Below are 57,671 nucleotides of genomic sequence, written 5' to 3' on the forward strand. Positions count from 1 at the left end.
AACTGGTGCGGCGATCGATGTGCCGCTCAGCAGCATTTCCGTCTCGGTCAGCGTGGGCTTGAGGCCCAGCGGTGCCACCAGTGCGTTGTTGAAAACGGTGGCCAGCAGATTCCAGTCAAGCGTATTGTTGGCGGTGGCCGCGGCGCCAACGATCTTGTTGCCTGGCTGCCACGAGGTCGGCTTTGCAGATTGTCGATCTGGCGAACGCCCTTGGTGTCAACATAAGAGCCGCGGCTCGGGATGCGCGAACTGAAAAGATGATGCTGTCATCATTGCGCGCGTTGGTGCCCTTGGTGTTGGCCGAACCCACCGTGATCACGGAAGGATCGTTGCCGGCGAACTGATGACGCCATAGTTTTCCTGGCCGGAGAGGTTCTGGCCGAAGTTACCCGCCGCGACAACGACCGTGATGCCGGCGGCGCTGGCGCTGCGAACCGCCCGCAAAGTGGATCAGTCTGCCGAATTCTCGGTCAGGTCGGTCGCCAGGCTCGGGTTCATCACCTTGATGTTGTATTCCTTGGCGTGGTATATCACCCACTGAATGCCTTCGAGCGCATCACTCACCGTGCCAAAGCCGGCGTCACCGAGCACTCTCACGTCATAGATGTTGGCCTTGGGCGCAATGCCGTTGATGTCTGGCGACGCGGTGTCTTTTGGCGTGAAATACCGGCCAGCCGCCACGGACGCAACATGGGTGCCGTGGCCGTAGGGGTCGTGCGTGATTGCCGAGTCGGCGGCGATGGCGGCTTCGTAGGACTTCAACGCGCTGCTGCCAGGCTGAAGCGACGTCGTGCCGCTGGTGCCGGTGGCCCAGTTGGCCAGGCTCGCATTGCGCATGTTGACGTTGCGTTTGACGCGGCCGAGTCCATTGTTGAGGGCATCGTGCCCGCGCATGACGCCGGAATCAGAATCGCAATGCCGATGCCGCTGCCGTCCAGGCCGCTGTAGCTCGTCTTTGAACTATAGGTGCGCACACTGCTCGTGAGCGCGCCAGTGATGGATTCAAGCGTACTGAATGTGCGCTGGGTTTCACGATTCGGCGAGACGCTGACCACATCGTCGCGCTGGGACAGGCCTTGCACGCAACCGGCTTAATGGGCTGCACCGTGATGGCATGCACGGCTGGATGGACCGCGTGAACCGAAGCCGCCGAGCCGCAGTACCTGCGCGCGCAGTTCCGTCATCTCGGCATCGGGCGGGTCGCTGACGATGACGACCTGGACGTGCCGGACACCGTTCACATCGCGCGCCCATTTTGCTTTAGGTGCGCGGGTCTCGTTGATTTCTCCATCCAGATCATGGGCGATCTTGGCATGCGTGTGGCCAGCCAACGGCTTGGCGTGGACCACTTTGAGCCCGGGGCCGGCAACGAACAATGCCATGGAGGCCATCAATACCGCGAGGGCTTTGCACAAGCGCCAGCGCTCGACATTAGCGGCGCGTGGCATGACGCCGGGAATCAGCGAATGTCGAATTGCGTGGGAGGAATGGAAACTGCGGTCAAGGGAGGACATGCGGCACCTTTACAAGGTAGGTGAATTGATGCGGTGGGAAGGGCACATTGTGTGATTCTCAGAATAAGTGATCGCGTACCGGCAACGTTATGAAGCCGTCCACATTTGCGGCACGTTCCAGCGCACCGATTGTGAATTCTTGTGTCGGGAATCCGCCGATGCACAAGGAGTAAGGCGCGAATCCCGGTGCAATTTGCGATCGGATGATTCTGTCCGGCGCAACGACGAAGGCCGAATGGCGTTGGTGGCTTCCTGAACAAGCTGGCATAGCACGCCGGAATGCGACGATTCAAATCGCGGCATGACCGTCACCTGCGATAGCGCCCGCCCGCGGCCCGTGTCGACATTTACCAGAGCTTCCTCTGAGGCTTCCTCTGGGCTTCCATTTGGCTGCACGAGAAATGCAAACCGATCCGCGCATCCAGCGGCTTGTGGACATTGGTTGACTTGCTGTGCGGCGACGTGTCTCATTTCTGGATACCGAAGTATCTATTGTTTGACTTTTATAGGCACCACCACTTTGAGCGCTCGCGCGCATTCAGCATTGCGAAATGCCTGATAACCGGGCGCTAAAAACCAGGGAATCCTCTGCGTCTCAGTGCGGCGGTAAGGAGGCGATGAAGCGTTCGCGCGCGCCGAGTAGGCTGAATGGGATAAGCAAAGTCAGCAGCAGGCGCGATGGCGACTGGATGCGTCGGTACGGATGCGGACGCGGACGCGGACGTGATTGCGACAATTCGGTTAGTCAAAGTCAAGCATGGGTGCGGCTTTCAGAGCAATAATGGCCGGAAACACCCGCCAGTGCTCGCGTTTGCAACAAACTCAGGCTTATTCAGGCAAATCTTCTCTCGCAAGTACCGATTGCGCCAGCCGCGCAAACGCGTCACACAGATCCTCCACGGCATTAGCCTTGAAGATCAGTTCGCGCACTCCCGCGCTTTCCGCCTGGGTCTGCAACGTCTCGTCGATGAAACCCGAGGCAATCGCCACGGGCAGGTCCGCGCAGATGGTGCGCACCGCGCGCGCCACGTCCAGTCCCGACATGCCTGGCATATTGTAGTCGGTGACCACCAGATCGAATACGGATGGATCGGCGCGTAGTGCGGCGAGCGCTTCACGCTGATCGGTGTAGCCGCTGACGCGGAAGCCTCGACGCTCCAGCAAGCGTGTGACCAGAAACACCAGCGATTCATCGTCGTCAAGGTAGAGAATGTGCTGGCCGCCACCGGCTTCCGCGGCGGCCACGTTGTTCGCGGGATTTCGCGCTGGGAGGGGCGGGATGGACTCTGCGTCTGCGGCGGGCAGGTAGATGGTGAAAGTCGATCCATTGCCCAGTTGGCTGTCCACCTCGATGGCGCCATCGTGCGTTTGCACGATGCCATGCACCACCGACAAACCGAGGCCGGTGCCTTCGTCAACCGGCTTGGTGGTGAAGAATGGCTCGAAAATCCGCGCGAGAGTCGTCGCGTCCATGCCCGGCCCGTCGTCGCGCACAGTAAGCCGCACGATGCGGCCGGGGTGCTTGGCGTGGAAGGCACGCAGCGCGTGGTGCGCCTCGATCCATGCAACATCGGGTAGCAGCGAATCCAGCAAGATGCGGATGTGGCCCGATTCGGTGCGCATGGCCTGCATGGCGTTGGTGACCATGTTGATGAGGATTTGCTGGATCTGGGTGGCATCGGCCAGCACGGCGGGCTCGTCTGGTTCGCAATGTGCCTCCAGACCGATGCGTGCCGGCAGGGTGGCGCGCAGCAGGCGCACGGACTCCTGGATGACGGGGCACAGCAGGATCCGCTTGCGCTCGGTCGGCTGGCGGCGGCCGAAGGAGAGTATCTGTTGCACCAGGTCACGGGCGCGCGCGCTTGCCTTGTGAATTTCATCCAGACTTTGCAATGCCAGCGGATTGGTACTCACGTCCTCGCGCGCGAGTTCAACGTTGCCGAGGATGGTGGCGAGGATGTTGTTGAAGTCGTGCGCGATGCCGCCGGCCAGCGTACCGATGGCCTGCATCTTCTGCGATTCGCGCAGTTGCGATTCGAGCGAGGCGCGGGCGGCTTCGGCTTGCTTGCGCCCGGTGATGTCGGTGATCGTGCCGAGATGCCCAATCAGCTCCCCCGTTTCGGAATTGAGGCTGCAAGACTGGCCAAGCACCCAGCTAACGCCCCCATCCGGCCGCTGGAAACGGTACTCCAACGTAAAAGGGCGGCTTTCGGCGGTCGAGGCCATCCATTCCGCATGGACCCTTTCCCGGTCTTCGGCGTGCAGTGCATTTGTCCAGCTATCACCTAGCGCGTCTTCCAGCGACAATCCGGTGAGTTCCGACCAGCGACGGTTGACGAACACACACAGCCCGTCACGATCTGTTTCAAACACGCCGACGGGGGTGGTTGCGATCAGCGCCGTAAAGTGCCTCTCTTTGTCGGCAAGTGCCAGCGCCAATTGCCGGCGCTCGGTAATATCCCTGAAAATACTCAGCACTCGGGGGGCGCCATCCGGCGAATCGACGAACGCGTTAGAGACCGCGAACCATCGTTTGTCGCCGATTCGCAGAGTAAGCTCTTTTTCAAAATACCGTTTCATCGTTTTTGCGACCGCGTTCTTTACAAACACTCGAAGAATCCGCTCGCTTTCGTCGGCCGAATACACTTCCGCGAGTGATTTTCCTTCCAGTTCCCCGCTTGTCTTGCCCACCATCGCGCAATACGCATTGTTGACGGAAACGATTCTGCCCGACGCGTCGCAAGGCGCATGCCATCAACCGAACTTTCCCAAACGGAACGGAACCGCTCTTCACTCTCCCGAAGGGCCTGATCACGCTGGTTGATGGTATTCAGCATGCTGTTGAATTCATCGGCAAGGACGCCGACTTCGTCTTCAGACGATTTGTTCACGCGCAAGCCATAGTCACCGCTACCGGTAATCTTGCGGGCCATTGAGGCAATCTGCTGGATCGGCTGAACAATTCGCGCAGAAATTTTCTTCACCAGATAAATAGCGAGCATGAGACCGATAGCCGCCACCAACGCCCTCGACATCAACAGGCTTAACTGGGCCTCCCACACCGTGTCCAGGCTGGCTTCAACGGTCAACGAACCCAACGACTGCGAGCCGATTGCAAGTGGCTGGCTGACGACCTGACGATGTTGTACCGGCAATATTCGTATCAAGCCGACCGCCGATCCGTCACCGCGTTTTGCGGAATATTGCGCCAGAATTTCGTTACGTGAATTTCTGACCTCCGCGCGAACAATATTCGAACTTGCCTGCAGGCTTTGCAGAACCTCCAATGCACCTTTCTTGTCGTTGAAAACCAATGGGCCCTGCAGGTTTTGCCCAATAATGTTCGTCACCGTCTGCAGACTCTCCCGTGCACCTTCCAGGTCATTGTTGATACTCACCCAGGAGTTTGGAATGAAGACAATAACCATGGCCGCAACCAGCGACGCCACAATGATCATCGATATTTTGTTGCCGATCGTGGCATCGGCGTAGCGTTGCTTAAGGCTCTGCCGGGCAATGGGCGACTTCATCTATTTGCCCTCATGCACCTTGCGCGCGAGCTTCAGCAACTTGAAGCTGAACTCGAGACGGGCGGCAGTAGCCATTGCCTGATTGATATCAAAGACGATTCGGTCGCCGTCTTTCACCAGCAAAATATGGACGGACTGCGGGTTCAGGTCTCCCGCCTCCGCCACCGTAAGCACTGGTGCACCGGCCAGAGCCTTGTTGATGGCGCCGATGCGTTCATGTTCGCTTTTGTCGATAAACAGCACTTGGCAGGCGCGCGCTTCCTGTGCGGATTTCACATGCTCCACACCTACCATCGCGCGGTTTGCGTTACGGCCCTCGTAGCGCTTCAGCGGCGGGACGAACGTGGGTTCACCCAGCACGCATATGCGCAAGCTCTGCACGGACTGTGGCCACGTGGTGAACAGGGTGAAGTTGTAGACAAAAGCCGCTTTCAATTCCGATTCTTCCGCCACGGTCGTCGCACGTGCGCCTGCCGTCGCCAGCATCAGCAGGCAAAGGCTTGGGAGGAAAAGGCGTCGAAGATGAATGCGCATTCGAATCAGCTAAAAGGTATAGGTCGCCTTGAGGCGAATCTGCCGGCCATCCTGCTCCAGTGCATTCTGCCAGTTGGTATCAGCGCCTGGATCGGTGTAATGCTTGTTGAAGAGATTCTGGAGTCCCAGCGACAACGATGTCCGCCTGAACCACTTGTCCGTCATAAGATTCAGATTCGACAGTACATATCCTCCCAGCTTGCTGCCATCGCGACTCAGGCGCTGGCTGACATAACGCAGTTCGTAGCCCATGCGCAAATCGACGATGGGTAACGGGCGGGAAAAATTGAACTTGCCCAGCACCTTGGGCGAGTTGAGCAGCGCCGCGCCGCTCACGTAGGCGACGTCCTGCAAAGTCATGCTGCCACGCAGGCGGGCGCCGGATACCCATGTCTTATCGCCCGACAGTTCCAACCCGTGAGCCTTCACCTTTTCGCCCGACCGGTACTGTGTAAGACCGCTGGCCAAATCGGTGTTTTGCGTAATGAGGCCGCGCATGTGCCATTCGTAAACAGAACTGCGCAAAGTCAGATCACTGCCCTTCCGGTGGTCGACGACGAGTTCCAGGGTGTCGATACGCTCGCCTTTGAGCGTCGGGTTGGCAACGAAAGCTACGCCATCGTAGTAATCGTGTTCCAGCGTGTTGGGTGCGCGGTGCGCACGGCCAACCAGCGCTTTCAATGTCGTCGCGGGCGTGGCCTGCCAGATCATCGCGACACGCGGGCTCGATTGCGTCAACGTAACGTTATTGCGATCGACACGCAGGCCGAGTGTGGCGGTTAATGTATCCGCGATGCGCCATTCGTCCTGTGCAAATACGCCAACACGGTAACCAGATCCCGGGATGTAGATGTCGTTGGCCGGGTTGGCGAGGTCCTTGATGTACTGGTTGTAGCGAACATTGTCCTGCGCTTCCAGCCCCAGCATCATCTTGTGCCCAGCCAATGCGGTGGACAGAAGTCGCAACTCGCCGCCATACCAGTCGCTGGTTTCCGGGAACGAAAGCGGCCCGCCGTAGCTGAGAATGCTGCGATAGCGTTCCTCACCCGCGAACAGGCGTGCCGACACATGCTCGGTGCCGCCGGGGAAACTGTGCTGGTAGGTGATTTGCGCCAGCGAATAGCCGTCTGTCTGATATTGGCCCGACACAAGCGGGTCAGAAAGGTAAGTGCCGGCAGGGTCGTCCTTGCGGCGGTCGCCATGCGCGAAGCTGAAGGACCATGGGCCGCGGGCGACGCGGACAAAGAACTCCTGGTCGCGTTCCCGGTCCAGCCCATTCGCCACGCCGGATACGCCGGCCGCGCCAAAATCGAAGAACCGGTCTTCGCCGCGCGCATGCATGCCGGAGACCGACAGGAGCACATCGACGCCATTGTCGAGTACCTTGCCCCAGCTCGCGCGCCCCGCCCACATCGACTGCGGGCGCTGATAGGCAAGGGCCAGTTCAGTGCCGTCCAGATTGGCGCCGCGACGGGTGATTACGTTGACCACGCCGAACATGGCATTTTGACCGTACACCGCGCCGCCGGGTCCGGGAATAAATTCGATACGCTCGATCAGATCCATGTCCAGCGGGAATTGCTGACCGACCGGACCGCCGTCATAACCCGGATCATTGGCACGATTGCCATCGACGGTCACAAGCACACGCTTGGAGTAATCACCCGGCAGCCCGAAGCCGCGCGCGCCGAGATATACATACTGACGATCATAGGTGGTGTACAGACCGGGCAGGCTGCCGAGGGCCTCGGCAAGCGTGCGCCAGCCAAAGGCTCTGATCTCCTGCCGCGTGATGACGCTGACCGCCGCGGCCACTTCGCTTTGCCTTTGCTCGTACTTGGAGGCGCCAATGATGCTGACTTTCAGCAACTCCTCCAGCGATAGCTCTGATATGCCTGCTGCAAATGCGCCGGATTGACTACAAGCGAAACACGCGGCAACCAGTAAGGTGACATGATGTTTCATTACGAGAGATAACTTCTCACGGTTCTTTCGTAACGAACATGTGCCGGGCGGCAGACGGGAGTGCCGCCGGGAAAGTTGTCGATGGCGTTGCATCAGCATCATCTAAAAGGTGTAGACCGCTTTGAGGCGTACCTGGCGGCCATCTTGTTCGAGTGCGTTCTGCCAATTGGTATCCGCGCCCGGATGCGCGTAGTGCTTGTTGAACAGGTTGTAGACACCCAGGGACACTTCTGTCCCCTTGAACCACTTGTCGGTCAGCAGGTTCAGATTGGAGAGCGCATAGCCCCCGGCATACGCCCCTTTGACGACGGTTTCCCGTTTGCTGTAATACTGGAACTCATAACCCATGAACAAGCCTGTGTTTGCCAGCGGACTGGAAAAATTCACCTTGCCCATGACGTGGGGCGAATTGGGCAGGTCGCCACCGCTTGCGAATTGTGTACTTTGATAAGTCAGGCTGCCCCGCAACCGCCCTCCCCAGTGCATAGTCTTGTCGGCGGAAAGTTCAAAGCCTCTGGACTTCACGTCTTCACCGCTCTGGTATTGGGCCAGGTCGCTCACGGTCTCCATCCCGAGCACGACCAATCCAACCATTTTCCATTGATACACCGATCCCCTGAGCAGCAGGTTGCGACCGATGCGGTGATCCACCACCAGTTCGAGGGTGTCAATCGTCTCACCGTTCAGCTTGTGGTTGGCAACCTGGGATATCTCGTCGTCGTAGTCGCGTTCCAGCGCGTTGGGGGCGCGGTGGGCGCGGCCGTAGAGCGCCTTGATGTTGGTGGCCGGCGTCGCCTGCCAGATCAAGCCCGCGCGCGGACTCCGTTTGGTGCCGGTGACATTGTTGCGGTCAACGCGTAGACCAAGCGTTGCAGTCAAGGATTGGCTGATGGCCCATTCATCTTGCGCATACGCACCCTGGCGCGAGCCTGAGCCGGGAATCACGACCTTGTTTTCGGGATCCGTGAGATCTTCCAGCGTTTGTTCATGACGGGAATTCATCTGATGTTCCAGTCCCAGCATCAGTTTGTGTTGTTTCCAGGGCGTGGCAAGCAGACGCAGTTCACCCCCGTACCAGTCGCTGGAAGCGGTTGAAAACAACGGAGTGCCTAAACTGAACAGCGACGTAAAGCGTTCCCGGCCACTGAACATGCGGCCAGATAAATGCAGAGTGTCACCTGCAAAGTTATCCTGGTATTGCAACTGCGTCAGAAAGTGACGGTCACGTTGATACTGGCGCAGGACAAGTGGATCGGTGAAATACTTTCCAGTGGGGTCGTCCTTGCGCCGATCACCATACGAGAAATCAAATGACCAGTGACCAAAGTCCATCCGGGTGAAAAACTGCCGGGCTTTCTCACCATCCAGTTCGCGGGCATCGCCGGAAAAATCTGCACCGCCCGGCCCGGCGCCGGGGAAAACCAGGAATCGATTTTCACCCTTTGCGCGATACCCGCTCGCAGAGAACAGAACATCCAATCCGCTATCCAGTCTTTTCCCCAAGTCGCCCTGCCTTGGTCGGCCAATTGAGGTGACTGATATGCCGCCGACAATTCGGCGCCACCCACACCTTGCCCGCTACGTGTCACCACGTTAACGACGCCGAAGAGGGCATTTTGCCCGTATACCGCGCCACCGGGACCGGGAATGAATTCGACGCGCTCGATCAGGCTGATATCCAATGGAAATGCCCGCCCCATCAGCGCTGTGTCAAACACCACGTCGTTGACCCGATTGCCATCAATGGTCAGCAGAATTCGAGTATTAAAGTCGCCGGGCACGCCAAAGCCGCGTGTGCCCAGGCTGGTGTACTGGCGATCATAGCTGGTGTACATGCCGGGCAAACTGGCCAAGGCTTCGTCCAGCGTGCGCCAGCCAAACGCCTTTATTTCCTTACGCGTGATCACGCTCACGGCAGCAGCAACTTCACTTTGCTTTTGCTCGTACTTGGAAGCACCAATGATGCTGACCTTGAGCAGCTCCTCGAGAGAAAGCTCCGACAGATCCGTCGAATTCGCGGACGGCTGCGTGCAGACAAACAACCCGGCAACCAGTGGGATGCAGGCAAGTTTCATTTGACGGTGAATTTCATGTGCTTGATCCGAAGGGAGTATTCACTAACAACTTGTTATCTACTCTGCGCGACGGGTTGTTCCCGTACAGATTTGCAGGAGACGCTGAATGGTTATCGGCAGCGGCGAGGCTTTGTTGACCTCACTCTGACCGGGGGCCATATCAAAGGCGCGCTCCCTTCCGCAAACTGATACCTGCTGACAATAGTTGAACGGTGTCCAAACAATTTGATTCAGATCATCTGCGAACGGAAAAAAGAACAACTCCGTCAGGAGTTGTTTGTGCTGCGGTGACGAATTCCAATGTCAGGAATTCCGGGGTTCATTCCCAACCGATTGCGCCAGCCGTGCAAACGCCTCACACAGATCCTCCACGGCATTGGCCTTGAAGATCAGTTCGCGCACTCCCGCGCCTTCCGCCTGCGTCTGCAGCGTCTCGTCGATGAAGCCCGAGGCGATCGCCACGGGGAGATTCGCGTGGATGGTGCGTACCGCGCGCGCCACGTCCAGCCCCGACATGCCGGGCATGTTGTAGTCGGTCACCACCAGGTCGAATGCGTCTGGGCCGGCGCGCAGCGCGGCAAGCGCCTCACGCTGGTCGGTGTAGCCGCTGACGCGGAAGCCTCGACGCTCCAGCAGGCGCGTGACCAGGAACACCAGCGACTCATCGTCATCGAGGTAGAGGATACGCACCTTGCCGATCAAGTCGGGTACCAAAGTGTAGATCTCGGTACCTTTGCTCTTGTCCTCGTCTGACGCCGGCTCGCTGGCCGTTGTTGCCGCGACAGGCAGGTAGACGGTAAACGTCGAGCCTTTGCCCGGCTGGCTTTCAACTTCGATGGCACCCTCGTGAGTCTGGACGATGCCGTGTACTACAGACAGACCCAGCCCCGTGCCCTCACCCACCGGCTTGGTAGTGAAGAATGGTTCGAAGATCCGTTCCCGCGTGGCCGCGTCCATGCCCGGCCCATCGTCCCTTACCGTGAGCCGCACCGTGCGGCCCGGGTATATGGCTTGCAATGTGCGCAATGCCGGATGGGTCTCCGCCATGCTCACATCAAGTAGCACCGTGTCCAGACGAATACCGATGTGACCGGACCCACTGCGAATCGCCTGCATGGCATTGGTCGCAAGGTTGATCACGATTTGTGCAATCTGAGTGGCATCAGCCAGCACTGGTGGCACATCGGCGTCGCATTCCACGTCGATAATCAATCGTGCCGGCAGCGTGGCGCGCAGCAGGCGCACGGACTCATTGACAACTGGGCACAACACGGTCGGCTTGCGCTGGGTCGATTCGCGACGGCTGAAAGACAGAATTTGCTGTACCAGATCGCGGGCTCGGCCTCCTGCCTTGCGGATTTCCTCAAGGCTCTCCAGCGCGAGCGGGTTGGCGCCCATGTCCTGGCGCGCCAGATCAACGTTGCCAAGAATAGTCGCAAGGATGTTATTGAAGTCGTGCGCGATGCCGCCGGCCAGCGTGCCGATCGCCTGCATCTTCTGCGATTCACGCAATTGCATTTCGAGCGTTGCGCGCGCGGACTCGTTCTGCTTGTGCGCAGTGACATCACGAACGATGGAGATGACGGTGCCCGCGCTGGAAGGAACGACGCGCGCCTCGAAGTGCGTCTCCTGCCCGCCCACCGCCAGCGTGTAATTCACCTCCTGAATCAGGTCTGGCCGGCCAGCATCCGCAAAGGCCTTCAGGAATTTTTCCGCGATCGGCTTGGGCAAGATATCCGCGATATTTCGACGCAGGAAATTCTCAGGCGGCACCAGGAGCAGATGTGGATCAGATGCATGAACGGCCAGAAATTCGCCGCTGCGACTATTCGTGAAAATCAGGTCCGGGATGGCATTGATGAGCGCCCCAATCTGCGCTTCGCTGTCGCGCAACGCCTTGTCGGCCACTTTACGTCCGGCTTCGTGCGCATAGTTGTCCAGCGCAAAGTCGATATCGGCGGCCATTTCAACCAGCAGCTTGCGGATATCCTCGTCGAACGCATTCGCTTCGGCGGCGTAGAAAGATATCGCCCCGACGACGACGCCGAAGCGGTGCAGCGGCAGCGAAGCCGACGACGCCCAGCCGGCTTGCGCGCCGCGCTCGTGCCACGGCGCCGTGCATGGGTCGTTGAGATAGTCCTGGCACCAGAAAGACCGATTCTCGCGAACCGCCGTACCGGTCGGGCCCCGGCCACGCGGCTCGTTGCCGTTCACCGAAATATCCAGGCTGCCTGGATCATCGCTACCTTCACCATAGGCAGCGACCGGCTTGACCTGTTGACTGGTCTCATCGACGAGCCCGATCCACGCCATTTTCATTCCGCCGAATGTGACGGCATCGCGGCAAATCTGCGGGAACAGTTCCGCCTCGCTGGTGCACCGCACGATCGCCTGATTGCATTGGCTGAGGGTTGCGTAAAGGCGGGTGAGGCGCCGGATGCTGGCCTCGGCGCGTTTGCGCTCGGTGATGTCGTACATGATGACGAAGTGATTCCCCGCAAAATGCCCCGTGAGCGCCGCGGCACTGACCATGAACGTTCGTATCGATTCATCTTTGCAGTGGATGTTGACTTCCATGGGGACAAATGGCTTTCCGGAGCCATTTGCCTCACCAAGATGCCTGAGCCATTGTTCGGTCACCGTTTGCCGGTATTGCGTATCCGGATATGCGCGCGGCCACCAGTCTTCAAGCGTATGCAGGTCATTCGTCGTATAGCCCAGCACCTCCACAAACGCCTTGTTGAGGAACGTGATGTTGCCACTCGCGTCGTTTACGGCAAGGGGGACAGGTGATATTTCGATGATGGCGCGGTATCGCCCCTCGCTTTCGCGCAGTGCTTCGTCCCGATGCGAAAGAGTTTCAAGCAAGAGATTGAAACCTCCGATCAGCTCACCGATTTCGTCTTGCCTGACGATGGGCAACGGCTGTGGGCGCTGACCCGGGTCAGATAGCGCGGCCAGCGTTTTGACAGAAGAAATCAGCGGCGCAATCTGGCGCCTCAACATCCACCAGGTCAAGCCGCCCACCAGCACCGTAACGAGAATCGTCGCCATCAGCAGGCGCAGCCGCATCACGTGGAACGCATCAAAGGCCTCGGCCGTGGGCAGCGCGGCGACGGCGTACCAACCCGCGGCGGGAATACCTTCGCCGAGGCCAGTACCTGTTCGCCGAGCGGATTCATGAGCACGGCGGAACCTTCGTAGCCCCGAATGAATCGGTCAATGAGTGGGCTGACGCCGTTGGCGGGGAGCACCTCCATGATGCGGCGTTTGTCCGTGGCGGTCACAATCAGCCGGTGCTGAGGCGAGACGACCAGATAGCCCCCGGTCTTGCCGTACGGGTTTTCCGCAATCTTGTCCAGGAAATTGGGTATGCCCAGGTTGGTCACCCCGACCAGCGCGCCAATCACGCTGCCCTGCTTGTCGCGAATCGGCGCGGCCATCGAGAAGACCGGCGCCTTTTGTACCTTGCCCATGACCGGCCGGCCGATCGTCGCTCTTCCCTCCTTTATTACGGCGACCATGAAATCCCTGTCCGAGAAATTGACGCCGATCCGCCCTGCCGAGACAGGAACGTCGGCAATCGCGGTGCCATCGATCCGGGTAGCAAGCATGCCGCCGTTGAATAGCCGCTGGAGAACGACTCGCTGCTCCAGATTTGACTGCATTGCCGCGGCATTGCCGAGTATCTCTGGGCCCAGTGATCCGGCTATTTCCTGCAGCGCCCTCAATCGCTCGTCAACGTTCTGATCGATCTGTGCCGCGACCAGACTAATCGTCGAAAATTGCTGCTCGCCCAACAAGTGCTGCACATTCTCGCGGAGCATGCGGCTGGCGTAGAACGCCAGCGACCACATGCTGATCACGAAAACGACCAGCGTAAACAAGGTCACCTTTGTGTTGAGTGACCGCCATGGGAAGTTATTCCGGCTCATGAAATTTCTTATCGTCAACACGCCATTGAATATCGACCGTAATGAGGTTTTGCTGACCGTACGCCACACCAGAATGCCAACGATACCAAGCGCATGTGCGCAGACTGATACCAGCTTAAGATAGTCCAACAGCACACGAAAGAGTTGATTCAGATCATTCGCAAGGCAAAAAACCCAGGGCGAGAAGCATGCACGCCGAAATGACGGTCCTGCGGAACTTGACGGAATCGAGCAGGTAATTCCGGCGGAGCACATAGCCGGAAACAAATGGATACAGGACTGTCGTGACGAATTCCGACTTCAGGAATTCCGGGGTTGATTCCCAACCGATTGCGCCAGCCGTGCAAACGCCTCGCATAGCTCTTCCACCGCATTGGCTTTGAAGATCAGTTCGCGCACGCCCGCGCCTTCCGCTTGCGATTGCAACGTCTCGTCGATGAATCCCGACGCGATCGCCACTGGCAGGTCCGCGCGAATGGTGCGTACCGCGCGCGCCACATCCAAGCCCCGACATCCCGGGCATGTTGTAGTCGGTCACCACCAAGTCGAATGCAGATGGCTCGGCGCGCAGTGCAGCGAGCGCTTCACGCTGGTCGGTGTAGCCGCTGACGCGGAAGCCTCGACGTTCCAGCAGGCGCGTGACCAGGAACACCAGCGACTCATCGTCATCGAGGTAGAGGATACGCCGGTCGCGAACGCTGTCCGTGATGGCTGCGATGGAATTACCTTTGTCCGGTGCGGGCACAGTGACCAGAGAATCCGCGACCGGCAGGTAGACCGTGAACGTGGAGCCCCATCCCGGCTTGCTGTCGACCACGATCGCGCCGTCGTGCGTTTGCACGATGCCGTGCACGACGGACAGACCGAGCCCGGTGCCTTCGTTCACCGCCTTCGTCGTAAAGAACGGCTGAAAGATTCTACTGAGCGTGACCGCATCCATGCCCGGCCCGTCGTCGCTGATCGCGAGGCGCACCATGCGGCCGGGGCACCGTTCATGCAGTGCGCGCAATGGCGGACGCGCTTCCGCCATGGCCGCGTCCAGCATGACCGTTTCCAGGCGGATGCCAATGCGGCCAGGCCGGTTGTTGATTGCCTGCATGGCATTGGTGGCGAGGTTGATCACGACCTGCTGGATCTGTGTGGCGTCGGCCAGCACCGGAGGGATATCCGCTTCGCAGTGCACATCCAGAACCAGGCGCGCGGGGAGCGTGGCGCGCAGCAGGCGAACGGATTCTTCGATGACCGGGCCAAGCGCAATGGGCTTACGCGCGTGGGCTGCCGGCGGCTGAAGGAGAGGATCTGATGAACCAAGTCGCGGCCGCGCGAGCCGGCCTTGCGGATTTCGTCGAGGGCTCTCCAGCGCCATCGGATTGGCGCTCACATCCTGCCGGGCCAGCTCGGCATTGCCGAGGATGGTCGCCAGAATATTATTGAAATCGTGCGCGATGCCGCCGGCGAGTGTACCGATGGCCTGCATTTTCTGTGCTTCACGCAGTTGCGATTCCAGCGCCGCGTGGGCTGCTTCCGTGCGTTTGCGCTCGGTGATATCGGTGAAAGAAAATACCCTGCCGAATATTTGCGCGCCCTGATGTGCCGGCGTCGATTTGCGTTCAAAGATGCGACCGTCCGCGAGTTGCAGGAGATCAAACGTCTCGCCGTCACCATCCAGCACAATGTCCGCCAGACGTGCGCGGTAGTCATTTGCATTGGCAAACCGCGCGGCCATGAATCCAAGCACGGCCTTGTCTTCGTGCTCCAGCAGCAACGCGTCGGGCAGACTCCACATGCGTGCGAACCGGTGATTCATATTGACGATGCGGCCGGCACGATCAATCAGCAATATCCCGTCCGCCGTCGCTTCCAGCGTCGCCCGCAGAAGCGACGCGACGGAAGCGAGCTGATTTTCGATACGCGGCCCGGAATCCAGCGGCTCGGCGCAAACGACCATCCAGCCCTTGCCGCCGCTGGTGACACGCGACACATTTTTGGTCGCCGGCAGAATGCCGCCATTCGCGCACCGATAGCTGCCTTCGGCATGTTTCGCGCCGGAAGGATTGCCTTTCAGCACCTCCTCCCAGAAATACGCATCCGCCAGCGAGCACTCGATGTCGGTAATGGGCCGGCCCAACAAATCTTCGCGGCGGTAGCCCAGCAAGCGAAGCGTTGGATTGCTGACTTCGACAATGGCAAGCGAGGATGCATCCACGAGCAACAGAATGCCGCTACTGTTGTCGAGCAATGCGTCTACGTGCGCGGGACTCATTTTTGCCCTCCGGCGTCCGGCAAACCACCATCGAAAAAGTAGGTGATTCGTTTGCGCGGACTCAGGTAAGCGAAGACCGGTGGCGGTAACAGCGCGGGACGCATCGCCCGGCTGATGCTGAGGTCATTTTCCGACTCCAGATTGAGCATAACCGCGTCTTCCCTCGCAACGCCGGCATCATAGCGCAGCACCCAGGGCCGCAAGGTCTTGTGCGGATTGACCGAAACGACCATCGCGATGGCATCATTGGAAAGCCTGACGATCGAACCGGGTGGATACACGCCAAGCGCATGGATCAGGACCTGCAGGATCGCAACGTCAAACTTGTTTTTCAGCCGTGCAAAGATGAATGACAATGCTTCGTGCGGCGTCAAGGCCTGGGCATAATCGACCGGGTTGCAGAGGTTGTCGTAAAAATTGACCAGCGAAACAATGCGGGCAAGCGGCGTGATCTGTTCGAGCCTGAGCCCGCGCGGATAACCCGTGCCATCGGCCATTTCGTGATGCTGCTCGATGATCGAAAGCATTTCCGGCGCGAGCCCGAGCTGCCGGCCAATCTTCATTCCGTATTCAACGTGCCTCGCGCGCAGGTCGCGCTCCGGCTGCGTTTGTTCGCTGGGACTTTTTTTCAGCACCTGATCGGGAATTTCAATCGATCCGATGTCGTGCAACAGGGCACCCGTGCCCAGCAGCCCCGCCTGCTCACGGCTGAGCCGCAGTTCCCTGACCAGCAGCATGCAAGGATGGAAACGTTGAGGCTGTGGTGGTAGACCTCTTCCCCACCACAGTTTTCACCCATGACCTGCAGCGTCACCTCCGGGTGATCGAGAAACACCGTCACCATCTGATTGACGAGTCCCGCCCATTTCTTCCAGCGTTTCGCGCGGTTGAGAAAGCAGATTCCGGTTCATCCTGCGCACCACGCCGACCGCTTTCACGAACGACTTCTCGGTACGCACAATGGCGAGGCGGTGCTCGTGCAGCTCCAGCACGCGCGGGTCCGGCGCGTATCGGTGCTGGTATCGGTGCGGGTATCGATGTATAGGGCTCGCGATTATCCGGCGACGCGATCACCGACACGGGGTTCGCGGGATTCGACGATTCCCGCCGGCGAGGCGTCACCGGATGGGGTTTCGCTCCGCTGCGGATCATAGCGAAAGCGATCCTCCTTTAGCGCCCGCAGTTCACGTATCTGCTCTTCGCTGGAAATCCTGAAGCTGTTCAGCGTGAATGGATGGCGAAACCACGGCAGATCGACGAATACATACAAGCCGATGCGCAGTTGATCGGGCGATGCATAGTGGGCGCTCTGATTTGTTTTGTCCACGGGCAACATGTCTGCTTCGATTGGCTCAGTTGATTTTCGGATGGGGATCGTCCGCGCTTCCAACGGTTCTGGTTGCGCTCACCGCGAGAATTCCAGGGACGAAATCGCCATGCCTTTCATATCGATCACGACCCTGGACTCAATCCAGTTAACGGCATTTGCGCGCCAAAATTAAGGGGGCGATGCGCACGCATAACGGATGTTGTCACGCTACGCGAAGAGTCAACCGCCCCCTTTTCGGAATCCTTGTCGTTCCGCGTCACATTGGAGAATTTCTCAAAACCCGAAATTTCTAGCGGCCAAACACCAGCACTGGCGCGGTTATCCGGCAATAATGGCCTGAAACGCCGCACCAGTGCTGGCGTTTTGCTTTCGCCGCGTTTCAACACTCGTCATTCCGTAGGGATTTCTGAAACGCCCATGCACGTCGCACATTGTTCCGCGAACCATGCGAGCAACGTCGATGTACATCCCGCTTGCGCGACAAATTGGCAACGCACGGGACAAAACCGTTGCGCCCTCAAGTTCCAGCCACACGTGCCGATAAAGATTCAAACAGGACGTGCCCAATCAACCCCGACGCAACAATCGGCCACGTCAAACGAATACCTGCGGTGCCTGGCAATAGTTAACACAGGCCCACGACTGTAACGCCGCCGTTGTGATCGTTCCATGCGAATGAACCTGAAGCGGCTGGAAATAGGCCACACTGAAACCCGTTCCTACCGGGCGACACCGCAGGGCACTTACTCAAAGGCATCGCGAATCGCGATGCCTTTGCGTTTTGTCGTTTCGTTGCCGGGATAGAGCACAGCGCAAACAGGGGCCGTGTGTGCCATGGCAACTCTTTGGAGCATTGACCTTCACGGATGAACCGCGTTCGATAACGGTCGCCAGCTACCTATCGTTCATTGACTGCTCATATCCATTCGGTCATAATGATCAATATGGCCATATCAATGGAGGTCCCATGATCACTGAAACGAGCGCAGTCAACTTTCGGCAAAATCTTGGAGAAATGCTCAGCCAAGTCCAGTATCGGCACGATAGCGTGGTGATCAACAAGGATGGCAAGCCCGTCGCCGCACTCGTGGATGCGCGGTTGTTCGAGCGCATTCGCCGCATGCAAGATCGCTTTGACGCACTCTGCAAACGCATCGAGACTGGCTTTGCGGACGTGCAGGAGGAGCAAGGAATCGCTGAAATCGACGCCGTCATCAGGCGTGATCGGGCGCGCACACGTGCGACAACCGGCGCGAGAACCAGCGCGGCAGCCAAAAAGCGCTAAACCGGCGTGGCCACGCTAAGGGTAATACTCGATACGAACGTGCTCGTCTCCGGCATTGCGTATCCCGCGAGTGTGCCGGGAAAAATCCTGGCGGCGTGGCGGTTCGGCTCCGTGGATGTCGTGCTGTCGGCTTATATCCTGGAGGAGTTGCGACGGGTACTGCCGCGGCTGGCCCACCGTCACGGTTTGACACAGGCCGAGATCGAGGATTTGGTCGATGTTCTTTCTATTCAGGCTGAAGTCATTGAGCCGCTGCCCGGGCATGAGCCGGACTTGCGAGATGTCAAAGACCAACCGGTGCTGGACACGTTGCTGGCAGCGCTCGGGGCGTCAGGGGCTGACTATCTCATTACCGGTGACAATGACTTGCTGGCACTGGCTGATCGCTACCCGGTCATGACGCCTGCAATGTTCTGGGCGGCCCACACGGGGCCATGATTTTTTGCGTTGTTCCGGCGTATTTTGAGTATCCCGGCCTCGCGCCAGTGCTGTTCATTTGATTTCCGTTCGCATGGTATCGAAGGGCCGCATGCGCAAAGCCCTTCGATACCAAGGCGAACGAAGAAAATTTGACAGCGTGAACGATTCGACAGTCTGATGAAGTTCCGAAGCCCGGATGCAGCGCAGCGGATTTCAGGATCCCTTCCCAACCAGTTGCGCCAATCGCGCAAACGCATCGCAAAGGTCTTCCACCGCGTTAGCCTTGAAAATCAGTTCGTGCACCCCCGCACCTTCCGCCTGCGATTGCAGAGCCTCGTCGATGAATCCCGAAGCGATCACCACCGGCAGGTCCGCGCGGATGTCGCGCACCGCGCGCGCCACGTCCAGCCCCGATTTGCCCGGCATGTTGTAGTCGGTCACCACCAGGTCGAATGCGCGTGGATCGGCGCGCAGCGCGGCGAGCGCTTCCCGCTGCTCCGTGAAGCCGCTGACGAAGTAGCCGCGCCGCTCCAGCAGACGCTTCACCAGGAACACCAGCGATTCGTCATCATCGAGGTAGAGGATATGCTTGTTGGCAATGAAGCCTGCATCCGGAGCAGGCGGCGGGACGGCAGCCGCCATGCGGTCCGCGTCGCTTTTCCGCCTGATCCGCCACTACCGGTTCGTCCTCTGCCGCCGGAAGATAGACCGTGAATGTCGCGCCTTTTTCCAGCCGGCTGTGAACGGTGATCGCGCCTTTATGCCCCTGCACGATGCCGTGCACCACCGACAGGCCCAGACCGGTGCCCTCGCCGACCGGCTTGGTCGTAAAGAACGGCTCAAAAATGCGCGCGCGGGTCGCCGCGTCCATGCCCGGGCCGTTATCGCTTACGGTCAGGCGGGCATAGCGGCCCGGGCGAAGAAGTGCGCGATTGCCACCGGATCGGCGTTCGTGCCCTGCGTAATGCTCCTCCGCGATATGACAGGATTCCACACGAATTTTGACGCGCCCCGGTTCGCCGCGCATCGCCTGCATGGCGTTGGTGGCAAGGTTGATCAGGACCTGCTCGATCTGCGAGGCGTCGGCCAGCACATCGGGCACGTCGTGGTCGCACTGCACTTCCAGTATCAAACGCGCAGGCAGCGTCGCGCGCAGCAATCGCACGGATTCATCAACCACGCGGCATAGCGCGGTCCGGGCAAGCGACGTCGGCTGGCGGCGGCTGAAAGACAGGATCTGCTGCACCAGGTCGCGCGCACGCCCGCCTGCCTTGCGGATCTCGGCCAGACTCTCCAGCGCCCGCGGACTGGCGCTTGCATCCTGATACGCAAGTTCGACATTGCCGAGGATGGTGGCCAGGATGTTGTTGAAATCGTGGGCGATACCGCCGGCAAGCGTGCCGATGGCCTGCATTTTGTGCGATTCGCGCAGTTGCGCTTCGAGGATTTCGCGCGCGGCCTCGGCACGCTCGCGCTCACTGATATCGCGCATCGTCACCGAAAAAAGTGTTTACCGTCGATCACGGCATGGGAGATCGATGCCTCGACCGGAAATTCCGACCCATCTGACCGCAGGGCGCTCACCCGGGTAAACTGCCTGTCCGTGCGCGCGGTAACGCCGTTTTGCCTGAACTGGCGTACGTGCGCATCGTGGACCTCGCGAAAGCGGGCCGGAATGAAACGGTGGATGGTTTGCCCGATAGCCTCGGCAGCGGAAAGCTGAAACATTTTCTCGGCCGCGGGGCTGAAGACAACAATGCGTTCGTCTTCATTGACGCTGATGATGGCATCCAGCGATGCACTGATGAGCGCCTCGTTCGCCACTTCCGCCTGCCTTCGGGCCGTGACATCCATCAGCACCACGCGAAGTACCGTGGCGCTGTCTTTGCCGCCTGCGTCGTCCTGGGTGCCCGCTTGAGCGCCCCCATGCGTGCCATTCCGCGCACTGCGCGGCTCGGCTGTCGCCGCCAGCCGCACCCACAAATGATCGCCACTATCTTTCACCATCCGCAACTCAAGCGAACGCGGCTCGTCCGGCATGAACGGCTGTATGCTAAACAGGTAGAACTGGTCTGGTCTTCCTTGAAGATGAACCGCAAGATCGGCTGCGAAACCAGCGTGCGCCGGTCGACTCCCAACAGCATCGTCGCGGCAAGATTGGCTTCCTGGATAATGCCTTGCGCGTCGATGGTGCAATAGCCGACCGGCGCCAGGTCATAGAGTTCGAAGTAGCGCGCCTGCGAGGCATCCAGTTCCGCCCGGGCGCGGCGCAATTCTTCGTTCTGCAGTTCCAGCTCGACCTGATGTACGTGAAGCTCGTGCAGCGTCCGCGCGGTCTCTTCAGGCGTCATGGCCTGCCCTTTATTCCGCGCCGCCGCATTTCCTCGGACAATCGCTTCCGCTTGCGCCCGCAGTTTCGCGGCGCTCGCGGCCTGCTATCTGGCTGTTCATGATCGCGCCCACTTTCCCGGGCAGGTTTCCCGTCCTGTGCGCGCTCGGTGGTTGCAATCGCATACACCTGCCCGGCCTCATTCAGTAGCGCGGTGGCGGTCATCCACACGTCAACCAATGTACCGTCCTTGCCTATCCGTTGCGTGCGATACGGTTGCAAAACTTCCGCCCGGCTAAGTTCGTGCAGCCTGGCGAGCTCATCCTTTCGCTGCGCATCCGGAATCCGCTCGCGGACGTTCATCCGCATGGCCTCGGCTTCGGTCCAGCCATACACCCGCTCCGCGGCCGGATTCCAGGCAACGATGCGCCCCTGCAGATCCTGCACGGTAATGGCGTCATACGCGTCATGCACCACCGCCGCCAGGCGTACCTTCGCATTGGCGTCCGCGAGCGCGAATTCGATGCGCTTCATTTCGGTGATATCAACGAACGTCATCACACCACGCCCTCGATCACATTCTCCAGTGTGCGATAAGGCCGGATGCGCAATGTGAACCATAATCCCGCCTTGCTCCGCACGTGTGTTTCCACCGGTGTCAGCGTGTCCAGCACCGCCTGTGCATCCGGCACCAGACGGTCGTAGTCAGCGAGGTTGGTGACAATGTGGCCCAGCGGTCGGCCGACGTCGGTCCCGATCAGATTGATGAGCTCCGACGCACTGGGCGTGAAGCGCAGGATGCGCAATTGACGATCCACGAAGACCGTGGCGATGCCGCTGCCGGCCAGCAGGTTGGTCATATCGTTGTTGAGCCGCGACAAATCCGCCAATCGGGTTTGAAGCTCTGTGTTGACGGTGACCAGTTCCTCGTTGGTGGACTGCAATTCTTCCTTCGAGGTCTCCAGTTCCTCATTGGTGGATTGCAGTTCCTCGTTTACGGACTGCATTTCTTCGTTCAGGGATTTCAGTTCTTCGTTGCTGGCTTCGAGCTGCGCCTGCGAGGTTTGAAGGTATTCATCCTTGGCCCGCAATTCCTGAGTGAGTGCATCAATGCGTGCTTCGGCTGTTGCGGCTTCGGCTTCGGCTGCGGCGGTGGCGACATCGCCGGAACCCGGCGCGGATGGCGGCATGCCGGTTCCTTGTGTTTGCGCGGTGCCGGGCTCCGGGGCTTCCTCGATGACAACGAGATACAAGGGCGCCAAGGGTTGCGCGCCGGGCGCCAGGGGAAGCGCGCCGGGCGCAGGCGCGAGGCCGGTCGCGACCGGACGGACGCTCAGGTCAATGGTCGCGACGTGGCCGTTGGTTTTGACGCGCACACCCGGGACATGCACGATCTCGTTGCCGCCCGCGGCTTTGAACAGCGCCGTTGTCAGGTCACGCCGCAGGCCTTCGCGGGCCATCTTCAGGATATTGCTGACAGCGGTTTCGCCCGGGGCCGGCGGCTCGAGATACATGCCGGTGCGGCCGTGCAGGTAGAGGATATCGCCGCGCGCATTCACCAGCGCGGCGGCCGGGGCGATCTGCTGTAGCAGCGACTGCTCGGTCAGTTCGCGTAGCGGAAGTTTCACCGGGAATGGCGTATGACCGGCGGCGCGCGGCAGCGCGGCCTCGATGGCCGTCACGTGCGGCAGGAAACGGCCGAGGCTTGCATGTGACGTGCCACGGGAATCATCCTTGCGCTGGTACAGCTTCGCGTCCCGGTCCAGCGTGGTGAACAGGTCGCCCGCGTCGCCAACCCCCTCGGACGAGCCCAGAAACAGCATGCCGCCGGGATTGAGCCCGTGGTGGAATCGGGCCATCAGCGCCTTCTGCAATTCGGCGCTCATGTAGATCAGCAGATTGCGGCAGCTGATGAGATCGAGCTTGCTGAACGGCGGATCAAGGACGACATCCTGTACCGAGAACACGAGCATGTCGCGAATGCCCTTGTGGATGCGGTAGGCGGCGTGGTCGGGTTCGGCCGCAAAAAAACGCGCCAGTCGTTCCGCCGAGATGTCGCTGGCGACACTCGCCGGGAAAAAGCCCGCCCGGGCGGCTGCAATCGCACGGCTGTCAATATCGGTGGCAAAGACCTGCACCGTATAACTTGCTTTGAGCATTTGCATGCGCTCCTGCAGCAGGATGGCGATGGAATACGCCTCCTCGCCCGTGGAGCATCCCGCGACCCAGACGCGGATCAGCGCACCCGATGGTTTGTTCGCGAACAGCTTCGGGATGACCTGTTCCTCCAGCGCCCGGAAGGCGCGCGGATCGCGGAAGAAATAGGTCACGCCGATCAGCAGATCGCGAAACAGCAAATCCACTTCGGCCGGCGTCTGCTGCAGAAACCTGACGTAGGCATCGATCGAATCGATCTGGTGAACCGCCATGCGCCGCTCGATCCGCCGCTGGATAGTGCTGGGCTTATATTGCGAGAAATCGCGCCCGATCTGGTTCCGCAGCAGGATGAATATCTGCTGCAGCGCGTTCGCGCTGATGGTCGCACGGGAGAGATGCACGTGCCGGTGGAGTGCGCGGGTAGCGTACGCAAAAAGCTGGGCGGGCATCTCCGCCGGCGGCAGCTCGTAATCCACCAGGCCGGTGGCGATTGCGCTGCGCGGCATGCCGTCGAACTGGGTGGATTCGGGATTTTGCGCGATGACCATGCCGCCCGCGCCCTTGATGGCACGCACGCCCAGCGCGCCGTCGCTGCCGGTTCCCGAAAGCACGATGCCGATGGCCCATATGTGCCGGTCTTGTGCGAGGGAGCGAAAGAAGAAATCGATCGGCAGGCGCTGCCCGCGCGGCTGGTTCGGTACCAGCAATTGCAGGGCGCCATTCAACATCGCCATGTCGCGGTTAGGCGGAATGATGTAAATGCAATCGGGATGCACAACCATCCCGTCCACAACTTCGAACACGCGCATGTTTGTATGGCGGCGGATCAAATCCGCGAGCATGCTCTTGTGGTCCGGCGCCAGGTGCTGTACCAGTACAAAGGCCATGCCGGTTTCGGTGCCGGCGGGCATGGCGGAGAAGAACGCCTCGAATGCCGCCAACCCGCCGGCAGACGCGCCGATGCCAACGACGGGAAAATCGGCGGCATTGATATTTAATTCGGCTTCCTTAGCCCCGACGCTGGCCGCCTGCTGTGGCGGGGGGACGTGTCGGGGTCTGGGCGGCGGGTTAACGACTGGCGTTGGCGTTGGCGTTGATTTGGACCTGGCGCTGCCGCGGGCTTTGTTCTTTTTCTCGGTTGCCATGATCGCCTCCCTCCCCATGCTCAGCCCTGTCCCTTGGCGGGGACATGAGCTAGCGGCAATCGATGCACTCACGCGACGTAAGCATCCCTGACAATGCCGGCATTCTCCCGCCGACGCCAACCTGATGCCGCCTTGCTGATATTGCCTAAATCAATAATACGCGCGAAGAAAAGTATATGCCCGACATTCCTCTAATGAACGTTATGTGAATGGGCGATAGATGTTTTGATTAAAGTCATCCGTTGGCAAAAAAAGTAAAGCGCTAGCGCTGGCGCACCTTGCAGGGCACAAGTAGCCGGAACAGCGCGCCAGCGCTAGTGTTCTATGTTCGCGATAGTATCCAAACCCCATTCCCGTTCACCCTGCGTCTGTCGACGGGGCGAGCGGGCACAATGATCAAAGGAGTCAACGCGATTGTGCGTAAACCGGATCAGCGCAAAGGGAAGTTGTCAGCAACTACCTCTGCAGTGTTCATCGTTTCTTTCCGACCGCCTGCGCCAGCCGCGCAAACGCCTCGCACAACTCTTCCACCGCATTGGCCTTGAAGATCAGTTCCCGCACGCCCGCGCCTTCCGCCTGCGATTGCAACGTCTCGTCGATGAATCCCGACGCGATCGCCACGGGCAGATCCGCGCGGATGGTGCGCACCGCGCGCGCCACGTCCAGCCCCGACATGCCGGGCATGTTGTAGTCGGTCACGACCAGGTCGAATGCGTTCGGATCGGCGCGCAGTGCATCCAGCGCTTCACGCTGATCGGTGTGGCCGCTGATGCGGTGGCCGCTGCGCTCGAGCAAGCGCGAGACCAGGAACACCAGCGATTCGTCGTCGTCAAGGTAGAGAATGTGTTTGCCGCCATGTGCATCGGCCGCAATGCTGGCCGGCGCACTCACCTCGGGCATCTGCATTTTCGGTAGCGGTTGCTCCGCGGCCACGGTGGCGGGCAGGTAGACCGTGAAGGTCGATCCTTTGCCGGGCTGACTTTCGACGATGATCGCGCCCTCATGTGTCTGCACGATGCCGTGCACCACCGACAGTCCGAGTCCGGTACCTTCGTCCACCTGCCGCGTGGTGTAGAAAGGTTCGAAGATCCGCTCGAGCATGGCGGCGTCCATGCCGCAGCCATCGTCGCTGACCGCAAGCCGTACGGCGTGACAGGGTTGCCTGGCGCATAGCGCGTGCAGCGCCGGGTGGGCCTGCATCAACGTATTGTCGAGCATCAATGCGTCCAGGCGAATGCCGATACGTCCGGGGCGTTCACCTATCGCGTGCATGGCGTTGGTGCAGAGGTTGATCAGCACTTGCTGTATTTGCGTGGCATCGGCCAGTACGGTGGGCAGGTCCGCGTCGCAATGCACATCGACTTCAATGCGTGCCGGCAATGTGGAACGCAGTAGCTGCACGGATTCCTCGATGACGGGCGCGAGCGCGATCGGTTTGCGCTCGGTCGGCTGCCGGCGGCTGAAGGAAAGGATTTGCTGCACCAGGTCGCGCGCGCGGCTGCCGGCCTTGCGGATTTCAGCGAGGCTCTCCAGCGCGAGCGAACTGGCGCTCATGTCCTGGCGCGCCAACTCCACGTTGCCGAGGATGGTCGCAAGGATGTTGTTGAAGTCATGCGCGATGCCGCCGGCAAGCGTGCCAATGGCTTCCATTTTTTGTGATTCGCGCAATTGCGTTTCGAGGAAAGCGCGGGCGGCTTCGGCCTTGGTGCGCATCGCCTCGGTGTGCCGCAACTCTTCCAGCGCGCAGCTCGCCTGTTGCCGCGCACTCTCCGCCGAGGAATAGGCGGCGGCATTGTCGAGCGCGATCGCGCCATAGGCGCACAACGTACGGAATATCGAGCGTTCGCGCTCGCTGTAGGCGTGAGACTGAATCGACTGGATCGACATCACCCCCAGCAGGCGCTCGCCAATCATCAAGGGTGCGAATAGCGAACTCAAGGTACGCAAGGTGCCGGGAACAAGATTGGGGTCCTCCGCATCCGGCGCCGTGTCGATGACGAATTCCTGCCGTGCGCGCGCGCATCGTGCGCAAAGTGATATCGCATCGTCGACGGATATCCGGATCAACGGGAACGGTCGCGCGTCTTCAATACCAAACACGCCGTGCAGCGTCCGGCTGTCGCGTTCAAGCAGGTAGACGGAGAATAAAGTGGCATCGAGTAACTGATTCACATGTCGGTAGAGCGTCGCGTAAACCGCCTCGGCATTCAGGCTGGCGGTAATCTCGCGACCGATGAGGCCCAGCGTTTCCAGCGTGGCGCTTGACTCCTGCAAGGCGGCCGCCCGCCTGGCTTCGGTCTCCGCCAACTGGCGTTGATGTTCGGCGTCGGCGCGGGCGCGCTCGGTTTCCTGGCGCACCTGCATGGCGATGGCGCGGTTGCGGGCATCGTTCAGGCGCTGGCTGTCCCGTGTGCGCGCCGCCGCCTTGCCGTTGTCGTAGGCCATTTGGTATTCGCCGCAGGCCGCATATGCGCTCGCCACTTCATCGAGCAGCTCGCTGGGCACAATGTAATTTTCGATGCCAGCCGCGGTCGCCATCGCTTGTTTCAAATAGTGCAAAGTGGCACCGGGCGCGGACATTCCATCAGGCGGGGGCAGCGTGGACTGACGGTACAGGTCCGCATACACGCGAAGAATCCTGATTTGTTCGACGCCAATGCCTTCCTGATTCGCCAACGCAAGCGCCGCGCCCAGTTTGGCGCTTGCCTTTTCCGGCTGCGCCAAACGGCACAAGGCATCCGCTTGTCCGCGCCAGCACCGCAACAGCGGGCTTGGCCCCTCCAGTGCGGCCGCATAATATTCTTCGGCCTGGAGAAAGTAACCCAGCGCCGCTTCCGGCTCGCCGATATCGAGCAACAAATCCCCCAGGTACTCCGAGACAATCGCAAGCAATTGAGCATTTTTCAGCCCTTCCAGCCCCGCCTGCGCCTCATACAGCATTGCCCTCGCGTCGGCATGGCGATCAAGCATGCGCAGGATGTTTCCGGCCTGCATCAGGGGAAGCCCCAGCATCCCCGGGCAGCCATTGCTGCGCGCCAGCACCAGGGCGCTTTCAACCCATTCCAGCGCGGTATCAAGATCGCCCAGCGTGCCGATGGTATCCGCCGCGTTGCTGACCGATACCACCGCAAGGCGGATTTGTCCGCATGCCATCGCCATGCGATGCGCGTGCAGGAAATATTTGATACCGGCGCCGCTGTCGCCGGTGTTGACGGCGACGATGGCACGTGCGCTTGCCACCCATGCCTCGATCGCGGCGCCATGCTCGACCGCGGGATCAAACGCCTGCGACAGGCGCGCGGCGGTGGCGTGCGCATCCGTGAAGGCCGCGTTCAGCAGGCTGCGCGCGGTGGCGGCATCGACCCGCGACGTGTCACCACAGGCACGGTAGTCTTCGATGGCCGAATCGAGCCACTCATCAGACTGCCGCATGTCGCCACGCTCCACACAGACGTGCGTCAGCAACCACTTGCCGTCGCCCGCGCCAATGCGATCTCCCAGTCGTTCAAAGGTCGCGATCGCGGCGTTCGCAAGATTTTCCGCGGCGTTCAAGTCGCCAAACAGCCAGCGCAACTCGCCGCGCACCAACCGCAGGCGCGCCATGCCACGTTGGCGCTCGATGTCGTCAATACTTTCACCGCGCAGCAACGTTTCGGCTTCATCGGCCAGCAGCAGCGCCCGCTTGTGATCGCGCTGACGCAACTGCCACGCCAATGGGATCAACAACGGCAACCTTGCGACGCCGTCGAACCGCGACAGCGCGGCCTCGAGGGCAGTGACTTCTTCGTTTAGGGCAAACAGTTCCATTTTTTACTTTGCCTGGTTCCTGTGTAACCGATATTGCGGACAACCTGATCTGACGTTTCAATTCGCGCTATTTGATACTCCCTGGCTGCCATCTCGACGCCATCCGAAATGAAAACACTAGCACTGGTGCGCTTTTCCAGCCATTTTTGCCCTGAGCGGCTCGCCAGTGCTTGTGTATCGCTTCGGGGAACTTCTATTAACCTCATTTCCGTTCGCCCTGAGGTATCGAAGGGCATTCCGGACGCAAATGAATCAATACGTTACATTCAGTGTGCTTCGATACCTCAGCACGAACGGGGGGTTATGAGAAGTTCCCTTCGTGTTCAGCGCCGTAGATCCTGTCAACATGCAACAGTCTTCATGCTTTCTCCCCCACCGCCTGCGCCAATCGTGCAAACGCCTCGCTCAGATCCTCCACCGCATTGGCCTTGAAAATCAGCTCCCGCACGCCCGCACCGGCTGCCTCCGATTGCAGCGTCTCGTCGATGAATCCCGAGGCGATCGCTACCGGCAGGTCGGCGCGGATGGCGCGCACCGCGCGTGCCACGTCCAAGCCCGACATGCCGGGCATGTTGTAGTCGGTCACGACCAGGTCAAATGCGGCCGGATCGGCGCGAATGGCGGCGAGCGCTTCGCGCTGATCGGTATGGCCGCTGACGCGAAAGCCGCGACGTTCCAGCAGGCGCTGTACAAGAAATACCAGCGATTCATCGTCGTCAACGTAAAGAATGTGCTGGCCGCCGGGTGCGCGGACCGGCGCGCTCTCCGCTACGCTTTGCCCGGGTTGCCGGGCACTTGCCGCGGCTTCGGCGGCGGGCAGGTACACGGTGAAAATCGATCCCTTGCCGGGCTGGCTGTCCACCACAATGGCGCCTTCGTGTGTCTGCACGATGCCGTGCACTACCGACAGCCCCAGGCCGGTGCCTTCGTCCACTTGCCGGGTGGTGAAGAACGGCTCAAAGATTCGCGCGAGTGTCGCGGCGTCCATGCCGCATCCGTCATCGGTCACCGCGAGCCGTAACGTGCGTCCGCGTTGCTTTTCCTGCAAGGCGCGCAGCGCCGGATGCGTAGACGTCATCGCGGGATCGAGCATCACCGCATCCAGCCGGATGCCGATGCGTCCGGGCCGCTCGCGGATGGCGTGCATGGCGTTGGTGCAAAGATTAATGATGATTTGTTGCATCTGGGTGGCGTCCGCCAAGACAGCCGGCAAATCAGCCTCGCAGTGAACATCCAGATTCAGGCGCGCCGGCAACGTCGCGCGCAACAAGCGCGCAGACTCCTCGACGACCGGTGCAAGCGCGATGACCTTGCGCTCGCTGGGTTGCCGGCGGCTGAAGGAGAGGATTTGCTGCACCAGATCGCGCGCACGGCTGCCGGCCTTGCGGATCTCGTTCAGGCTTTGCAGCGCAAGCGGATTCGTGCTCACGTCCTCGCGCGCGAGTTCGACGTTGCCGAGAATGGTCGCCAGGATGTTGTTGAAGTCGTGGGCGATACCGCCGGCCAGCAGGCCGATGGCTTCCATCTTCTGCGATTCGCGCAATTGTGCTTCGAGCATCATGCGGGCGGCTTCCGCCTGCTTGCGCTCGGTGAGATCGGTGATGACCGCAATGGTGCCGGCAAATTGCCCTTCGTGGGCACGCGGCACGCCGGTAATCAATACGTCCACCGCACCACCATCGGACCGGTGCATACGCGACTCATAAGTGGTTCGCTGGCCAGCGCGCCGCGCCAAACGCTGGTTCTCCAGATCGACGTGCGCTTCCGGGGCGGTCACCTCCGAGGGTAAATGCCCGATCAGGTCCGCCGGCTCGTAACCGCACAGATGTGCAAACGCCGGGTTGACAAACTCGAATCGCCCGTCGGAATCCGTGACCGTGAGTCCCTGCCCGACCGTGTTGATGATCTGTGTGGCGAAGTCACGTTGCGCCTGGAGTTCTCTTTCCATTTGCCTGCGCTCCGTGACATCGCGCATCGCGCCCAGCATGCGCACGGGTTCGCCCGCGGCATTCTTGATGATGATGGCGCGGTCCTCGACAAACGCATACGCGCCGTCCTTGCGCCGAAAACGATAATTGGCGGACCAGGTGTCGCCGCCCGCGTCGAGCACTTCCTCGACCCCGGCATCGACCCGCTCGCGATCTTCCGGGTGGACGCAATCGCGCCAGTAGTCGCCGTTCTTTCCGGCTTCGGCGGGACTGTGGCCATAAACTTCTTCGAAGTGATCGCCCCACCAGATGGCCTTGCTCAAAAGGTCCTGATCCCAAATGACATCGAACACGGCGCGGTTCGCGAGCTGGAAGCGTTCTTCGCTTTCGCGCAACGCATCCGCGTTCTGCAAACGTACCAGCGCGCCGGCGCAGTGCGTGGCCAGGGCATGCAGCAGGTCAAGGTCCGCCGCGTCGTAGGCGTTGCGCTGGTAACTCTGGATCGACAGGATGCCGATGATTTTTCCGGCCAGTTTGATCGGGACGAACATCAGTGACAGGGAGCGCAGCCCATTGCCATAGAGCACGCCAGCAGCGCCAGCTTCCTCGTCGCTATCGCGCAATATCAGCTGCGGCCCTTCCTCCATGACCCGCCGTGCCGTGAGGGAGGGCGCTCCCTGCGCGACCACATTGGACGGCACTTCGCGGATTTCGCCATCGATGAGGTCAAAGTCCGCCACATCCACCAGTTTCTGCCGCTGCTCATCCCAGAGGTGCAGCCAACTCGACTCCCATCCGAGCAATTGCTGCGCCGCATCGAGGATGTGGATCGCGGCGACCTTGCTGGTCGCCGCCTCGGCAAGTTCGCGTCCCAGTTGTGCGAGAACGGCGGTGTTCCGCTGCGCGGTCATCAATGCGTCTTCGGCCTGCTTGCGCTGGGTGATGTCCCGCAGCGTCACCGTGAAAAGGTGCTTGTCCTCGATCGCAATATGCGAAATCGATGCTTCGATCGGGAACTCCGTTCCATCCGCCCGCAAGGCGCTCACAGGCATAAACTGCCCACCCATTCGCCTGGTATGGGCATTCTTCATGAACTCACGAAAATGGGCGCGGTGGCCGCCACGGAAGCGCGCCGGAATGAAGCGGTCGATGGTTTGCCCCATGGCTTCGCCGGCGGAAAGCTGAAACATTTTTTCCGCCGCGGCACTGAAAACGACCACGCATTCGAATTCATCCACGCCGATGATCGCGTCCATCGATGCGTCAATGATTGCCGCCGCGCGGGCGGCTTCGGCATGCTTGTGCCCGGTGGCATCGCTCAGCACGATGCGCAACGCGGGCGCGCCGGCGGCATCCCGCGCGGCTGTGGCCGCCAGATGTGCCCAGAACGTCGTGCCATCGTGCCTTGCCAGGCGCAATTCGCATGCCTGCGGCTCCCCCGTTTCAGCGAGCCGCGTGCGGCGCTGCTGATAAATGTGCTGGTCTTCCTTGTGGATGAACCGCGTCACCGGTTGATTGACCAGTGCCCCGCGCGCGACGCCGAGCAGCGTGGCGGCTGTGAAGTTGGCTTCCAGAATCAACCCGTGCCCGTTGACGGTGCAATAGCCTATCGGCGCCATTTCGTAGAGATCGAAGTAGCGCGCCCGCGCGATGCCGGCCTCATCGGCGGCGGCGCGCTGGTCTGCCTGCGCTTCGATCAGCGCGCGCATTGACTGACCCAGACGGCGGCCGTGAACCAGCAGGACGACAAACACGAATACCAGGAGCAAGCCGATCAGCCATTTTTCGCTGCCGGTCGATGCCCACGCGACAACGGCCGCCGGCAGCAGTGTCGCAGCGACAAAAGCGCGCATCGCCACTTGCTGCGACGCATACGTAAGTACCGCTATCCAGCAAACGCTGATGAGGATGGCAACGATCACGCCCACCTCCACCCCACTGGCCTGCGGAAGCATGACGCTCGGACCGAACGACCAGGCCGCCCCGGTCGCGACGGTCCCCGCCAGAAGCAGGTTTCGCCAGAGCGTGAGCGCATCCGGCCCGGGTGCGGCACGTTTGAACGCTGCCCAAAGCACGTAGCGCATCGCCAGCGTCGCGAATACCACACCCATCCACGCCAACAGCTTTTCATGCGTGAAGATGTTCCATACCAGCGCCGTCAGGATCGGGAATTCGATCGCGGTGACCAGCAGGTTTGCCCGCATTTGCCCGTATGCGGCGTATAGCAGCCCGGTGTCGGCATCCTGCGCCGGACCCGGCACATCACCCGGCCTATCACCCGGCGCAACTTCGGGCAGGTGTGAAGTTGGATTGTTCATGCAATGCTCCCGGTCGTGGCGGCTGTTTTCCTTCTGGGATGCTCGATTGCTTTCGGCATATTTCCACGTACCGCGCGCATGCGGACATCGGCATCGCGCGCCGCCTTCGCTGTTTGCGCTGTCCGCGCGATCAAATTTCTACCGGCTTTCATGATGCAGCCCTGTCACACATAGCGTAGACCGCCATTTGGCGCGCCTTCCCAGCCGTTTTCGGCCTGAATGCCGCGCCAGTGCTTGAGTTTGAATCTTCCAGTGGCGGGCGCCAGGCTTTCCATTCCGTCGGCAAGTAGTACCGTAGCCCGGATGAAGCGCAGCGTAATTCGGGAGTTCGATCGCAAACAAGGTAACGCGACACGTACGGCCCCGGATTGCGCTGCGCTTCATCCAATCTACCCATGCGAAGACTCCTGACCAACCGTTTGCGCCAGTCGCGCAAACGCCTCACAAATCCTCTACCGCGTTGGCCTTGAAAATCAGTTCGCGTACTCCCGCTCCGGTCGCGGCGGCGCGCAAGGCTTCGTCGATGTAACCCGATGCGATCGCGACCGGCAGGTCAGCGCGGATAGCGCGTACTTCGCGCGCCACGTCCAGCCCCGACATGCCGGGCATGTTGTAGTCGCTGACCACCAGGTCGAACGCGGCTGGCCCGGCGCGAATCGTGGCAAGCGCCTCGCGCTGATCCGTGAAACCACTGACGCGGAAGCCGCGCCGCTCCAGCAAACGCTGCACCAGGAGCACCAGCGATTCATCGTCGTCGAGATAGAGAATATGCCGGCCCCGGCCGTTGCCATTGTCCGGCGATCCAGCTTCATCCGCACGGCATGGTTGCAGGGGGCGAGGTGCGGCACCGCCGAGCATCCATCACCCGGCGCGCGATCCTGCGGCGCGGCAGCGGGCAGGTAGATGGTGAATATCGAGCCCTTTGCCGAGTTGGCTTTCGACTTCAATCGCGCCTTCGTGGGTTTCCACGATGCCGTGCACCACCGACAGGCCCAAGCCGGTACCTTCGTTCACGGCCTTGGTGGTGAAGAATGGTTCAAAAATTCGCGCGCGCGTGGCCGCATCCATGCCACATCCATCATCGCTCACCTCGATCCGCACCACGTCGCCCGCATGCTTCGTGTGCATGGCACGCAATCCGGGATGAACATCTGCCATCACCGCATCGAAGCGCACCGTATCCAGGCGGATGCCGATCTTTCCAGGCCCGCCGCGCATTGCCTGCATCGCGTTGGTGACCAGATTGATCAGGATCTGCTGCAGCAGCGTCGCATCTGCGTGCACGCCGGGAACATCCGCCGCGCAATGCACGTCCAGACTCACGCGCGCCGGCAGTGTCGCGCGCAGCAGGCGCTCGGATTCTTCGATGATGGGCGCGAGCGATGTCAGCTTTCGCTCGGTCGGCTGCCGGCGGCTAAAGGACAATATCTGCTGCACCAGGTCACGCGCGCGGGTCCCGGCCTTGCGTATCTCATCCAGGCTCTGCAGCGCCATTGGATTAGCGTGCACATCCTGGCGCGCAAGCTCCACATTTCCGAGGATCGTCGCCAGCGCGTTGTTGAAGTCGTGCGCGATGCCACCGGCGAGCGTGCCGATGGCCTCCATCTTCTGCGATTCACGCAGTTGCGCTTCGAGCGACGCGCGCGCGGCCTCGGCCTGCTTGCGTTCGGTGATATCGCGGACGAAAGACTGAACCAGCGGTTCTCCCCCGGACAATATCACGCTTGACGAAACCTCGAGTGAAAAAACGTGCCCATCCTTGTGATAGTTCTCCACCTCGAAAGTCAGCGATTCTCCTGAAAGCATCCGCTGCATCCGTTCGGGCACCGTTGAAAGCGTTTCCGGCGTATCCAGATCCTTCAGGCTCATCGTCGGCCATTTCGATCATCGGCGCGCTGGCCCAATAGCCAGTGCATCGCGTGCCAACACGAATGACAGTCCGGGTGAATCAATTCGAGGAGCGGCTTTCCGACGAGCTCTTGCGCGGAGGTTGCGCCAAACAACTTGATGGCCGCCGGATTGACATAAAGCAGTGTTCCACCGCGATGAACGAAAAATGGTTCGGGTGCCCAGTCGACGAGGGTGCGGAAACGATTTTCGCTCGCCTGCAATGCTTCCTCGCGTTGCGTCAGGGTTGCCAGCACCCGATTGAAGGCGCCAATCAATTGGCCGGCCTCATCTTGCCTCGCGACATGCAAGGGCTTTGGTGGCTGACTGGCATCGGATGCGGCGGCGAGCGTTTTGACCGTGGCAAGCATTGGCGCCAGTTGGCGGCTTAACATCCACCACGTGAGACCGCCCGCCAGCAAGGTGAGCAGGATGGTTGCAATCAGCATGCGCCGTTGCACGGCGTGAATCGGCGCAAAGGCTTCTACAGTGGGGAGCGAGACGGCAACATACCAACCCGCCAGCGGAATCCCTTTGGCCGAAGCCAACACTTCGACGCCAAACGGATTGACAAAAACGTCGGAACCTTCATAGCCTTGAATAAACCGGTCCAGCAAGGGATTGACACCGGCGGCCGGGAGTTGCTCCATGATGCGATTCTTGTCTGATGCGGTGACCACCAGCCGGTACCGAGGCGCCACCAACAGATAGCCGCCGGTTTTTCCGTAGCGGCTGTTCGCGATCCTGTCCAGAAAATTGGGCATGTTCAGGCTTGTCACGCCTGCCAGCGCGCCGATTACATTGCCTTTGGGGTCACGAATCGGCGCCGCCATTCCGAAAATTGGTGCTTGCAGGTGGCGGCCGACCACCGGACGACCGATTGTGGCTTTGCCGTCCTTGAGTGCGCCGAATACAAAATCCCGATCCATGAAACCGGTGCCGATTCGCCCGGTCAGGTGCGACGTATCGGCGATCGCGGTGCCGTCGGCCGACAGCGCAATGACTCCTGCATTGAACATGCTGTGAAGCACATAGCGGTGGTCGAGGAATTTCTGCAGCGATCCTGCATTGGCCAAAAGGACCGGATCGATTGCGCGCGCGATAAGTTCCAGTGCTTGTACCCGGTCTTCCAGTCCCTGGTTGACCTCCGCCGCGATGAACGATACGGTTGAGAACTGCTGCTCACCGGAGAGACGTTCCATATCCACGTGCAGCATCCGGCTCGAGAAGTACGCCAGCGACCAGATGCTGATCACGAAAATTGCGAGCGTGAACAGCGTCACCCTGGTCTTGAGTGACTGCGACAGCAGGATTCTCAGGTTCATAAGGCTGTTCATCGTCGAGGATGCTTGTTAGCTTGTTATATCGGCCACGATGCGCGTTTATTAATCTCACGCCGGGCGGTGAGGCCAACGAAGGCACCCGCATCCATCGCAAATCGACACATGCTGAAGGTATTGGAACGGGATGCGGGAGTGTTGATTCAGATCATGCCTGAGCGAGAAACACGGGGCCGTCGCCCTCGCAACACAGGACATCAGACTTGCAGGGGACTTGGGGAAGTCCAGTGGACGACGCTGAATGAATTTTGCCTGGCACAAATTCATTAGCGGTCAATATGTAAAGCGCCGAATTAGTTTGCACATGTGATCCTAGCCGGCGCGTCAGTGCATCATGCGGCAGACGGCGTGGAGCCGACCGTCTGCGCCAGTCGCGCAAACGCCTCGCACAGGTCTTCAACCGCGTTCGCCTTGAAAATCAGTTCGCGCACACCGGCGCCTTCGGCCTCGGTTTGCAGGGTCTCGTCGATGAAACCCGACGCGATCGCCACCGGCAGGTCCGCGCGCAACGCACGCGCAGCCCGCGCGACGTCGAGTCCCGACATGCCCGGCATGTTGTAATCGGTCACCAACAGGTCGAATGCGGTGGGGTCCGCACGCAGGGAGTCCAGCGCTTCATGCTGATCGGTGTAGCCGCTGACGCGATAGCCGCGCCGCTCAAGCAGGCGCGTGACCAGGAACACCAGCGATTCATCGTCGTCGAGATAGAGAATGTGCTGGCTGCCGGGCGAGGCGATTGGTTCGGCGGCAACTCCTTCATCCAGCACCTGCGTATGTGGCTCTGCCTCGGCGGCCGGCAAATAGAGCGTGAAGGTTGTACCGTGTCCCAATTCGCTCTCCACCGCAATCGCGCCTTCGTGCGTCTGTATGATTCCATGCACCACAGACAGTCCCAGCCCGGTGCCTTCGTTCACCGCCTTGGTGGTGAAGAACGGCTCGAAGATCCGCTCAAGCGTTGAGGAGTCGATGCCCGGCCCATTGTCACGCACCGTGAGACGCACCGTGCGTCCGGATTGCCTCTCGTGCAAAGCCCGCAACGCTGGATTTGCCTCCGCTAGCGTCTCATCAAGGATCACCGTGTCCAGACGAACTTCAATGCGACCGGGGCGGTCACGTATCGCCTGCATGGCGTTCGTGGCGAGGTTTATCACGACTTGCTGAATCTGGGCGACGTTTGCCAACACACGCGGCACATCGGTTCCGCATTGCACTTCGAGCGCCAGTCGCGCCGGCAGCGTGGCGCGCAACATGCGCACTGATTCTTCGATGATCGGCGCGAGCGCGACGGGTTTGCGCTCGGTCGGTTGGCGGCGGCTGAAGGAAAGGATCTGCTGCACCAGGCCGCGCACGCGCGTGCCGGCTTTTTGTATCTCGTCGAGACTTTCCTGCGCGCGCGGGTTGGCGCCCATATCCTCGCGCGCCAGCTCAACATTGCCAAGGATGGTCGCGAGTGCATTGTTGAAATCGTGCGCAATACCGCCGGCGAGCGTGCCGATGGCCTGCATCTTTTGCGATTCGCGCAATTGGGCTTCAAGCGAAGCCCGCGCGCTTTCAGCCTGCTTGCGCTCGGTAATATCTTCTTTGACCGCGATGTAGTGCTCGATGGCGCCATCCTCGCCTTTGATGCCTGAAATCGCCGCGAACTCCCAATACAACTCACCATTCTTGCGGCGGTTGCACAGTTCACCGCGCCACTCACCGCCGGCCGATATTGCCGTCCACAATTGCTTGTAAGTCTCCGCCGCAGTATTGCCCGACTTGAGCAGGCGCGGGTTCTTGCCGATTACTTCGGCTCTGGCGTAGCCCGTGACTTTCTCGAAGTGCGGATTCACATACTCAATGATGCCTTTGCGATTGGTGATGACAATCAACACCGGGCTCTGTTCCATCGCTCGCGATAGCGTGCGCACTTCGGCCTCGATGTGCTTGCGTTCGGTAATGTCGCGCATGGCGACATGAATCGCCGGCACGCCTTCGTAAACGATGGATGTACCCTGGATTTCGACGTTGATGACGTTCCCGCCGAGCTTCAGGAATTTCATCTCTGTCAGCGGCGCGCTGCCGCCATGGTCAGCAATTTTCTTCACCCGCGCCAGGACGATTTGCCGAAAGTCCGGATGAACGCGATCAAGCAAAGGCGTGCCGACAAGATCTTGTGGGGACATCGCACCAAACAGTCTGATGGTGGCCGGGTTGGCATAAATGATTACGCCGCCGCGATGTACAAAGAACGGCTCGGGTGTCCAGTCAACCAAGGTGCGAAAGCGCGCCTCGCTCTCCCGCAGGGCGACCTCAGATAGTTTCCGCTGGGTAATATCCCGGAAAATACTTAGTACAAAAATCGCACCGTTTGATGCCTTGAGTAGCGCATTGGAAACGGCAAGCCAGCGTTTCTCCCGTGTCCATAGCGTCATTTCCTTTTCATAATATTCATTGACCGTCCCCGTCGCCGCCTTCTTCATGAACGCCTGAAGTATCCGGTCATTTTCAACCGCATCCGTGGAGTACACGTCAACCAGAGACTTGCCAACAAGCGCTTCGGCGGTTTTTCCGAACATGGAACAGTAGGCCGCATTAACCGTGGCGATCTTGCCGGATGTATCACAAAGGCGCATGCCATCCGTCGAGCTTTCCCAGACTGAACGGAACCGCTGCTCACTTTCCGCCAGGGCATCCGCGACGCGCTTGCGCCCGGTAATGTCGCGCAAGAACGTGTGAACGGCGAGCACACCATGATCGACGATCGAGGTGCTCTGGATTTCCACATCGATGACGGTTCGATCCAGCTTGAGAAATCTCATCTCTGCCATGGGCGCGCTGGCGCCGTGATTCGTGAAAGTCGCTGCCCGCTCCGCAACGAGCGGATGAGAATCCGGGTGAACCCAATTGAGGATGGGGGTGCCAATCAGGTCTTTGGCGGACATTGCCCCCAGCATCCTTACCATGGCCGGATTGACGTAAATCAGCTTTCCGCCGCGATGAATTCCGATCGCTTCGGGCATCCATTCAAACAGCGTACGAAAGCGCGCCTCGCTATCTCGCAATGCCGTTTGCTCTGTTTCAAGCCTGGCCGCCATCCGCCGTAACTCGTGCAGCGGCCACGTCCGAAAAATGCCGTACGCGATCCCGCCGAGCAACATGCCGAGAAGGAAAGCGAATGCGGTACCAACAATCAAGCCCCGCATTGAGTGCTCAACCTCAACCCTGCCGACAACGCGGCCCGAGTCATGGAGTGGGTGTGAGCGCCGCAGGCGTGGCGCGTCGGGTGGTTTGCCCACTATTGCCAGCAGTGCGCCATTGGCATCGTACGCGCGCACGGCTTCGTCAACGATCGGTGCCGGATAGGTCGCCATCAGCTCTTCGATACGCTGCACCTGATACGTCCACAAGCCCGGGTTGCCTGATATCAGCTCGGTGACTTTTCCCGCTTTCGCTTGCGCCAGGGTTTCAAGCTCGAATACATGATTCCTGTACGCAAGGCTGGCATATCCCAGCGGAAGCACCAGCACGATCGCCACTGCGACAAACTTTGCCAGCCGGTCGATGACGTCAATGAAGCGATCTTTGGTTTGCGGCATTGCAGGTCGTCGCCTCAGGGAACCCACTGCCCGCAATTGACGATAATTTTTCGTCCGGCGGGAGATTTCACGAAGCTGATGAACCGTTCAGCGGTCGCCGAGCGGCTGGCGCCGGTTACCAGAAAAAGGCGTTTGGAAAGGGGGTAATTGCCCGAGGCCGCAATCATCGGCGTGGGCTCCTTGCGATCAAGAATCAGCGCCCGTAGCGGGCGCTTTTCGGATACGATCAGCGCAAGTGTGGTTGGCCCGATTGCACCGGCAATTTTTTCTATATCCGTGGCGGCATCCTGATCGTTCACGGCAATACGCACACCGGGCCGCGCCTGCGCCGCCAAAACGCCTCGCTGCATTTCGGGCGAGATGCTCTTGACATGATCGGTATCAATGTCTCTTGCCGGTCGCAGCACAATGCGAATCGGGCTGCCATCCGCCCAGGCCACCATTTTCCCGGCATAAATGTTGGCCAATTCGCCGGTGGTGATTGCCGTGACCATGGATTCGGCGGAGACCGCGAATACAAAGGGTGTACGCGCGTATTCGATTTCCACCGCGCCTTGCGCGCGTTCGCGCTCGTCCAGCGCACGTGACGTGACCGCAAGCCCGATTGAGCCATCGAGTACCGCCTTGATGCCGCCGCGGCTACCGAGGCTAGGCACGATCGTGACCGGGATCTCCGGATGCTCGGCTGAAAATGCCTTGCCGAGCAATTGCATGGTGCCGAGCGCGGTGCCTGTTCCGCCGATCGTCAGTCCGTCCGCACGGGCCACAATATTGGCGGCGCAACATCCGAGCAGCAACACAAGAACAATCGCGCACACCCGCCTGCGTCGCGAAGCCGTCGGCGGACAGTCAGCTGGCGTCACACGCGCCTTGCGATTCCACCGCAAGATACGGAAAGTTCCACATCAGCGACGAGCCGGACTGCGACGAGATCCGCGCATGTTCGAAAGCTGGAAGGCTGGACTGGGATCATCGGCGGCGGCGAGAGTACTTGTATGGTTGAGGTGGGTTTTACGGGCGACACTTTTCATCGTGTTCGTCGCGATGGTGACATATTGGACATAGGCGCCACAATCTCCTATCAGGGTTTTGCTGAGTACCCGCTACCAATTGCCCGAAAGCTGTCCTGTTGATCGTTAAGACACGAGCAAGGTGACGCGCCGCAAGTTGCCGCTGACGTCGCCAGTGTACGGCAAACCACTTTATCTTCAATATGTTACGTAGTGTTAAGGAGCTTTAAGGAGTGCTTAAGGTCGATCCGTCATTGTGCCTGCATGGCTGACGCAACGCGCGGCGATTTCAGGACGTTCTGCACCAAACATGCAACCAGGAACACCATCTATTATTGTCAGGACCGGGGGCACGGGGCTCTTAGCGCTTGCGCATATTCCTTTATCGCGGCCCGCGCGATTGCGGCGTTGGAATTGACCAGCTACAGGCAATGCCGCGGCGAGCGGCGGGACGGAACCAACGACATTCGTGCTTGAGTCAGCGCACCGGCGCATCCACCGGGAAACTCACTGTGACGGCAGTTCCTTTGCTGCCAATTCCATCCCCGATACGAATGATTGCCCAGTGCAGTGTTGCAATGCTCTTGACGATCGACAGCCCGAGTCCACTACCGGTTGCCTGATTGCCGCTGATGCGAAAGAACCGGTCGAAAACCAGCTCGCGCAAGTGAGCGGGTATGCCTGGTCCGGAGTCCCTCACGGAGAGTTCGACGCGTTCTGCTGTCGCATGGCAGGCGACGATGATCTCTCCGCCATCCGGTGTGTAGCGAATCGCATTGTCGATCAGGTTACGCAGCAGTATGGCCATGATGCCTTCGTTACCTTGCACGAATGCGGGACTACCCTCCGCCCGCAACCGGATATTCTTCGCCCCTGCCGCGGCGGCGTGGTCGCTCATCTGGCGCCGAATGAGCCCTTCAAAATCGATTTTTTCTTCTGACAGAACCTGACTCGGATCGACATGCGCAAGGGTCAAAAGCTGATCGACCAGGCGAATCGATCGTTCGGTACTGTCCGCCAATCCGGTAAGCGCGACACGTTGCTCATCCGCGTCGCGCGCCCGCGTCAGTACTTGAAGATTGGTCTTGATGCCTGCCAATGGCGACCGCAGCTCGTGCGCGGCGTCCGCCGTAAAGCGCTGCTCGCGCTCAAGCGTCTGCTGCACTCGCCCAAACAGGCGATTGAGTGCATTGAACAGCGGTTTCACCTCTTCATCCGCCCCCGCCACGTCCACCTCGCGCAAGTCGCCCTGCCCCCGTGAGGCAACGTCGCGCGTCGACCGGCGAAGCGGCTCGAACGTGCGGTGCACAATCCACCAGATCATCGCGCCCAACAGCGGCAAAATGATCGTTGCCAGCACCAGAAGTTGAATGGCAAAGTGAACACTGAGCTCCTTGCGATGCGTCATCGGTTCGCCTACCTGCATATTGAGGGTGCGGGCCTTGTTCCATAGAGTGAAGGTCCGCCACTTTTCGCCGTTCAGGGTCAACCAGCCAAGACCCGTCATTCCCTCCAGCGCGAAAGGCTCATCGGGCGCGCCATGGTTGCGATACAGGAGGCGCCCTTTCTCGTTCCATACCTGGAAAAAAAGATAGGACTGATGACCGCCAATCATCGGGTTCAGATGCGTATCCGCGCCGGCGCCGATCTCTTCCGCCTCGTGCTCGATCAGCGTGAACAGCAAATGACCGGCCTCCAGCAATGACTTGTCGAAGAGTTCGTCACTTTCATGTTGCGCCTGCAGGTAGACCGCGACGCCACTGACAAGAAGCAAGCTCGCGGTAAGCGCAAGAATGAGCACCACCAGGCGGACGCGCAGGGATTCAAAGGAAAGTAGTTTCACTGCGCTATTCTTTCGCGACGACATAGCCGATGCCATGTATCGTCTGGATGATTTCCTTGCCGAGCTTGCGCCGCAGGTGATGGATATGTACCTGCACGGTATTGCTTTCAATTTCGTCGCCCCAGCCGTACAGCGACGCTTCCAATTGTTCCCGCGTCATGACTTGTCCGGCATGTTCGATCAGGTCGGCCAGCAAGGCGAACTCGCGGGCCGTCAACTGCACCAGCACGCCCGCAACGGTTACCGACCGGTTTGCCGGGTTCAGTTCGACATTGCGGAATTGCAGCGTCGATTTCGCCCTGCCAGTTGTCCGCCTTGTCGCGGCACGGATTCGCGCGGCGACTTCGTCAAGATCGAATGGCTTCACGATAAAATCATCCGCGCCTGCATCCAGACCGACAATGCGATCGGCTGTCTGGGCCCGGGCCGTGACAATAAGCACCGGATTGGTGTACCCGCGTGAACGCAGCTCCTTTAATACGGCGAGCCCGTCCATATCCGGCAAGCCCAGGTCCAGCAGGACCGCGGCATAGTCATGCGTCGACACCGCCGTGCGCGCGGCCGATCCGGTTTGCACCCAGTCAACCGCATAGCCCAACTGGTTCAATCCCACCTGCGCGCCGCGACCGATCTGTGGATCATCTTCAACCAGCAATATGCGCATGGCAATCTTGTTTCAATCCGAATTGTCGTGCCGCGGACTGGCGAAAAACCAGTGGCGCTTGCACATCGTGTGAGTTTACCCAATCCCGCGCTTTGGGGGCACCGGCCCAGCCAAATTGATCACTTGCACAACAGGATAAAGGTATTCAGCAGGCTTGAGGTACGCGTTTCGCGATAGCCTTCGGCGCCTGATATTCGGCAAGGGGTGACATCCTGAACGAATCCGGCAATGTGCATCGCCGAGCTTTCTTCGGAGCGTCCGGCAACAAAGCGAAAGTGACGCAAGTGCGTGCCGATGCGCGCGCCGATAACGCGGTCAATTGGCCGGCCCGGAAGCAGCGCGTTCCACTCCGCCTCTAGCGCTTCACGATCGCCTGACTCAACCAGCTGAAAGAACTGCTGAATTGAGTTCGCTGCGGATTTCCAGCCAAGGAGCCTGCGTGCACTGGCGCACCAGCTGCCGGTGCACGCAGGGCCCGCCATGAAGTCAAATGAGCCCAACCGGATCGTGCCTTCGAACGCCTCGTCGCGCGTTGTCGCCATTACCGGCGCGGGCAATACATCAGAAAGTCCGGTGCAGGCATCCGCGATGCGAGTGTTCAAAGTACCTCCAAACCGACCTGGTTCAAGTGAGCGATAAACCGGCAAAAAAGCCTGCAAATCTTCGTCAATGCGCCCGACTGCCGAATGCCCTTCCTGCATCGTAGGCGTCAGAAATTAGGTAATTCTTAAGAATTCCCTGAAAACGCCGATAAAGGCATTGAGTAGTCGGCCTGTTTCTGTTGCAGCGGCACTACACCGGCGTCTGGGTCGCCAGGCTATCTGATTGGCGCTTGCAAGAACGTTTGGCGCCGCGAAAATGCGGAATGCATCACTACCGGCGACCACTGAGCAGGAATGGCAACGTAAAGCCGCAAAGCAGCTCTATAAGAGGTGAATGAACGATGAGCCAGATTGCCAGCAGTCTCCGGAAATCGGCAGGTTACGACGGGATGTTTGCCCCTGGACCTAAAATGTCACCGCCATTGTGGTCGCGGCTGTTGTTCGTTATCGGGACCTTGGCGATGGGGTTGCCCGCGGCCAGCCACGCCGAAAGCCGTACGGGTACGGGGACCGCCGGGGCAAGCCTTAATTTCCGCATCACGATTCCAGCGATGATCCGCGTAAACGCCATGACGCAACCTGACCACGTTGTGATCGGCGAACAACACGTCAATCAGGGTTTTATCGACCTCGACACCGGCACGGCAGTAAATCTCACTTCCAACAATCGCGACGGCTATGTGCTGACGACAAGTTACGATTCAAAACTGTTGTCTGCAATCGAGGTGCGGGTGTCAAGTCAGACGCTGAAGGCATCGTCGGGCACGGGCAGCATGCGTGTCTCATCCGGGTTAATCGTCAACAAACTGGTGCCCATCAGCTACAGACTGCATCTGGCGCCAGGCGTGCGGGCAGGTGAATATCGCTGGCCGGTGGCATTGGCATTTTCACTGGCTGTGGCCTGATCAGACGACGAAGACCTGACCGAATCCATTTTTTCGATCGCGATTCTTCATCTCGCGTGAGCCGCATTCCTCATTTGAGCGCGATCGTCGTCCTTACCGTGCCGGCCTTCTCATGCTTCATCACTACATCAACGCTGCTGCCTTTTTGCGCCTTCACGACCCATGCAAGCTTCAGCCGATCCGCCGTCGGCGTGGTGTCAGTCCAGAAGCTCATCAGCGTATGTTTATAGGCGCGACCTTCGAGTTCGCCGGCGAATTCGCGTAACGTGCCAGAAACCAGCTCAGCGCCCGCCGGCAGCGTGATCTCACCCACAACGCCACGAGCCAGCTTGCGTTGCTGTGCGCGCTTGGATACATACGACGGCAGGTAGCCGGTATTTTGCACGCCGACTTCAATGCGGTACGAATCGCCACCGATGTTTTCGGCTTTCGCATGCACCAGTTCCAACTTGGGTGAAATCAGGGTATTCCAGATGACCCAATCCGGGAATTTGGCGACTTCCTTTTCCAACAAATGGGGGGGCGGGTTGCGGAATGCGTGAATTTTGTCCCAGCCGCCGATTTCCACTTCGCCCAGCTGCGGATGGTTCCATTTGTACCAGTCCACATAGCCCTTGCCCTCCAGTTCCTTGTCCGCCCACGCCAGCATCTTCAAGTCGTCTTCAACCGGATGATCGCGGAACCAGTCAATATATTTGTAATCCTTGATGCCTGCCTCGCGCATCGGGCACCAGATCTCCACCGTCCATTCATACAGGCCAAGATGCTCGTAAATCCAGTCAAAGGTACCGCTGATGACTTCCTTCGGATGGTAGCGGAATTCGTGATAGACGCTGATATTCGGATAGCCGGTGATCTCGGTGCCCTTGGCGCCCTGTTCCTTGTACACCCACAAATCCTCCGCCGGGATTTCATCATCCGACTGTGTGCCAAACGGCCGCAGCAGCACGCCACTCCAAGTGTGAAATGAGAGGCCGCCCGTGATGTTCGCATGGTGAGTGATGAAATGCACCACCGCGCGCACTTCCGGTTCCGACGTCGGATAGGGGCCTGCGCCAAACTGTTCGAATTCCTGACGCCATCCAGCGGGAAAGTTGCGGTTCAGATCGAGACCTTGCCTGTCTTTGTTCACCTTGATCGTGAAGCCGTCGTAGTCGCGCATCGTGCCTTCCGGCAGCATGCGGTAGTAGGTACCACCGTACTCGGTCGGATCGCGCGCCACCATCAACCGCGGTTCCTCCGCATGACATTTCCAGTTGCCGTTTGTATCTTTGATACGCATGGAAAGAATACGGCCGTCGCCGTCCACGTCCTCAATATCCAGCCCTTCGACGTGCTCTTCGTCGTATGGATAAGGGCGCGTCGAGGAGCGGACAATCCTGGGGATATCACGCATCGCCCATTCGGCGCCATCGGGATTGATGCGCGGGCAAATGTATAGCGCACGCGTGTCGAGGCAACGGGTGATGTCGTCGCGCTTGCCGTGGTACTTGGTCAACGTATCGATCAGGTACAACGCGGCAGACCCACCAGCGAGCTCACTGGCGTGGATGTTCGCATCCACCCAGTATGCGGGCTTATCGGCGGCCGGTCCGGTTTGCTGATTAGTGGCCGTGACGACCCAGATGTCTTTGCCTTCGTGGCTCTTGCCGATACTTTCGATGGAGAGCAACGTTGGAAATTTCTTGACGAACTGGTGCAGGATTTCTGTGAAATCTGTGTAGCGATAGAAGCGATCGTATTGGATTTTCATTTTATTGGAAGAGAAAGAAAAAGAAACCGCCAGAAATGGCGGTTTCCGCGAAAGGCAATTTGAACGGCATCAACTGTGAAGTCGCTGTTCAATCACCACTTACTCGGCCGCCGAGGCGGCATACGCCTCCATCGGCGGACACGCACAAACAAGATTGCGATCACCGTAAACGTTATCCACCCGCGCCACCGGTGACCAGTACTTGCGCGCTTTCAGAGACTCAAGGGGGAATGCCGCCTGTTCGCGTGTGTAGTCATGAGTCCAATTTTCCACCAGCAACATCGCGGCGGTATGTGGCGCGTTCTTGAGGACATTGTCCTCGGCGTTGACCTTGCCGGACTCCACCGCGCGGATCTCTTCGCGGATTGCGATCATGGCGTCAATGAAGCGATCTAGTTCGAATTTGCTTTCCGACTCAGTTGGCTCAACCATCAGCGTGCCCGCGACCGGAAAACTCATGGTCGGGGAATGGAAGCCGTAGTCGATCAGGCGCTTGGCGATATCTTCGTTGCTGATCCCGCAAGCGTCCTTGATCGGCCGAATATCGAGAATGCACTCGTGCGCGACCAGGCCGTTCTTGCCGGTGTACAGCGTTGGGTAGTGCGGCGAAAGCCGTTTCGAAATGTAGTTGGCGTTGAGAATGGCCATCTGTGTCGCGCGCGTCAATCCCGGCCCGCCCATCATCATGATGTACATGAGGCTGATTGGCAGGATGCTGGCGGAACCATGTGCCGCCGCGGATACCGGGCCAACCTCACTCACCGATGCGACGGGATCGCCCGGCAAGAACGGCGCAAGATGCGCGCGCACGCCAACCGGACCAACTCCCGGCCCGCCACCGCCGTGCGGAATACAAAATGTCTTGTGCAAATTCAGATGCGACACATCGCTGCCGAACTTTCCTGGCCTGGCGGTACCAACCAGCGCATTCATGTTGGCACCATCCACATATACCTGGCCGCCCGCAGCGTGAATGGCTGCACAGATTTCGGTAATGCCATCCTCGAACACGCCATGTGTGGATGGATAGGTGATCATCAGCGCTGCCAGTTTGTCCTTGTGCTGCGCGGCCTTCGCCTTCAAGTCGGCTACGTCGACGTTGCCTTTGTCATCGCATGCGACCGCCACCACTTCCATGCCGCACAGATGAGCCGATGCCGGGTTGGTGCCGTGCGCGGAAGTCGGGATCAGGCAGATATCGCGATGCGATTCATTGCGCGACCGATGGTACGCGCGGATCGCCAGCAAACCGGCGTATTCGCCCTGCGCGCCGGAATTCGGCTGCAGCGAAATCGCATCGTACCCGGTCACTTCGCACAGCGCCTTCGACAGCATGTCGATCAACTCTTCGTATCCCTCGGCCTGATCGGCGGGAACAAAGGGATGGATGTTACCGATCTCGGGCCACGTCACCGGCAGCATTTCGGACGTGGCGTTGAGCTTCATCGTGCAGGAACCCAGTGGAATCATCGCGCGGTCGAGCGCCAGATCCTTGTCTGAAAGGCTGCGGATATAGCGCAGCATTTCGGTTTCGGAGTGATATTGGTTAAATACCGGATGGCTCAGGTAGGCCGATTTGCGGACCAGATCCTTGGGGACGGTGCTCACAAACGCTGCATCGAGTTCGGCGACCGTAAAGTCAGCCGGACCGTCGTTGAATATCTGCCATACACGTTCAATATCCGCACGCGTCGTGGTTTCATCGAAAGACAGCGCGATCAGGTCACCGGGCACCTTGCGGAAATTAACGCCTTGTTGCACCGCTCGCGCCATGATGCGATCAGTCGCCTCTCCCGTCTTGATGACGAAGCTGTCAAAGAAGTGTGGCAACGGGCAATCGAACTTGAGCCGCCGCAAGCCATCACGCGCGATGACGGCGTAACGGTTGGCACGCTCGGCGATGCGCCGCAATCCTGCCGGGCCGTGATACACGGCATACATGCTCGCCATTACCGCCAGCAATACTTGCGCAGTACAAATGTTGGAGGTCGCTTTCTCACGGCGGATGTGCTGCTCGCGTGTCTGCAGCGCGAGGCGCAGCGCGGGATGGCCCATCGCGTCCTGCGAAATGCCGACAAGGCGCCCCGGCATGTTGCGCTTCAGCACATCCTTGCACGCGAGAAAAGCCGCATGCGGGCCGCCAAAACCCATCGGCACGCCGAAACGCTGGGCGGAGCCGATGACAATGTCCGCGCCCCAATCTCCGGGTGACGCCAGCATGGTCAATGCCAGCAAATCTGCCGCAACAATGTACAGCGCTCCCTTGGCATGCGCCTCTTCAACGAATGCCCGCATATCGTGGATGGTGCCGACCGTGGAGGGATACTGCGCGAGCACGGCAAAATAGTCGTGCTCCTGCATCAGCACCGGCGCCATGCCGACCTTGACATCGATGCCGAGTGGCTCGGCGCGCGTCTTCAGCACCGCGATGGTCTGCGCGTGGCAGTCGCCCGCGACGATGATGGTATTGCTTTTCGATTTCGCGCTTCGCTTGGCCAGCGTCATGGCTTCCGCCGCGGCCGTCGCCTCATCGAGCAGCGAGGAACCGGAAATTTCCATGCCGGTGAGATCGCAAATCATGGTCTGAAAATTGAGCAGCGCTTCCAGACGGCCTTGCGAAATCTCCGGCTGGTAAGGCGTGTAGGCCGTGTACCACGCCGGATTTTCAAGAATGTTTCGCAGGATGACGCCCGGCGTATGCGTGCCGTAATAGCCCTGGCCGATATGGCTCGTCAGCACCTTGTTTTTGCCGGCAATGCGGCGCATCTCGGCAAGGGCTGCCGCTTCCGACATGGCAGCGGGCAAATTCAATGGCGTGCCCTGCGGAATTGACGCCGGCATGATCTGCTGCACCAGGTCCTCGAGCGTGGCAGCGACGACGATTTTGAGCATCGCGGTGGCATCGGCGGCATCGGGGCCGATATGCCGCGCAATAAATTCGTTGTGGTTTTCGAGTTGCGCAAGGGTCGATTGAGTCATGTCGTTCGCCAATTGATAAACATCTTTTCAACCACGGAGACCACCGCGAACACGGAGGAAATTCATGCTTCGCCGTGTTCGCGGTGGTCTCCGTGGTGCAGTAATGTCATGCAAGTCTGACTTAGCCCGCCTTGACACTCGCCTCATACGCCGCCGCATCCATCAAGCCCGCTATCGTCGCACCCGCGGCCGGCTTCACCTTGAATATCCAGGCACCATAAGGATCACCATTGATTTTTTCCGGATTGGTATCCAGCTCGGCATTGAAAGCCGTGATTTCGCCATCCACCGGCATGTACACATCGCTGGCCGCTTTGACACTTTCGACCACGCCCGCAGTTTCACCCTTGCTGAGCAGCTCGCCTACCTTCACGTCGCCGCAAAACACCATGTCGCCAAGCATGTCCTGCGCGACGTCGCTGATGCCCACCGTCAACGTGCCATCCGCTTCAGTGCGGACCCACTCGTGGCTTTCGGCGTATTTGAGATCGGTGGGGAAATTCATGTTGGTTCTCCTTGGATGGAAAGTGAAATGGCGAAGTAATCAGACGAGCGCTTTTCCGTTACGAACAAATGATGGCTTGGTGACGAGGGCATCGACCAGCTTGCCGCGAATGTCGATCTGCACCTTGTCGCCAGGCACAACGGCCATCGGCACGCGCGCGAGTGCGATGGAAAACCCGAGCGTGGGCGAGAAAGTGCCGCTGGTGGTTTGACCGTCACCATGTGCCGTCAGCACTTTCATGTGGCTGCGCATCACACCACGATCGAGCAGCTTCAGGCCGACAAACGCCTTGCTTTGCCCTTTGGCTTCCAGCGCGGCCCGGCCAATAAAATCGCGGTCGGTTTTGAGATCGACCGTCCAGCCCATGCCGGCATCGAGCGGATTTACCGTTTCGTCCATGTCGTTGCCGTAAAGATTCATGCCGGCTTCCAGCCGCAATGTGTCGCGCGCGCCAAGGCCACATTCCGCCACCCCGGCCGACTTGAGATCGGCCCAAAGCGCCGGCGCGTCCGCGGCCGGCAACGTAATCTCAAAACCGTCCTCACCGGTATAGCCGGTGCGAGCGAGGAACACGTCACCAATCTCCGCTCCGAAAAATACGTTGAGTGCTTCTCCAACCGCGCGCCATGAGGGCCGCACGGCCATTACTTTTTCGCGCGCGTTCGGCCCTTGCACCGCGATCATCGCCAGTTCCCGGCGCGGCGTGATATCCATATCGTAGGTTTGGGCGATGCGGTTCATGTGGGCGAGATCTTTCACCGACGTCGAGGCATTCACCACCACGCGATAATTGTCGCCGCCCCGCCAATAGACGATGAGGTCATCGATGACGCCGCCCGCCGAATTGAGCATCGCCGAGTAAAGCGCCTTGCCCGGCGTGGTGAGCTTGGCAACGTCGTTGGCGATCAACCGGCGAAAGAAAGACTTGGGCACGGCGCCCGACACATCGACCGCGCACATATGCGAGACGTCGAACATGCCCGCATCCTTGCGAACGGCGTGGTGTTCATTGAGTTGCGAGCCATAGTGCAGCGGCATTTCCCAGCCCCCGAAGTCGACCATCTTTGCGCCGCCGGCGACGTGGGATTCAAACAGGGGGGTGCGTTGTAGGGACATGTGATCTCTCGGAGCATTAGGGACGGGGACGCGAAACACGTCATGACTTTTCAGTATGACATGCCTGCCCCTCTGTCCTTTTGCCTGAGAGTTGAGCAACCGTCAAAAACGACGTGGCTGCGTGCCCCTTCGGCGCTTGCCGGGCATCAAGCCTGCAAGTCTCTCCAGAGTGCCGCGTGACTTTTCGTGGTTCTTTCGCCTGAGCGATTATGGGCAATGCGCCTTCGGCGGCTCCTGATGTGACCGGAGCTCTCTCCCACGAAATAATCGGCACGCGAATTGTAGCGGAAAATGACCAGTACCAATTGGTCACGACAACACAATGCTCCTGCACAACCGACAAACTCAAGCATTGGCGCGGGTTTCAGACCATAAAGTGCCGAAAATGCCCGTCAGTGCTTGTGTTTTAATCCATGGATGGCGGAACAATTTCCCGGCTGTCCGGCACCTTTTCGCGCTAAGCTTGTCTCATGTTGATGAATTCTCTGCGCAAGCTGACCTTGGTCTGGATGATTGCGTGGCTTCCGTTTTCCGGAGCCATCGCGGCGGTCATGCCAATTTCCGGTATGCCGGGCGGCGCGGTCGCATCCTTGCACGCCGAAATGGCCACAGACGCAGATTCAGTGGATGCGTCGGTGACCGGTGGCATTTCATCGTTACCGTGCCACAATACCGCGGCCATATCAGACACCAATCCATCAGGCCTTTGTGAGCATTGTTTACTATGCCATTTGGCGGTCTCGCTGATGTTGCCGAGCATCCAGAATTTGCCGGGCCTTACGCCCTCGAACAGCTTCGAGTTGGCGACGCCGTCGCCGCACACCTCGTTCTTCCCTGAACCGGCCTCACCGCCGCCGCGAACACTCCATTCCTGAGTTGCCGGAAGAGTACGTCCATCCTGGACGCCGGACGCATGCATCGCGTCCGCGCTGCGCCTGCCTATATTGCGCGCATCACGAATAGAGGGAACATGAAGCGAACCACATTTATCACATTGCTGGCCGTATTGCTGCCGGCGTTGAGTACTTCCGCCTTCGCGCACGGGGATGAGCATGGCAAGAACAAAGCTGCCGCCGTGACGAAAGAACAGAAACCCTGGGGCATTGCCGGTGACGCAAAGGCAGTCAAACGCACCATCAATATTGCCATGACCGACAACATGCGTTTTGTGCCGGACAAGATTATCGTCACGCGAGGGGAAACGATAAAGCTTGCGCTCAGGAACGAAGGCAAAATGCTGCACGAGATGGTCATCGGCACCAAAGTAGTCCTCGATGAGCACGCGGCGCTCATGTTGAGATTTCCGGACATGGAGCACGACGAGCCTTACATGGTGCACGTGCCGGCAGGCAAGGCTGGCGAGATCATCTGGACATTCAATCGCACCGGCGAATTTGATTTCGCCTGCCTGATTCCCGGACACTATCAAGCCGGGATGATCGGCAGGATATCGGTGATGGCCAAATAATCCATTTACCACTATCTGGAATTTGCGGGAGGCCCCAATGCCATATCTGTTTCTGCTGATCGCCTTTTGGCCGCTGGTGTGTTGCGAAGAATGCGATTTCACTGTCGTATGCGTGACGGCCTCAATCGGCGCCGCGATTGCGCTATATGCAATCGCTTCGATTGTTCGCGAGCTTCGGTTGCTTGAAAAACACCGGCCATATTAGGCCTGTACAAAAACTCGTTCCACCTTTTATCCCAGGAGAAATCAATGAAACCCATCAGTTTGTTAACCGCAGCCGTCGCCCTGCTTTCGCCACTTTTACTGGCGTCCGCATGGGCAGCGGGCGAGCATGACAAGCAACTCGCAAGCGAGCCCCCGGCAAGCAGGATGGCCAGCAACACCACCACCATGACCGATGGCGAAGTGCGCAAAGTCGACAAGGAGGCAAAGAAGGTCACGCTCAAGCACGGCGCAATCAGAAACCTGGACATGCCCGCGATGACCATGGTGTTTCTGGTCAAGGATCCCGCGTTGCTTGGCAAAATAAAGGCCGGTGACAAGGTCAAGTTCCAAGCGGAGAACATCAGCGGTGGTATCGCCATTACCGCTATCGAGGTGACCAAATGAAAGCGGCATCATTGCTACTAATACTTGCGCTTTCGGCCTCTGCACACGCTGAACTTGTCGATTTGAAATGGGAGGGCGGCACCTTCTCGCATAAGTCCAGTGTCGGACCGAAAAAGTTCCTCGAGGTGTGCGGCAAGCTCAAGTCAGATGACGCCGTCGCGTGGCAGTTCAAAGGCAGCGCACCCAGCGATTTCAACATCCACTATCACGTTGGCAAGGACGTCAGCTATCCTGAAAATCGCAAGGAAGTTGCGAGCGCCGACGGCACGCTTTCCGTCCCCGCGGATCAGGATTACTGCTGGATGTGGAGCAATCGCTCGTCGCAACCGATCGACATTGATGTCAACCTCAAGCAGGCAAACAACGGCAAATGAGTCGCCCCGGCACTTCCCGCGGATCGATTTTGTGGCCCGTCGACGCGACCTTGAGCGCTGGCAGTTCATCAGCCGTGGCATGGAACCGCACCCCATGCACGTACACGGCACGCAGTTTCAAGTGGCCTCGCGCGACGGCGTCGAGGCCAAGCGTCTCGCGACCGATCTTGGCTGGAAAGATACCGTGCTCGTGCGTCCCTTTGAGTCGGTTGAGATTCTGCTGCGGTTCAGCGCCGCCGGCAACTATGTTCTCCATTGCCACAATCTGGAACACGAGGACGACGGCATGATGCTTAATTTCAATGTCACATAGCGCGCGAATGAGCGCGCCGATAGTTATGATGAGCCCACACCGTTTACGCAATTTTTCCTAGCAAGGTCACGCCAATGCGACGCAGAGCATTCCTGGGCACGATCGGTTGCATACCGGCGCTTGCACTGTCGGCACCGACGGGCTCCGCCAATCCTGGCGCCGGGCGAAAACCCGCGAAAGCAAAGGCCGCCATTCCCGGCCAGCGGGTGGGCATTGCGTTTGGTGGCGGCTCCATTCACGGCATCGCGCATGTGGGCGTGCTGAAAGCGTTTGCCGAGAAGGGCCTGCCCTTTCATTTCATTGCCGGCACGAGCGTGGGCGCCATCGTCGGCGTGCTGGTCGCGGCAAAGTTGCCGTATGCCGAGATCGATGCGATCGCGCGTCGCATCGAATGGCCCGGCTTGTTGAGTCTGTCATGGTCCGGCAAGGGGCTGATGCAAAACGCCAAATTGCGAACAATGATTGATACTGCGCTGAGTGATCGACGAATTGAGCAATTATCACTCCCATTTGGCGCCGTCGCGACGGATGTTGCGACCGGCGAGCGCGTGGTCATTCGCAAGGGTTCCGCAGGCGCGGCGGTCGATGCATCATGCAGCATTCCGGTATTTTTTGAGCCCGTTAAAATTGACGGCCGCGCTCTGGTTGATGGCGGCCTAACCGAACCGGTTCCGGTCATCGCGGTACGCGAAATGGGCGCGAATATTGTCATCGGCGTGGATGTTGCCTTTCGACCGGGCGAAGATCAGTTTCACGGCTTGACTGGTGTCGCATTCCAGACGATGCACATCATGGCGAATGCATTGATCAACGAGCAGATACCGCGGGCCGATGTCGCGATACGCATGAACCTGCACCAGTTCATCGGCAAGGACAATTCTCACGACCAACTGATTGCAGCCGGATATGCCGCGGCGATGCGTGCGTGGCCGAAGATTGCGTCGATGATGTCATGATGAATTCCGGCCACAGCGTTCATTTTTTTGACGAGCAGTTTCAGCGCCAAGCCATTGAGGGAAACCTGGCGTTGAATCCCTTCGAGTTGCTGGCGCTACCCTATCTCCACGGGCGCGTGCTCGATTTCGGTTGCGGCATGGGTAATCTTGCCGTGGCTGCCGCCAAGCGTGGTTGTTCAGTGGTGGCGCTGGATGGAAGCAGCGCCGCAATTCACCACTTGCAGGACCGTGCGCGGCGGGAATCGCTCGACATCTTTGCCGCGCAAGCGGACCTGCGAAACTACGAAGTTACCGAAGAATTCGACATCATCGTATCCATCGGGCTGTTGATGTTTTTCGATTGCACAACAGCATTCAAGAGTCTCGCCAGCCTGCAGGCGCACGTACGAGAAGGCGGAGTCGCGGTCATCAATGTCCTGATCGAAGGCACTACGTATCTGGACATGTTTGGCCCAGACGCGCATTGCCTGTTTTCACGTCATGAATTGGAACAGCGGTTTGCGCCCTGGGACATACTGCATTCCGGATTTCATGAATTTTCCGCACCCGACAATCAGCTGAAATCGTTTGCCACGCTAATCGCGCGGAAACCGCCGCCCGAAACCTGACTCGCCAAATCCGTCAATCGTCCAATCCTGCGCTCACAACAGCCGAATGCCAAACGGCTCCAGCACCTTGCACAACACCGCAAACAACACAACGGTGATCACCGCGCATGCCGCCAGCGTCGGCCAGAAGCCAATCCGATTGAGCAGCATCGGAAACACCAGAAACATCGGCAACGTCGGCAGCACGTACCAGAACGTGTAATAGGCATGGTTCGCAATTTTCTCGGCGGGTTGATCTTCAACGTACAACCAGATGAGCGCGAGAAATGTCACCAGCGGCAACGCGGCGATGAATGCACCCAGACGGTCACTGCGCTTGGCGATTTCGGAGACGGCCACGACGATGGCGGAAGTAATGAGATATTTGCTGATGAGCCAAGTCATGTGGGGTCCCGGTGGTCATTCAATATTTGCGTGACGCGGCAATCGGCTGCCGGCGCGCGTCGAGATTCTATCAATATCGACAATCTGCCTCGCAGAACGCCATTCGGCGCGCCTTTCCGGGCATAAATGGCCGGAAGTCCGCTCCAGTGCTTGTGTTTTGCTTGTGGCAATTGAATAAGTTGAAGGATTGTCCTTTTCCCTGTGAAGGACGGCCCTCACGGATTACCGGACCGTTGGCTGGACGTCCGCAGGCGGGGCAATGTCAGGCGGTTGCAGGGCACCCGCAAGGGCGGTGAGGTCGCGGCCGATGGCGTCCATCTCGGGTCGAATATCGTCACCACGAATGTTCCCGCCCGGATTTGCACGCAGCCTGCTTTCGACGCTCGCCGCGACTGCCGCCAGGTGATCGGCCCCCAGAATGGCTCCCGTGCCCTTGAGCGTATGCGCGATGCGCAAGGCAGTGGCGTGATCGCCACTGGCCAGGCATTCGGCCATGCGTGCCATATCTTCAGCATGTGATTTCACAAAGCGGCCCAGCACATCCAGATAATCGTCGGCATTGCCGCGCAGTGCTGCCAGGCAATGCGCCACATTCATGCCCGGCAAACCGGCGACGCGCGCCAATGTGGCTGTAGTCGCCAATCCCTGTATGGGGTTTGCACGCGGCCCGGCATGCGCACGGTCGGGTACGTTATCCATCATGTTGTGCACATTCACCGCCACCACCGGCAGCCATTTCAGCAACGTGTCATAGAGTAAACGCGGCTCCACGGGTTTGGCCACGAAGTCATTCATGCCGGCCGCTTCGCAAGCGCGGCGATCGTCGTCGAAGGCATTGGCCGTCATGGCGACAATCGGGATGGTCTCCCAACCCGCCAGCGCACGGATCGCGTGCGTGGCTTCGAGTCCGTCCATGTTGGGCATTTGCATGTCCATGAGGATCAGGTCGTAGGGACGGACCTGCACCTGCTTCACCGCCTCGCGCCCATCTTCGGCCGTATCCACCGCCAGCCCGGCCCCGTGCAACAGCTCGACCGCCACTTCGCGGGCGATGGCATTGTCTTCCACCAGCAGCACGCGCGCGCCGGCGTGCTGCCGCCGCAACCGCGTCTCGGCGTCCAATGCATCCGTGACCGGCCCGGTCGGCATGCTCCCCCGGCCGTGCTGCAGGCGTGCGGTAAACCAGAAGGTGCTGCCCGCGCCCGGTGCGCTTTCCGCGCCAGCTTCACCACCCATCAGTTGCGCGAGGTGCCGGGTGATCGAGAGGCCAAGTCCGGTACCGCCATATTTGCGCGTTGTTGACTTGTCAGCTTGCTCGAAGGCCTGGAACAGCCGGGCAATTCCATCGGGCGCAATGCCGATTCCCGAGTCCGCGACCTCGAAGCGCACCAGTACATCGCCCCCGCTTTCTTCCACCAGCCGCGCGCGAAGCGCAATCGAACCTTTGTCAGTGAACTTGACGGCATTGCCGGCATAGTTGAGCAGCGCCTGCCGCACGCGCGTCACGTCGCCATGCAGCCATTCCGGCGTCTCGTCGCCATCGACCTCCACCTTGAGCCCCTTGTCCCCCGCCCCCTGGCCGATGATGGACGCTACGTAATCAAGGACGGCGGAAAGCTTGAAGTCGGTGCGCTCCAATTGCATCCGGCCGGCTTCGATCTTCGATAAATCGAGGATGTCGTTGATGAGCGATAACAGGTGCTGGCTGGCGCCGTTGATCTTGTCCAGCCGCTCGGCCTGTTCGGGTGTCGCGCCGGCATGCCGCAACAGATACGTGAGGCCGATGATGGCGTTCATCGGCGTGCGGATTTCGTGGCTCATGTTGGCCAGGAACGCACTCTTCGCCAAATTGGCCGCCTCAGCCTGCTGGCGTGCCGTGGTGAGCTCCGCCGTGCGCTGTTCAACAAGTTCCTGCAAATGGTGCCGGTGGCGATCCAGTTCCATGCCGAAGCGTTTTTTCTCGGTGATGTCTTCCTTCACCGCCACATATTGGGTGATGGATCCGTCCGGTTGCCGCAGCGGCGCGATGATCGCGTGTTCAACATACTCGCTACCGTCCTTGCGGCGATTATGGAATTCGCCCTTCCATGGCAGTCCCTGGGCCAGCGCGGTCCACATGGCGACATGCGTCACGTGCGGTGTCTTGCCCGATTGCAGGATGCGCGGATTCTGGCCGATGAGCTCTTCGCGACTGTACCCGGTCGACGCAAGGAAGGCCTCGTTCACGTATTCAATGCGGGCG

Annotated in this window: 44 protein-coding genes, 1 pseudogene and 1 riboswitch (1 of these 46 running past the window's edge); of the genes and pseudogenes, 9 read left to right on the forward strand and 36 right to left on the reverse strand. The window is 59.6% G+C overall.

What is annotated here, in order from left to right:
• Positions 1-450: 450 nt before the first annotated feature.
• The 14 genes from IPP88_17100 to IPP88_17165 all read right to left on the reverse strand — a co-directional run bounded on the left by IPP88_17100 (position 451) and on the right by IPP88_17165 (position 17,143).
• A complete protein-coding gene (locus tag IPP88_17100; GenBank protein ID MBL0124363.1) occupies positions 451-894 on the reverse strand; it encodes a S8 family serine peptidase in 444 nt (147 codons plus the stop codon).
• Positions 895-1,091: 197 nt separating this feature from the next.
• Entirely contained in the window at positions 1,092-1,514 is a 423-nt protein-coding gene (locus IPP88_17105) for a hypothetical protein (protein ID MBL0124364.1), read from the reverse strand.
• A gap of 828 nt (positions 1,515-2,342) precedes the next feature.
• On the reverse strand, positions 2,343-4,094 hold the full coding sequence (locus IPP88_17110; protein MBL0124365.1) for a PAS domain S-box protein: 1,752 nt from the start codon (positions 4,092-4,094) through the stop codon (positions 2,343-2,345).
• 20 nt (positions 4,095-4,114) lie between these two features.
• Positions 4,115-5,044 carry a HAMP domain-containing protein gene (locus tag IPP88_17115; GenBank protein MBL0124366.1) on the reverse strand — a complete coding sequence of 310 codons (930 nt, stop codon included), beginning with the start codon at positions 5,042-5,044 and terminating at the stop codon, positions 4,115-4,117.
• The gene (locus tag IPP88_17120) at positions 5,045-5,578 is read right to left on the reverse strand and encodes a YfiR family protein (protein ID MBL0124367.1); all 534 of its coding nucleotides are present in this window, start codon (positions 5,576-5,578) and stop codon (positions 5,045-5,047) included. It abuts the gene before it with no gap.
• A gap of 9 nt (positions 5,579-5,587) precedes the next feature.
• Positions 5,588-7,543, reverse strand: a complete 1,956-nt coding sequence (locus IPP88_17125) for a TonB-dependent receptor (GenBank protein ID MBL0124368.1) — start codon at positions 7,541-7,543, stop codon at positions 5,588-5,590.
• Positions 7,544-7,645: 102 nt separating this feature from the next.
• On the reverse strand, positions 7,646-8,644 hold the full coding sequence (locus tag IPP88_17130; protein MBL0124369.1) for a TonB-dependent receptor: 999 nt from the start codon (positions 8,642-8,644) through the stop codon (positions 7,646-7,648).
• 107 nt (positions 8,645-8,751) lie between these two features.
• A complete protein-coding gene (locus IPP88_17135) occupies positions 8,752-9,618 on the reverse strand; it encodes a TonB-dependent receptor plug domain-containing protein (protein ID MBL0124370.1) in 867 nt (288 codons plus the stop codon).
• Between the two features lie 303 nt (positions 9,619-9,921).
• Entirely contained in the window at positions 9,922-12,690 is a 2,769-nt protein-coding gene (locus IPP88_17140; GenBank protein MBL0124371.1) for a GAF domain-containing protein, read from the reverse strand.
• A complete protein-coding gene (locus IPP88_17145) occupies positions 12,690-13,553 on the reverse strand; it encodes a cache domain-containing protein (protein ID MBL0124372.1) in 864 nt (287 codons plus the stop codon). Before IPP88_17145 ends, IPP88_17140 begins: the two co-directional genes overlap by 1 nt.
• Positions 13,554-13,707: 154 nt before the next feature.
• Entirely contained in the window at positions 13,708-15,816 is a 2,109-nt protein-coding gene (locus IPP88_17150) for a PAS domain S-box protein (protein ID MBL0124373.1), read from the reverse strand.
• Complete coding sequence (locus tag IPP88_17155) at positions 15,813-16,553, reverse strand: HD domain-containing protein (GenBank protein MBL0124374.1); 741 nt, start codon at positions 16,551-16,553, stop codon at positions 15,813-15,815. Before IPP88_17155 ends, IPP88_17150 begins: the two co-directional genes overlap by 4 nt.
• 54 nt (positions 16,554-16,607) lie before the next feature.
• Complete coding sequence (locus IPP88_17160; GenBank protein MBL0124375.1) at positions 16,608-16,808, reverse strand: hypothetical protein; 201 nt, start codon at positions 16,806-16,808, stop codon at positions 16,608-16,610.
• A 62-nt stretch (positions 16,809-16,870) separates the two neighbouring features.
• Positions 16,871-17,143, reverse strand: coding sequence for a DUF3391 domain-containing protein (locus IPP88_17165; GenBank protein ID MBL0124376.1), 273 nt, complete (start codon positions 17,141-17,143; stop codon positions 16,871-16,873).
• A gap of 970 nt (positions 17,144-18,113) precedes the next feature.
• Between IPP88_17165 and IPP88_17170 the strand changes: the two genes are divergently transcribed.
• Positions 18,114-18,431 carry a type II toxin-antitoxin system Phd/YefM family antitoxin gene (locus tag IPP88_17170; protein MBL0124377.1) on the forward strand — a complete coding sequence of 106 codons (318 nt, stop codon included), beginning with the start codon at positions 18,114-18,116 and terminating at the stop codon, positions 18,429-18,431.
• A 6-nt stretch (positions 18,432-18,437) separates the two neighbouring features.
• Positions 18,438-18,869 carry a putative toxin-antitoxin system toxin component, PIN family gene (locus IPP88_17175; GenBank protein ID MBL0124378.1) on the forward strand — a complete coding sequence of 144 codons (432 nt, stop codon included), beginning with the start codon at positions 18,438-18,440 and terminating at the stop codon, positions 18,867-18,869.
• Between the two features lie 195 nt (positions 18,870-19,064).
• On the opposite strand, the gene IPP88_17180 is transcribed toward IPP88_17175, so the two are convergent.
• The 15 genes and pseudogenes from IPP88_17180 to IPP88_17250 all read right to left on the reverse strand — a co-directional run bounded on the left by IPP88_17180 (position 19,065) and on the right by IPP88_17250 (position 43,459).
• Positions 19,065-19,493, reverse strand: a complete 429-nt coding sequence (locus IPP88_17180; protein ID MBL0124379.1) for a response regulator — start codon at positions 19,491-19,493, stop codon at positions 19,065-19,067.
• Positions 19,420-20,343, reverse strand: a complete 924-nt coding sequence (locus IPP88_17185; GenBank protein ID MBL0124380.1) for a hypothetical protein — start codon at positions 20,341-20,343, stop codon at positions 19,420-19,422. Before IPP88_17185 ends, IPP88_17180 begins: the two co-directional genes overlap by 74 nt.
• A 2-nt stretch (positions 20,344-20,345) precedes the next feature.
• Entirely contained in the window at positions 20,346-20,858 is a 513-nt protein-coding gene (locus IPP88_17190; protein MBL0124381.1) for a PAS domain S-box protein, read from the reverse strand.
• Positions 20,852-21,202, reverse strand: a complete 351-nt coding sequence (locus IPP88_17195) for a PAS domain-containing protein (GenBank protein ID MBL0124382.1) — start codon at positions 21,200-21,202, stop codon at positions 20,852-20,854. The genes IPP88_17190 and IPP88_17195 overlap by 7 nt, the downstream gene beginning before the upstream one ends.
• Positions 21,199-24,482 (reverse strand): annotated as a pseudogene (locus IPP88_17200) (PAS domain-containing protein). Before IPP88_17200 ends, IPP88_17195 begins: the two are co-directional and overlap by 4 nt.
• Positions 24,483-24,953: 471 nt before the next feature.
• On the reverse strand, positions 24,954-28,289 hold the full coding sequence (locus IPP88_17205) for a response regulator (protein ID MBL0124383.1): 3,336 nt from the start codon (positions 28,287-28,289) through the stop codon (positions 24,954-24,956).
• 358 nt (positions 28,290-28,647) lie between these two features.
• Positions 28,648-32,535 (reverse strand): PAS domain S-box protein, encoded by a 3,888-nt coding sequence (locus tag IPP88_17210; GenBank protein ID MBL0124384.1) that lies wholly within the window; start codon positions 32,533-32,535, stop codon positions 28,648-28,650.
• 441 nt (positions 32,536-32,976) lie between these two features.
• Entirely contained in the window at positions 32,977-33,393 is a 417-nt protein-coding gene (locus IPP88_17215; protein MBL0124385.1) for a response regulator, read from the reverse strand.
• Positions 33,394-33,396: 3 nt separating this feature from the next.
• Complete coding sequence (locus tag IPP88_17220) at positions 33,397-34,404, reverse strand: PAS domain S-box protein (GenBank protein MBL0124386.1); 1,008 nt, start codon at positions 34,402-34,404, stop codon at positions 33,397-33,399.
• Positions 34,401-35,747 (reverse strand): PAS domain-containing protein, encoded by a 1,347-nt coding sequence (locus IPP88_17225; GenBank protein ID MBL0124387.1) that lies wholly within the window; start codon positions 35,745-35,747, stop codon positions 34,401-34,403. Before IPP88_17225 ends, IPP88_17220 begins: the two co-directional genes overlap by 4 nt.
• A gap of 347 nt (positions 35,748-36,094) precedes the next feature.
• Positions 36,095-39,340, reverse strand: a complete 3,246-nt coding sequence (locus IPP88_17230) for a PAS domain S-box protein (GenBank protein MBL0124388.1) — start codon at positions 39,338-39,340, stop codon at positions 36,095-36,097.
• 14 nt (positions 39,341-39,354) lie between these two features.
• Positions 39,355-40,227, reverse strand: a complete 873-nt coding sequence (locus tag IPP88_17235) for a substrate-binding domain-containing protein (protein ID MBL0124389.1) — start codon at positions 40,225-40,227, stop codon at positions 39,355-39,357.
• Between the two features lie 601 nt (positions 40,228-40,828).
• A complete protein-coding gene (locus tag IPP88_17240; GenBank protein MBL0124390.1) occupies positions 40,829-42,193 on the reverse strand; it encodes a sensor histidine kinase N-terminal domain-containing protein in 1,365 nt (454 codons plus the stop codon).
• 4 nt (positions 42,194-42,197) lie between these two features.
• Positions 42,198-42,857 (reverse strand): response regulator, encoded by a 660-nt coding sequence (locus IPP88_17245; GenBank protein MBL0124391.1) that lies wholly within the window; start codon positions 42,855-42,857, stop codon positions 42,198-42,200.
• 119 nt (positions 42,858-42,976) lie between these two features.
• Positions 42,977-43,459 carry a hypothetical protein gene (locus tag IPP88_17250; protein MBL0124392.1) on the reverse strand — a complete coding sequence of 161 codons (483 nt, stop codon included), beginning with the start codon at positions 43,457-43,459 and terminating at the stop codon, positions 42,977-42,979.
• A 410-nt stretch (positions 43,460-43,869) separates the two neighbouring features.
• Here IPP88_17250 and IPP88_17255 point away from each other — a divergent pair, with 410 nt between their 5' ends.
• Positions 43,870-44,364, forward strand: a complete 495-nt coding sequence (locus tag IPP88_17255; protein ID MBL0124393.1) for a hypothetical protein — start codon at positions 43,870-43,872, stop codon at positions 44,362-44,364.
• A 70-nt stretch (positions 44,365-44,434) separates the two neighbouring features.
• Here IPP88_17255 and IPP88_17260 read toward each other — a convergent pair whose 3' ends face one another.
• From IPP88_17260 to IPP88_17280, 5 genes are all read right to left on the reverse strand, one after another.
• Positions 44,435-46,117: a carboxypeptidase gene (locus IPP88_17260; protein MBL0124394.1), complete on the reverse strand. Its 1,683-nt coding sequence runs from the start codon at positions 46,115-46,117 to the stop codon at positions 44,435-44,437.
• A 99-nt stretch (positions 46,118-46,216) separates the two neighbouring features.
• Entirely contained in the window at positions 46,217-49,096 is a 2,880-nt protein-coding gene (gcvP, locus tag IPP88_17265; GenBank protein MBL0124395.1) for an aminomethyl-transferring glycine dehydrogenase, read from the reverse strand.
• A 121-nt stretch (positions 49,097-49,217) separates the two neighbouring features.
• Positions 49,218-49,601, reverse strand: coding sequence for a glycine cleavage system protein GcvH (gene gcvH, locus IPP88_17270; protein ID MBL0124396.1), 384 nt, complete (start codon positions 49,599-49,601; stop codon positions 49,218-49,220).
• Between the two features lie 39 nt (positions 49,602-49,640).
• Complete coding sequence (gene gcvT / locus IPP88_17275; protein MBL0124397.1) at positions 49,641-50,717, reverse strand: glycine cleavage system aminomethyltransferase GcvT; 1,077 nt, start codon at positions 50,715-50,717, stop codon at positions 49,641-49,643.
• A gap of 177 nt (positions 50,718-50,894) precedes the next feature.
• A riboswitch (glycine riboswitch) is annotated at positions 50,895-50,986 on the reverse strand.
• 188 nt (positions 50,987-51,174) lie between these two features.
• Positions 51,175-51,477, reverse strand: a complete 303-nt coding sequence (locus IPP88_17280; protein ID MBL0124398.1) for a hypothetical protein — start codon at positions 51,475-51,477, stop codon at positions 51,175-51,177.
• Between the two features lie 210 nt (positions 51,478-51,687).
• On the opposite strand from IPP88_17280, the gene IPP88_17285 reads away from it, so the two are divergent.
• The 6 genes from IPP88_17285 to IPP88_17310 all read left to right on the forward strand — a co-directional run bounded on the left by IPP88_17285 (position 51,688) and on the right by IPP88_17310 (position 55,045).
• The gene (locus IPP88_17285; GenBank protein ID MBL0124399.1) at positions 51,688-52,185 is read left to right on the forward strand and encodes a cupredoxin family protein; all 498 of its coding nucleotides are present in this window, start codon (positions 51,688-51,690) and stop codon (positions 52,183-52,185) included.
• Between the two features lie 37 nt (positions 52,186-52,222).
• Positions 52,223-52,390 carry a hypothetical protein gene (locus IPP88_17290; protein MBL0124400.1) on the forward strand — a complete coding sequence of 56 codons (168 nt, stop codon included), beginning with the start codon at positions 52,223-52,225 and terminating at the stop codon, positions 52,388-52,390.
• A gap of 44 nt (positions 52,391-52,434) precedes the next feature.
• Entirely contained in the window at positions 52,435-52,794 is a 360-nt protein-coding gene (locus tag IPP88_17295; protein ID MBL0124401.1) for a copper-binding protein, read from the forward strand.
• 147 nt (positions 52,795-52,941) lie between these two features.
• Positions 52,942-53,481, forward strand: coding sequence for a multicopper oxidase domain-containing protein (locus tag IPP88_17300; GenBank protein MBL0124402.1), 540 nt, complete (start codon positions 52,942-52,944; stop codon positions 53,479-53,481).
• A 74-nt stretch (positions 53,482-53,555) separates the two neighbouring features.
• On the forward strand, positions 53,556-54,437 hold the full coding sequence (locus IPP88_17305; GenBank protein ID MBL0124403.1) for a patatin-like phospholipase family protein: 882 nt from the start codon (positions 53,556-53,558) through the stop codon (positions 54,435-54,437).
• On the forward strand, positions 54,407-55,045 hold the full coding sequence (locus IPP88_17310) for a class I SAM-dependent methyltransferase (protein ID MBL0124404.1): 639 nt from the start codon (positions 54,407-54,409) through the stop codon (positions 55,043-55,045). Before IPP88_17305 ends, IPP88_17310 begins: the two co-directional genes overlap by 31 nt.
• Positions 55,046-55,078: 33 nt before the next feature.
• On the opposite strand, the gene IPP88_17315 is transcribed toward IPP88_17310, so the two are convergent.
• Positions 55,079-55,429, reverse strand: a complete 351-nt coding sequence (locus tag IPP88_17315; GenBank protein MBL0124405.1) for a DUF3147 family protein — start codon at positions 55,427-55,429, stop codon at positions 55,079-55,081.
• 222 nt (positions 55,430-55,651) lie between these two features.
• A protein-coding gene (locus IPP88_17320) for a PAS domain S-box protein (protein ID MBL0124406.1) crosses the window boundary here: on the reverse strand, positions 55,652-57,671 show its 3' portion. Its footprint extends 1,259 nt past the window's final position; the window shows 2,020 of its 3,279 coding nt (coding positions 1,260-3,279); the start codon falls outside the window, past its right edge; the stop codon is at positions 55,652-55,654.

It is taken from the genome of Betaproteobacteria bacterium (assembly GCA_016720925.1).
Lineage (GTDB): Bacteria > Pseudomonadota > Gammaproteobacteria > Burkholderiales > Usitatibacteraceae > UKL13-2.

Coding starts and splice junctions, on each gene's coding strand:
- IPP88_17290 (MBL0124400.1), top strand. CDS start 52,223: ATGCCATATCTGTTTCTGCTGATCGCCTTTTGGCCGCTGGTGTGTTGC.
- IPP88_17195 (MBL0124382.1), bottom strand. CDS start 21,202: ATGACGCCTGAAGAGACCGCGCGGACGCTGCACGAGCTTCACGTACAT.
- IPP88_17280 (MBL0124398.1), bottom strand. CDS start 51,477: ATGCTCGGCAACATCAGCGAGACCGCCAAATGGCATAGTAAACAATGC.
- IPP88_17215 (MBL0124385.1), bottom strand. CDS start 33,393: ATGCTCGGCGGTGCCGCACCTCGCCCCCTGCAACCATGCCGTGCGGAT.
- IPP88_17315 (MBL0124405.1), bottom strand. CDS start 55,429: ATGACTTGGCTCATCAGCAAATATCTCATTACTTCCGCCATCGTCGTG.
- IPP88_17105 (MBL0124364.1), bottom strand. CDS start 1,514: ATGTCCTCCCTTGACCGCAGTTTCCATTCCTCCCACGCAATTCGACAT.
- IPP88_17190 (MBL0124381.1), bottom strand. CDS start 20,858: ATGGTGAAAGATAGTGGCGATCATTTGTGGGTGCGGCTGGCGGCGACA.
- IPP88_17205 (MBL0124383.1), bottom strand. CDS start 28,289: ATGGAACTGTTTGCCCTAAACGAAGAAGTCACTGCCCTCGAGGCCGCG.
- IPP88_17110 (MBL0124365.1), bottom strand. CDS start 4,094: ATGAAACGGTATTTTGAAAAAGAGCTTACTCTGCGAATCGGCGACAAA.
- IPP88_17285 (MBL0124399.1), top strand. CDS start 51,688: ATGAAGCGAACCACATTTATCACATTGCTGGCCGTATTGCTGCCGGCG.
- IPP88_17260 (MBL0124394.1), bottom strand. CDS start 46,117: ATGAAAATCCAATACGATCGCTTCTATCGCTACACAGATTTCACAGAA.
- IPP88_17170 (MBL0124377.1), top strand. CDS start 18,114: ATGATCACTGAAACGAGCGCAGTCAACTTTCGGCAAAATCTTGGAGAA.
- IPP88_17220 (MBL0124386.1), bottom strand. CDS start 34,404: ATGAGCCTGAAGGATCTGGATACGCCGGAAACGCTTTCAACGGTGCCC.
- IPP88_17120 (MBL0124367.1), bottom strand. CDS start 5,578: ATGCGCATTCATCTTCGACGCCTTTTCCTCCCAAGCCTTTGCCTGCTG.
- IPP88_17115 (MBL0124366.1), bottom strand. CDS start 5,044: ATGAAGTCGCCCATTGCCCGGCAGAGCCTTAAGCAACGCTACGCCGAT.
- IPP88_17225 (MBL0124387.1), bottom strand. CDS start 35,747: ATGAACCTGAGAATCCTGCTGTCGCAGTCACTCAAGACCAGGGTGACG.
- IPP88_17145 (MBL0124372.1), bottom strand. CDS start 13,553: ATGAGCCGGAATAACTTCCCATGGCGGTCACTCAACACAAAGGTGACC.
- IPP88_17100 (MBL0124363.1), bottom strand. CDS start 894: ATGCGCGGGCACGATGCCCTCAACAATGGACTCGGCCGCGTCAAACGC.
- gcvT (MBL0124397.1), bottom strand. CDS start 50,717: ATGTCCCTACAACGCACCCCCCTGTTTGAATCCCACGTCGCCGGCGGC.
- IPP88_17230 (MBL0124388.1), bottom strand. CDS start 39,340: ATGCCGCAAACCAAAGATCGCTTCATTGACGTCATCGACCGGCTGGCA.
- IPP88_17180 (MBL0124379.1), bottom strand. CDS start 19,493: ATGGCGGCTGCCGTCCCGCCGCCTGCTCCGGATGCAGGCTTCATTGCC.
- gcvH (MBL0124396.1), bottom strand. CDS start 49,601: ATGAATTTCCCCACCGATCTCAAATACGCCGAAAGCCACGAGTGGGTC.
- IPP88_17245 (MBL0124391.1), bottom strand. CDS start 42,857: ATGCGCATATTGCTGGTTGAAGATGATCCACAGATCGGTCGCGGCGCG.
- IPP88_17150 (MBL0124373.1), bottom strand. CDS start 15,816: ATGAGTCCCGCGCACGTAGACGCATTGCTCGACAACAGTAGCGGCATT.
- IPP88_17125 (MBL0124368.1), bottom strand. CDS start 7,543: ATGAAACATCATGTCACCTTACTGGTTGCCGCGTGTTTCGCTTGTAGT.
- IPP88_17185 (MBL0124380.1), bottom strand. CDS start 20,343: ATGCGCGATATCAGTGAGCGCGAGCGTGCCGAGGCCGCGCGCGAAATC.
- IPP88_17210 (MBL0124384.1), bottom strand. CDS start 32,535: ATGAACAATCCAACTTCACACCTGCCCGAAGTTGCGCCGGGTGATAGG.
- IPP88_17155 (MBL0124374.1), bottom strand. CDS start 16,553: ATGCTGCTGGTCAGGGAACTGCGGCTCAGCCGTGAGCAGGCGGGGCTG.
- IPP88_17140 (MBL0124371.1), bottom strand. CDS start 12,690: ATGCGGCTGCGCCTGCTGATGGCGACGATTCTCGTTACGGTGCTGGTG.
- IPP88_17300 (MBL0124402.1), top strand. CDS start 52,942: ATGACGCCGTCGCGTGGCAGTTCAAAGGCAGCGCACCCAGCGATTTCA.
- gcvP (MBL0124395.1), bottom strand. CDS start 49,096: ATGACTCAATCGACCCTTGCGCAACTCGAAAACCACAACGAATTTATT.
- IPP88_17255 (MBL0124393.1), top strand. CDS start 43,870: ATGTCACCGCCATTGTGGTCGCGGCTGTTGTTCGTTATCGGGACCTTG.
- IPP88_17305 (MBL0124403.1), top strand. CDS start 53,556: ATGCGACGCAGAGCATTCCTGGGCACGATCGGTTGCATACCGGCGCTT.
- IPP88_17295 (MBL0124401.1), top strand. CDS start 52,435: ATGAAACCCATCAGTTTGTTAACCGCAGCCGTCGCCCTGCTTTCGCCA.
- IPP88_17135 (MBL0124370.1), bottom strand. CDS start 9,618: ATGAAACTTGCCTGCATCCCACTGGTTGCCGGGTTGTTTGTCTGCACG.